A 55,786-nucleotide genomic window follows, 5' to 3' on the forward strand; every position below is an offset into this window, starting at 1 on the left:
CGAAACGGCCCCGAAGCACACGCGCCGGCGCCAGGCCCGGCCGGGAACACACACCCGACGGCGGACCTGGCCGGAAGCCCACGCGTCGGCGACAGCCCCGGCCGGGAACACACGCACCGGCGACGGATCCGGCCGCGAGCGAGCGCGCCGACAGCGAAACGGCCCCGAAGCACACGCGCCGGCGCCAGGCCCGGCCGGGAACACACACCCGACGGCGGACCTGGCCGGAAGCCCACGCGTCGGCGACAGGCCCGGCCGGGAACACACGCCCGGCGGCGGACCTGGCCGGAAGCCCACGCACCGACAGCGGGACCGGCCGAAGGCACACGCGCCCACAACGGGCCCGGCCCGAAGCACACGCGCCGGCGACGGGCCCGGCCACGAGCGCACGCCCGGCGGCAGGTCTGACCGGGAACGGACCTGCCGGCGGCGGGTCTGGCCGGGAGCGGACGTGCCGGTTTCGGCCAGGGGCGGAAGGCGGGCGGGGCCGTTAACCTCGTGGCCGCCCGCCCGGTTCCTCGCGGCTCCGGCACGCCCGACCGGCCCCGTGCCGTGCCGGTGCCTGCCGGGAGGGCGGGCGGGAGCCGTCGATCCGGCCGGTCTCGCACGCCCATGCTTGCCGAGGGCTTGGCATGCGCATGCTCATTAGGGTGTCGTGGTGCGGCTCACCCGAGTCCACCGCACACCCGGCGTTTCCTCCACCCCACAAGGAGACATGGTGCTACGACCACGAAGACTGTCCCTGGCGGGCCTGGCACTGGCCACGGCCGCCGCGGGCCTCACCCTGCTGCCCGCGAGCGCCGAGGCGGCCCCCGCGGGCCACCCGGCCACGGCGGCCCACTCCCCCGCCCTGGCCGCCGCCGCGCCCGACATAGACGTCACCAAGGTGCAGGCGCACCTCACCGAGCTGAACGCCATCGCGAGCCGCAACGGCGGCAACCGCCGGTCCACCGGCCAGGGTTACCGCGACTCGGTCGCCTATGTGAAGGGCAAGCTCCAGGCGGCCGGTTACACCGTCACCGAGCAGGCCTGCACCTCCGGCTGCACCAGCGGTGCCGGTCCCAACCTGATCGCCGAGTGGCCCCGCGGCGACGCGTCGAAGGTGTACATGTTCGGCGCGCACCTGGACGGTGTCTCCGCCGGGCCCGGCATCAACGACAACGGCTCCGGCAGCGCCACCCTCCTGGAGGTCGCGCTGAAACTGGCGCAGACCGATCCGTCCATGGGGGCGCGCGTCCGCTTCGGCTGGTGGACGGACGAGGAGCAGGGCCTGAACGGCTCGGACTTCTACGTCCGTTCGCTGACCTCCGCGCAGCGCTCGGCGATCAAGGCGTACTACAACTTCGACATGGTCGCCTCGCCCAACGGCGGCTACTTCATCAACCACATCACGTCCTCCGCCGCCGCGCCGATGAAGGCGTACTGGGACTCGCTGAACCTCCAGCCCGAGGAGAACACCGAGGGCGCGGGCCGCTCCGACGACTACTCCTTCGAGAACTACGGCATCCCGACCTCCGGCTACGCCATGGGCGCGAGCGCCCGCAAGACCTCGGCGCAGGCGGCCAAGTGGGGCGGCACGGCGGGCGCCGCGTACGACGGCTGCTACCACTCCTCGTGCGACACCACGAGCAACATCAACGCCACCGGGCTGAACCGCAGCGCGGACGGTGTCGCCTACACGCTGTGGAAGCAGGCGGTCTCGGACACCGCCCCGGCGAACGACTTCTCGGTCTCGGTGAACCCCGCCACCGGCAGCACGAACCCGGGCACCTCGCTGACCACCACCGTGTCCACGGCCACCACCAGCGGCTCGGCACAGACGGTGAACCTGTCCGCCTCGGGCGCCCCGGCCGGCGTCACGGTCTCCTTCAGCCCGGCCTCGGTGACCTCCGGCGCCTCCTCCACGGCGACGGTCTCCGTCGGCGCCTCCGTGCCGCCGGGCACGTACCCGCTCACCCTCACCGGCACCGGCACCGGCACGCACAGCGCGTCGTACACGCTGACCGTCAAGGGCGCCGGCGGCTGCACACCGTCCCAGGTGATCTCCAACGGCGGCTTCGAGAGCGGTACGTCGCCGTGGACGGGCGACACCGGCGCGATCGGCACGTTCAGCGGCCAGTCCGCGCACTCCGGGTCCCGGTACGCCTGGCTCGCGGGTTACGGCTACGCCGCGACCGACAGCGTCGGCCAGACGGTGACCGTCCCGGCGGGCTGCGCGAAGGCGACTCTCACGTACTGGCTGCACATCGACACCGCCGAGTCGGGCACGACGGCGTACGACACCTTCCAGGTCAAGGTGAACGGCACCGCGAAGCAGACGTACTCCAACGCCGACGCTGCCACCGGGTACACCGAACGCACCCTGGACCTCGCCCAGTACGCCGGCCAGCAGATCACGCTGACCTTCACGGCCACCGAGGACTCCGGCCTCCAGACCAGCTTCGTCCTCGACGACACCGCCCTGACGACCGGCTGACCGCACCGCTCCCCGGCATGCCCAGGGCCGGTTCCGGACACCTCCGGAACCGGCCCTGACCCGCGGAACCGGTGCCCCTCTACGACAGCCCGGTCCCACGACGTGTCACTGGAACTGTGCGAAGAACCTCCAGATCTCCGTCTTGGTCCAGGTGGTGACGCCGCTTTCGCCGGAGGAGCCGTCGACCGGACCGGGGATGTGGTCCCCGTCGAACGCGGCCCACTGGACCGGGTATCCGGCACGGCAGCCCGAGTAGGCGGTGGTGATGTGCGTCCGGCTGCCCGGCGCGGGCTCGCGCGGGCTCTGGGGGGTGCAGCCGTTGTTGCCCACGAACCTGTCGCGCAGGGACCGTCCTTGCGCGATGTTGAGCACGGAGTCGCCGATGCCGTGGATCCCGAAGTAGGCGATGGGCTGGGTCCCGCCGCCGCACCCGCTGATCTCGGCGCCGGACATGACCGCGACGGCCCTGAAGACGTTCGCCCGGCTGCACGCGAGGGCGTAGCTCATGCCGCCGCCCCAGCTGAAACCGGTGGCGAAACGCTGTGCCGGGTTGACGCAGAGGCCGCCCTCGATGTACCGGATCATGTCGTCGACGAAGGTGACGTCCTCACCGCCGGAGTTGGCCCAGCCGTTGCCGAGGCCCTGGGGGGCGACCAGGATCGCGCTGTTGCCCGACTGCTCCTGCTGGCCGTAGTAGGACCACGCGCTCCCGCTCGTGCCGCCCGAGGCGACGTCGCCGGCGGTTCCGCCCCGCCAGTGGAACGCGAAGATCAGCCGGTAGCGGTGGCTGCTGTCGTAGCCGGCGGGAACCCTCAGGATGAAGCTGCGGCTCTTGCCACCGCTCTGGATCGTGTGCGTACCGCTCGCCAGAGTCGGGGCGCTGCCGCATCCGCCGCCGCCACCGGACGACAGTTTGACCACCTGCCACTGCTGGTTGGCGCCGCCCCAATCGGAGTACTGGACGACGTTGCCGCCGTCGGCGGTGGAGGCACCCTGTACCTCCACCGCCTTGCCGCTGGAGCGGTTGATCAGCCGGACGTGGCCCGCGTCGGAGTCGGCCAGGCGGAACTGCTGGTTGGCCCCGTTGTGGTCGGCCCACTGCTGGATCGCGGCACCGTCCGCGGCCGAGGCGCCGGCCACGTCGAGGACCTTGCCCGAATGCCGGGCCTTGAGACGGTAGAAGCCGTCACCGGAGTCCACGAACTGCCACTGCTGGTTGGTGCCGTCGTTGCGCGTCCACTGGCTGACGCGCGCGCCGTCGGCGGTGGACGCGCCGGAGACGTCCAGCGCCTTGCCGCTGTTGCGATTGACCAGCACGTACCAGGCGTTGGTGTCCACCGTCGCCGCCTCGGCGGGCGTCGGATGCACCGCGGCGAGCATGCCGACCGCGAGCGCCGTCGCCACCACGGAGGCGACCCGGGACCACCACCGGTGTTTCCGTGGAGGGGCGGGAGGAGCCGCACCGCAGGTCCTCATCGGCTCACCCTTTCCTTCGTGGCGGGTCCCATCAGGCGCGGGCCCAGCGCTGGTTGCTTCCGTTCGAGCAGGAGTAGAGCTGGATCAGGGTGCCGTTGGCCGTGCCGGCGCCGACGGCGTCGAGGCAGAGGCCGGACTGGACGCCGACGATGGATCCGTCGGAGTTGAGGCGCCACTTCTGGTTGTCGGCACCCCAGCAGCTGTAGATCTGGACCTTGGCGCCGTTGCCGGTGCCGGCGGCGTCCAGGCACTTGTTGCCGTAGACCTTGAGTTCACCGGCGTCGGTGAGCGTCCACTGCTGGTTGGTGGCGCTGTTGCAGTCCCACAGCTGGACCTGGGTGCCGTCGGCGGTACTGGCGTTGGGCACGTCCAGGCAGCGGCCCGAGCCGACGCCCTTGATCTGCCCGCCGTCGCCGGTGGGGGGAGGCGTGGTGGGGGAGCCGCCGTTGAGCGCGTTGAGCACCGCGGTGTAGGCGGCCTTCTTGCTGCCGTCGTTGTTGAACAGCAGCGGCGTGTCCCCCGACCGCCAGGAGTCGCTGTCGCGCACGCCCCAGACGGTGACGCCGAGGCAGCGCGAGACGGCCAGGCAGTCGTTGGTCACGGCGGCGTAGGTCGAGGACGGGGCGCCCTGGATGTCCAGCTCGGTGATGGCCACGTCGACGCCGAGGGCGGCGAAGCTCTGCAGCGTGGTGCGGAAGTTGCTGTTGTACGGGCTGCCGCTGTTGAAGTGCGACTGGAAGCCGACGCAGTCGATCGGCACGCCGCGCTGCTTGAAGTCCCGGACCATGTTGTACACGCCCTGCGTCTTGGCCCAGGTCCAGTCTTCGATGTTGTAGTCGTTGTAGCAGAGCTTGGCCGACGGGTCGGCGGCACGCGCGGTGCGGAAGGCGACCTCGATCCAGTCGTTGCCGGTGCGCTGCAGGTTGGAGTCGCGCCGGGCGCCCGAACTTCCGTCGGCGAACGCCTCGTTCACGACGTCCCACTGGGCGATCTTGCCCTTGTAGTGGCCCATCACGCCGTTGATGTGGTCGATCATCGCCTGGCGCAGTGAGCTGCCGCTGAGGCTCTGCATCCAGCCGGGCTGCTGGGAGTGCCAGGCCAGGGTGTGCCCGCGCACCTTCTTGCCGTTCTGCACCGCCCAGTTGTAGACGCGGTCGCCGGCGGTGAAGTTGAACTGGCCCCGCTGCGGTTCGGTGGCGTCGATCTTCATCTCGTTCTCGGCCGTCACCATGTTGAACTCACGGTTCGCGATCGACGTGTACGTCGAGTCGCCCAGCCTGCCCGAGGCGATGGCGGTACCGAAGTAGCGGCCGCTCTGCGCCGCCGCGGCGCCGAGCGTGGTCTCGGCGGCGTGTGCGGTCGGCTGCGCGGCCAGCGCGGAGACCGTACCGAGGACGCCGACGGTCAGCGCCCCCAGCAGGTTGCGGATCTTCCGGCGGACGAGGAGTGGTCCGGGAGGGGCATAGGAGCCCATGACTGTGCCTCCAAGGTGGACATGTGGAAGGACTGGAGCACGAGGAACGCGTCGCCCCGTTCCCACCCGCGGACGGACGGGGTGGGACGGAACCGGGGCGGCGTACGCGGTCTGCCGTGCGGGCCGCATGGCCCGGAGTGTGTTGCGGTTCGTTCGATATATCGAACTACGACCGGATTCCCAGACAGGGATGATTGAGGCTTTGACAGTGGACCGTCAACCTCTCCCGCAGGGGAATTTCCCGCTCCCCATCCGAAACGTTTCGAGGTGAGGGGGATCCCGCGGCCGGCCGTTCGCCGGACAGGGATCAGCCGCTGACCGTGACGGTCGAGCTTCCGCTGCTCTGGTAACCCTCGGTGGCCATGATCATGTAGTACTTGAACTGCCCCAGGTTCATGCCCGCGCGCGCCCAGGCGTCGAAGTGGTTGCCGGTGGTGATGGTGCCGGAGCCGCTGGTCACCTTCGACTGCCGGACGCTCCAGTACTGGTCGAAGGTGCGGGTGCCCTCGACGGAGGGGGCGTTGTACCGCGTCGTCTTGTAGATGTCGTAGGTGCCGCCGTCGCTGTAGACGGTGCCCCGGAATTCGCCGGTGGGCCGGTAGCTGCCCCAGTTGTCGACGATGTAGTACTCCACCAGCGGGTTCGACGTCCAGCCGTAGAGGCAGCCGTAGCCGTTGCCCGACGGGTTGAAGTAGCCGGTGTAGCGGACCGTCCTGCGGCCGCCGGTGTTCCAGCCCTTGCCGGCGACGAAGTTGCCGCAGTTGGTCCACCGCGTGCTGTAACCGCCGCCGCCGTTCAGCGTCATGGAGACGGAGCCGCCGCCGTCGGTCCAGAACGAGTAGTACATGCCGTCGTAGCCGGTCTGGCTGGTGGTGATGGTGGTGGCGGCGTGGGCGGTGCCGGGCAGCAGCAGTCCGGTCGCGGTCGCGAGCGCGACGGTTCCGGCGCCGCCGAGGAAGCCTCGTCGGCTCAAGCCGCCGAGGGGAGCGGGGTTCTGCTGGGTCTGGTGCTGCTGCGTGCCGTCCTGCTGCATGCGTCCTCCCGATGAAGGCTCGTGGGGGGCGGGCGGCTCCTGCCGCCCGCGGCCCGGCACGGAAGACGGGCGCGGGGCCGCCCGCGGTCGTGCCGTTCGGTGGGCACAGTTTTCGGAGAACGCCATGACCCTGTCAACGGTTTCGACATCCTTTCGGAAACATCTCTGTAATCCGAAGGGGACGTGACGAGTACGTCTTGGCTGATCACGCCGCCCCTGGCGCGAGCCGTCGCGAGAGGTGGAACGAGACGAGGAGGGAATGCGACGCAAGACCGTGCGCGGCTTTCGAAACTTTCGATCAGGCGCGGAGCGGCGGACACCGGCCAAGGAGGCACCGGTCCCCAACCGCTCCCCCCGACCGGCCCCCAAAACGATCAGGGCCGGTTTCGGATGTCTCCGAAACCGGCCCTGATCTGCGACTGTCTCCAGTCGGGACGACAGGATTTGAACCTGCGACCCCTTGACCCCCAGTCAAGTGCGCTACCAAGCTGCGCCACGTCCCGTCGCACCAGCGCGCGGTGTTCCGCGTGATCGTGCGGACAGCACTTTACCCCACGCCGGCGGGTGCGCCGAAGACGGGCGGCCGGGACGCCGTACAGGGTGGGGCGAAGCGGGAGAAGCGGTGGCGCGCGGCGGGGAGCGCGGCGGGGGACAATCGGCGGTATGACGAACGTGGGGGCATCCGATGCCCGGGACCGGGACACGGACGGGCGGGCCCGCAACGCGCGGCCCCGGGACGGGCTGGGGCGCCCGCTGCCGTATGGTGCCGAGGGCGTCCCCCGGCAGCCGGAGGGGATCCTGCGGGCACCGGAGGAGACCGTGGTCGAGGCACAGGCACTGCTGGCCGCCGGGCGGCCCTTCCACGCGCACGAGGTGTTCGAGGACGCCTGGAAGTCGGGCCCGCCGCAGGAGCGCCCGCTGTGGCGGGGGCTCGCCCAGCTGGCCGTGGGGCTCACCCACGCGGCCCGGGGCAACGCCGTCGGCGGGGCCCGGCTGCTGCGGCGGGGGGCCGGCGCGGTCGAGGAGTGGGCGGCCGGGCGGGGCGAGGACCGGCCCTACGGGCTGGACCTGCCCGGGCTCGCCCGGTGGGCGCGGGAGCTGGCGGGGCGGGTCGAGCGCGGCTCCGCACCGGTCGACGCGTGCGCCGAGGCACCTCGGCTGGGCCCCTGACCGGACCGCTCCCGACGGGCGCGGACGCAGCGCCGTAGCCGGCCGTGCGGAGGCGGTGGGCGCATGGCCGGCGGCATGCGGCAGACTCGGGGCGTGCGAAAGATTCATGTCATCGGTATCGGCGCGGGCGACCCCGACCAGCTGACCCTGCAGGCGGTCAAGGCGCTGCGGAGCACGGACGTGTTCTTCCTCCTCGACAAGGGCGAGGTGAAGAACGATCTGACCCAGCTCCGCCGGGACATGCTGGACGCGCATCTGCCGGCCGGGTCCTACCGGGTGGTCGAGGCCCGTGACCCGGAGCGGGACCGCTCGGCGGGCGGTCCCGCCTACTCCCCGGCCGTCGAGGACTGGCGCTCCGCCCGCGCCGGGATCTACGAGCGACTGATCGCCGGCGAGCTGGACGAGGACGGCACCGGCGCGTTCCTGGTCTGGGGGGATCCGGCGCTCTACGACAGCACGCTGGGCATCCTCCAGGAGGTGCTGGAGCGGGGCGCGGTGGAGTTCACGTACGACGTGGTCCCCGGCGTCAGCAGTGTCTCCGCCCTGGTCGCCCGACATCGCACGGGGCTGAACCGGGTCGCCCGGCCGGTGCAGATCACCACGGGGCGGCGGCTGGCCGAGGGTTTCCCGGAGGGGGTGGACGACGTGGTCGTGATGCTGGACGCGCACCAGGCGTTCCGGCGGTACGCCGAGGAGGACATGGACATCTACTGGGGCGCCTACATAGGCACACCGGACGAGATCCTCGTCTCCGGTCCGATCGCGGAGGCCGGTCCGCGCATCGAGCGGCTGCGCGCCGAGGCCCGGGAGCGCAAGGGCTGGATCATGGACACGTACCTGCTGCGCAGGCATCCGGCGCGGGACTGACCCGCGCGGAGCCGGGGCCGCGCCGACGACCGGTACGGGGCCGGCGGCGTGGCGCCGACGACGGTGCGGCGCCGAGCCGTGTGGTGCCCGCGGTGTCGGTCAGGCGTCCGGTCCGCCGGACGTCCCGTTCGCCGTGTCCGTCCCGAAGCCCAGCCGGTCCAGGACGCTCGCCACGTCGGGGACCGCTCCGACGCCGTCCGGCAGCGGGGGGCGGCGTACGACGATCACGGGCAGGCGCAGGTCGCGCGCGGCCGTGAGTTTCGCCGCCGTGGCCTGTCCGCCGCTGTCCTTCGTGACGAGGACGTCGATCCGGTGGGTGCGCAGGAGTTCCGTCTCGCCGGGGACCGTGAACGGGCCGCGGGCCAGGATCACCCGGGCGTCCGGCGGCAGCGGCGGCTCGGGCGGCTCCACCGAGCGGACGAGGAAGTGCAGGCCGGTCAGGGAGGCGAAGGCGGCGAGGCCGAGGCGTCCGGTGCTGAGGAACACCCGGCTGCCGAGGCCGGGCAGCGCCTCGGCGGCCTCGGCGAGGGACGCGACGTCGTGCCAGCGGTCGCCGGGGCCCGGCCGCCAGCCGGGGCGGCGCAGGACGACCGCGGGGACTCCGGTGGCCCGCGCCGCGCGGGCCGCGTGGGCGGTGATCGTCCCGGCGAAGGGGTGGGTGGCGTCCACCAGGGCGTCCACCCGGTGCTCGCGCAGCCAGCCGGCCAGGCCCTCCGGGCCGCCGAAGCCGCCGACGCGCACCTCGCCGGGCAGTGCGCCGGGGCGGGCGACCCGGCCGGCGAGCGAGGTGGTGACCCGGGTGCCGGGCCGGGCGGCGAGGTCGGCGGCGAGGCGGCGGGCCTCGGTGGTGCCGCCGAGGATCAGCACGTGCGCGGGCATGGGGTGAGCGTACGGGGTGCCGGGCGGCGGCCGGCCGGGTCGTCGCGGTCGGGCGCGCGGAAGGACTAGGGCAGGAGCAGCTGCACGCCGCCCACGATGGTCGCCGCGATCACGAGTTGTTCGAAGAGCCGCTGGTTGATCCGGTTCACGGCCCGTTTGCCGATCAGCGCACCGGGCACGACGAACGCCACGAGCGCGGCGTCGAGGAGCAGTGACCGTCCGTCGATCAGGCCCAGGCCCACGCTGAACGGCACCTTGGAGACGTTCACGATGAGGAAGAAGAAGGCGGAGGTGCCGAGGAAGCCGAGCTTGCGGAAGCCTGCGGAGAGCAGGTACAGCGACATCACCGGCCCGGCCGCGTTGGCGACCATCGTGGTGAACCCGCCGAGCACGCCGTAGGAGCGGGCCTTGATCCGGCCCGCCCGGGTCGTCACCGTCTCCGGCGCGGGCGGGGTGTCGGCCGTGCGCCGGCGCCACACCGTCACCCCGGCCATCAGCAGGAGGATCGCGCCGATCGAGACCCGTACCATCCCGTCGCCGGCCCACACCAGGAACAGCGTGCCGGCCACCACGCCCACCGCCACGGCCGGGAACAGCCGCCACAGCGTGGGCCAGTGGGCATGCCGCCGGTAGGTGAGGACGGCGAGCACGTCCCCGGCGATGAGGAGGGGCAGCAGGATGCCGGTGGAGGCGCGGGCGGGCAGGACCGCCGCGAAGATCGCGAGGCTGACCGTGTTGGCCCCGCTGACCGCGGTCTTGGAGAAGCCGACGAGCAGGGCCGCGAAGGCGAGCGCGGCGAACTCCCAGCCTGATAGGTGCCAGAGCGTCATCGTGTTCATGCGGGGACCGATGCTATGTGCATGCATAGGCCGCGCGTAAGGACCGTCTCGCGGGCCGGTCCACCACGCCCCCCGGCCCGCGCGGCGCGCTACCGGCCCGTGTACCGGACCCGCAGCTCCCGCTTGAGCACCTTCATGCTCGGTCCGAGCGGCAGGGTGTCCGTGAACTCCACGCGGCGCGGGTACTTGTGCCGGCCGAGGTGCTGCTTGGACCATTCGGTGAGGGCGGCGGCGTCCGGGGTGGCGCCGGGGGCCGGGACGACGACGGCGCAGATCTCCTCGCCGTGCAGTTCGTCGGGCAGGCCGATGACGGCGGCCTGGGCGATGTCCGGGTGCCGCGTCAGGACCTCCTCGACCTCGCGCGGGTAGACGTTGTAGCCGCCGCGGATGATGACGTCCTTCTTGCGGTCGACGATCCGCAGGAAGCCCTCGTCGTCCTTGACGCCGAGGTCGCCGGTGCGGAACCAGCCGTCCACCAGGGCCTCGGCGGTGGCCTCGGGGCGGCCCAGGTAGCCGGAGAAGACGTTGTGGCCGCGGATGACGACCTCGCCCAGCTCGCCGGGCGGCAGCAGCTCGATGCGGTCCTCCACCTCGGCGCGGGCGATCTCCGCGTCGACGCCCCACAGCGGGTGCCCGATGGTGCCGGCCTTGCTGCCGAACACCGGCTGGTTGACGGTGGCGGCCGGCGAGGTCTCCGACAGTCCGTAGCCCTCGTAGACCTCCGCTCCGAACGCGGCCTCGAACCGTTCCAGTACCGCGACCGGGAGCGAGGCCCCGCCGGAGATGCACACCCGCAGCCCGGGGAGCCGTTCGGCGTCGGCGGCCGCCGCGGCGAGGGCGACGAACATGGTGGGCACGCCGTGGAAGGTGTTCACGTCCTCCCGCACCATCAGCTCGATGGCCCGGGCCGCGTCGAAGCGGGGCAGCAGCACGAGCGTGGCGCCGGCCCGCCAGGTGGAGTTCAGCGAGACGGTCTGGCCGAAGGCGTGGAACAGCGGCAGCGCGCCGAGGGCGATGTCGTCGGCGCGGATGTCGTGGGCGTCGAAGGCGTTGACGGTCGCGTTCATCACCAGGTTGAAGTGGCTGAGGACAGCGCCCTTGGGGACACCGGTCGTACCGCTGGTGTAGAAGACCACCGCGGGGTCGTCGGCGGCGCGGGTCGCGTACGACGGCAGCGGCTCGGCGTCGGCCGCCAGCTTGTCCAGTTCCTCGCCCAGGGTGATCACGCGGACGCCGACCGCCTCGGCCGCGGCCCGGCCGGTCACGGCCTGGGCCGGGTGGACGAGCAGCACGGTGGCCCCGCTGTCCTTCAGGACGTGCTGGACCTCGTCGGCCGACAGCAGGAGGTGGACGGGGACGACGACACCGCCCGCCGCGGCGATCGCGTAGTAGGCGACCGGGAACTCGGCGGTGTTGGGGGCCATGAGGGCGATCCGGTCGCCGGGCCGTACGCCGAGGGCGGTGAGCGCGCCCGCCCGGGCGAGCGCCCGCCGCCACACCTCGGCGAAGGTGAGCCGCAGTTCGCCCTCGACCAGGGCGGTCTTGCCGGGGCGGCGCCGGGCGTTCTCGGCGAGTATGGCGGCGACGGACAGGGTTGCCATGGAGTGCTGCTCCGTTTCCTTGCTGCGGCTCGTGCTACCGGATCCCCTTGTGGGGAGCCCCCGTTGACGTCGGCTCAGTGTCGCTCGACCAGCATCGCGGTGCCCTGCCCCACGCCCACGCACATGGTCGCGAGGCCGCGCCGGGCGCCCGTGCGCCGCATGCGGTGCAGCAGGGTGGTGAGGATGCGGGCGCCGGAGCAGCCGAGGGGATGGCCGAGGGCGATGGCGCCGCCGGTGGGGTTCACCAGGTCGGGGTCGAGGCCCAGTTGGTCGACGCAGGCGAGGGCCTGGGCGGCGAACGCCTCGTTCAGCTCGGCCTCCTGGAGGTCGCCGATCTCCCAGCCGGCCCGGATGAGCACCTTGTGGGTGGCGGGGACCGGGCCGAGGCCCATCACGTCGGGGTGCACGCCCGCGGAGGCGCCCGCGACGTACCGGCCGAGGGACTCCAGGCCCAGTTCGTTCAGGGCCTCTTCGCTGACCAGCAGCAGGGCGGCGGCGCCGTCGTTCATCGGCGAGGCGTTCCCGGCCGTGACGGTGCCGCCCGCGCGGAAGGCCGGCTTGAGGCGGGCCAGCTTCTCCAGCGAGGTGTCCTCGCGGACGCACTCGTCGTGCTCGACGGTGACGCCGTCCGGGCGCTCCACGGGCAGGAGTTCGTCGTCGAAGTGGCCGTTCTTGCGGGCGGCGGCGGCGAGTTGGTGGCTGCGCAGGGCGAACTCGTCCTGCCGGGCGCGGGAGATGCCGAGGCGGGCGGCGACCTCCTCGGCGGTCTCGCCCATGGAGAGCAGGCCGTGCAGCTCCTTCATGGCGGGGTTGACCAGGCGCCAGCCGAGCCGGGTGTCGTAGGTCTCCATGCGGTGCGGCAGGGCCTCGTCGGGCCGGGGCAGCACGAAGGGGGCGCGGCTCATCGACTCGGAGCCGCCGGCGATCACGATGTCGGCCTCGCCCGCGGCGATGGTGCGGGCGGCGGCGGTGACCGCCTCGAGCCCGGAGGCGCACAGCCGGTTGACGGTGGCGCCGGGCACGGAGTCGGGCAGTCCGGCGAGCAGGGCGGCCATGCGGGCGACGTTCCGGTTGTCCTCGCCGGCCTGGTTGGCGGCGCCCCAGTAGACGTCGTCGACGCGGGCGGGGTCGAGCGCGGGCACGTCGGCCACCAGCCGGCGGATCACGGTCGCGGCCAGATCGTCGGGGCGGACCGAGGAGAGGACACCGCGCACCTTGCCGAGGGGGGTGCGGCGGGCGGTCGCGAAATGGACGGGACGCACGGCGGGACTCCTGACCTACGACATTGTGGATCACGGATGGGTGCAGCACTCGTTAATTAGCACTGCTAGTTTTGGACTATAGACCTCCGGCCGCCCCGCTGGGAAGCTCCCCCGGGGCTTCGCCGGGGGGAACGGGAGGAGACATGCACCACGTCCGCGAGCACGTCCTCGACGGCGCGCACGGAGCCCTCGCCGTGCGCGAGTGGCCGCATCCGGAGCCCCGCCTGCTGTGCTCCTGGCGCACGGGTACGGCGAGCACGCCGGCCGGTACGCGGAACTGGCGGCCGTGCTCACCGGACACGGGGCCGCCGTCTACGGCCCCGACCACACCGGCCACGGCCGGTCGGCCGGGGAACGGGCGCTGATCGAGGACTATGAGGACGTGGTCACCGACGTGCACGCCGTCGCGGACCTCGCCCGGGCCGGGCGCCCCGGCCTGCCGCTGGTGCTGCTCGGCCACTCGATGGGCGGGCTGATCGCGGCCCGCTACGCCCAGCGGTACGGCGACGGGCCGAGTGCGCTGGTGCTGTCCGCGCCGGTGATCGGCGCCTGGGAGCCGCCGGGCCGGCTGCCGGCCCCGGAGGAGATCCCGGACACCCCGGTCAGCCCGTCCGCGCTGTCCCGGGGCCCGGCCGTGGGCGCCGCCTACGCGGCCGATCCGCTGGTCTGGCACGGGCCCATGAAGCGGCCGACGCTCCGGGCGTTCGTCCGCACCCTGGAGACGGTCGCCCGGAGCGGTGACGTGGGCCCGCTGCCGCTGCTGTGGCCGCACGGCGACGAGGACCGGCTGGTGCCGCCGGCCGGGAGCCGGCCCGGGGTGGAGCGGCTGAGTGGCGGCCGGCTGACCGAACGGATCTTCCCCGGGGCGCGGCACGAGGTGTTCCACGAGGGGGACCGGGCGGCGGCCCACACGGAACTGCTCCGCTTCCTGGACGGGGTACTGCCCCGCTGAGGGCCCTCGCCGCTCGGCCGGGGCCGCCCCGCGGACCGGCAGGCGCCACCGCACGCCCGCGTGCCGCCCCCGCCTGGCGGCCGGCGCCCCCACGACCGGACCCGGCGTCACCCCGCCGGCCGGTGCCCCCGCACTCCTCGTGCGCCCCCGCCGTCCGACGCCCCGCACACCCGATGACTCCCCCGCTGATCAGCCGGTTTGTCTGCGGATGCCGGGGGCACCCGCCCTTTCGGACATGGCCGAGGAAAGTTCAGGAAAGGGGACCAGCGCACCATGACCGTGGTCAAGAGCACACTGCCCGAGGAAGCGCTCGGCATCACCGGCACCGCCCTGCAGGACACCCTGGTCGATCTGCTGGGACTGTCGCTGGTCGGCAAGCAGGCGCACTGGAACATCGTGGGCCCGCGGTTCCGGTCGATCCACCTCCAGCTGGACGAGGTGGTCGCCACGGCACGCGCCCACTCCGACACGGTGGCCGAACGCGCCGCCGCGCTGGGCGTGTCTCCGGACGGCCGCCCGGAGACCATCGCCGCGACCTTCGCGCTGTCCGGCACCAAGGACGGCTGGCTGCGCGACACCGAGGTCGTGGAGCTGATGGTGTCCTCGCTGGAGACGGCCATCGGCCGGCTGCGGGAGCGGATCGCCGCGACCGAGAAGGCCGACCCCGTCAGCCAGGACCTGCTGATCGCCATCACCGCCGATCTGGAGAAGCAGCGCTGGATGTTCGAGGCGGAGAACCACCCCGGCGACACGGCCGCCGACTGAGAGACGGCCACTCGCCCCGTACGCCGCCGCCCCGCCCCCGGCGGGGCAGAACACGGAAGGGGGAACCCATGGCCGACTCCCCGGAACTCGACGCGCTGTGGGACGACTTCCACCGCGTGGTGAACATGACCTCGGCGGAACTCGCGGCCTGGCTGAAGGTCCGGGACGCCGGCGAGGAGACGGAACCGCTGCCGGACGCGGCGGGCACGGAGACCGGGCAGCACGTCCTGGCGATCCTGCGGAAGCGCCGTACCGACCTGACCCACGACGACGTCCGGGTGATGCGGCGGGTCGTGGACACGGTCGGAGAGCTGGTGGACGTGGACGACGAGCCCGCGCCGGAGACCGCCCGGGACACCGGCCGCCGGCACCGGCTGATGACCCTGGGCCACGACCCGCTCAAACCGTAGGCCCATGGACCGCGACGCACGCGTGCTGCGGGAGCTGGTGTCCGCGCACGGGCGGACGTTCGCCGAGGAGGCGGGCATCCGGCTGACGGACACCCCGCAGCCGCTGTACCGGCTGCTGGTGCTGTCCCTGCTGCTCAGTACCCGGATCCGGGCGTCGGTCGCGGTGGCCGCCGCCCGGGCCCTGCACGAGGAGCGCCTGGACAGCCCGCGCCGGATGGCCGGGTCCGACCGGCGGCGGCGGGTCGACGCTCTCGGCCGCGCCGGCTACCGCCGGTACGACGAGCAGACCGCGACCCGGCTCCGGGACGGCGCCGAGCTGCTCGAGGAGCGCTGGGGCGGCGATCTGCGCCGACTGCACCGGGAGGCCGGCGGCGACATCGACCGGCTGCGGGAACTGCTCCAGGAGGAGCCCGGCATCGGGCCGACCGGTGCCGGCATCTTCCTGCGCGAGGCGCAGCGGGTGTGGCCGGACGTCGCCCCCTACCTGGACGGCAAGGCGCTGTCCGGCGCCGGGCGGCTCGGCCTGCCCGAGGACCCCGGGAAGCTGACCGAACTGGCCGGGGACACCCCGTCGGCCGTGCTGGCCGCCGCGCTGGTCCGGGCCGCGCTGGACAAAGGGGTGGCCGAGGACTGCCTGCGCCGCGCCGGATGATCCCGCCGGGCCGCTCCCCGCGCGTCCCGGACCGACCGCCGGGACCGGACGGGAAGGAGCGGCCCCGGGTCGGAGACCGGACCGGACATCCAGGACCTCGACACCACCCGGCCGCGTCCCGTCCGGGGCCACGACCGGTTTCCGGGCCGCTACAGGCCGAGCACGTGGGCGATGGTGCGCAGCACGCCGTCGTCGTTGTTGGACGGGGCCAGGTAGCGGGCCCGGCGAATCACCTCGGGGTGGGCGCCGGCCATGGCGAAGGACCACTCCGCGGCGTCGAGCATCCCCAGGTCGTTGAGGTAGTCGCCGAACGCCATGGTCTGCGCGGGCGTGATGCCGAGCGCCCGCTGGAGGCCGCGCACGGCGGTGCCCTTGTCGGCGGTGCGGTTCATCACGTCCACCCAGTGCTCGCCGGAGACGACGACCCGGTGGGTGGCGGCGAACCCGGCGAGGGCCGGGGCGACGGTGTGCTCGGCGGGCCCGAAGTCGAACACCGCCACCTTGATCACGTCGTCGTCGACGGCGGTGACGTCCTCCACGATCCGGTGCTCGGCGTAGTACTGGCGCACCTCGGCGAGAAACGCCTCGTCGCTCCGCTCGACGTACGCCGCCCGCTTGCCGCAGACGACGGCGCCGACGTCCGCGCCGCCCTCGGCCAGCCCCCGCACCGTCCGCGCGATCCGCGCGGCGACGGACCCCGCGAGCGGGTCGGAGGAGAGTTCCACACCGTCGCGGACCACGTACGTGCCGTTCTCCGCGATGAACACCATGCCCTCGGCGACCCGCTCGAACTGCCGGTGCAGGGTCGCGTACTGCCGTCCGCTGGCCGGGCTGAACAGCACCCCGCGGCGGCGCAGCCCGTCGAGCATCGGCCACAGCCCGTCGGGAATCCGCTTGGCGTCGTCCAGCAGCGTGCCGTCCATGTCGGTCACGATCAGCCGGATGTCTGCGGGGCCGGCGGGCAGGGCGGCGGTGTCGGGGAGGGGCGTGGGTATGGCGGGCATGTGCTGCTTCCGGTCGGGTGCGGGGGTACCGGTCCAGTGTTCCTCATCCGCCCGGCGGGCCCCGAACCGCCCGGTGTCCCGTTTCCCGGGACAGCGCGATCACCGGGAGGCACAATGACCGCGGAGAACAGCACGTGAGAAGGGCAGACAGGTGAGCAACGGCCACTCCCCGGCGACCGGGACGGCACGGCTGGACACCAGCGTCGCGCACAACGCGCGGGTCTGGAACCACTGGCTGGGCGGCAAGGACAACTACGAGGTCGACCAGCGGGTGGGCGAGCAGATCGCCGGGATGTTCCCGGTGATCCGTGCGGTGGCCCGCGCGGACCGGGACTTCCTGGGCCGGGCGGTGCGCTACCTGGCCGCCGAGCGCGGGATACGGCAGTTCCTCGACATCGGCACCGGGCTGCCCACGGCCGACAACACCCACGAGATAGCCCAGCGGGTCGCGCCCGAGTCGCGGATCGTGTACGTCGACAACGACCCGATCGTGCTGGTGCACGCCCGGTCGCTGCTGACCAGCTCGCCCGAGGGGGCCACCGACTACATCGACGCCGACGTGCGCGACCCGGACGTCATCGTGCGGGGCGCCGCCGCCACCCTCGACCTGGACCGGCCGGTCGCGGTGATGATGCTGGGCATCCTCAACTTCGTGCCGGACACCGGCCAGGCCCGGGAGGTCGTACGCCGGATCATGGCGGCCGTCCCCTCCGGCAGCCATCTGGTGCTCACCCATCCGACCTACGACGCCGAGGCGGGCGGTGCGGGCAACGTCGCCGCGATGGAGTTCTGGAACGCCCACGCCACCCCGCCGATCACCGCCCGGAGCCGCGACGAGATCGCCGGTTTCCTCGACGGCCTGGAGCCGGTCGAACCCGGTCTGGTGCCGTGCTCGCGGTGGCGCTCCGGGTCGGAGGCCGCCGTGGTGCCGCAGTACGGCGCGGTGGCCGTGAAACCCTGAGCCCGGCCCCGGCCGTCCCCCGCCGGCCGGGCCCGTCGAGGAGGACGCATGACCACGCTCGCCGACCCCCGCCCCGGTGGCCGCCCCGGTGACCTGGAACGGGCCTTCGCCCTCGGCACGGGCCTGGCCGCCCGGGGCGTGCACGGCATCGTCCTCGCGTACGTGGACACGGCGGGCGTGTGCCGGGTCAAGACGATCCCGACGGCACGGCTGGAGGCGGCCGTGGCCTGGGGGGTCGGGATGTCGCCGGTGTTCGACACGTTCCTCGCCGACGACTCGATCGTCACCACCGACGTCCTCGGCTCCCCCGACGGCGACCTCCGGCTCTACCCCGACCTCGACCACCTCGTGGCGCTGGCCGGGCAGCCCGGCTGGGCGTGGGCGCCGGTCGACCGGATCACCCAGGAGGGCGAGCGGCACCCCGGCTGTGCCCGGACCTTCCTGCGCCGGATGGTCGCGGACGCCGCCGGCCGCCATGGCCTCGCCTTCAAGGCGGCGATCGAGATCGAGTGGGCCGTGGGCGCCGGTACGGCACCCGCCGGCGAGTTCGTCCCGGCGGCCACCGGTCCGGCCTACGGCGCCGTCCGGCAGGTGGAGCTGAGCGACTACACCGCCGAGCTGCTGGCCGCGCTCGCCGCCCAGGGCGTGGACGTCGACCAGATCCATCCCGAGTACGCGCCCGGGCAGTTCGAGGTCTCGGTGGGCGCGCTGGACCCGGTGGCGGCGGCCGACCGCAGCGTGCTGGTGCGGCAGACGATCCGGGCGGTGGCCCAGCGGCACCGGCTGCGGGTCTCCTTCGCGCCCGCCTATCTGCCCGAGGGCGTCGGCAACGGCGGCCATCTCCACCTGTCGTGCTGGCGCGACGGGGTGAACCTGCACTCCGGCGGCGAGGGCCCGTACGGCATGACGGCCACGGCCCGGTCGTTCCTGGCCGGGGTCCTCGCCCATCTGCCCGGCCTGACCGCGGTGACCGCGCCGAGCCCGGCGAGCTATCTGCGGCTCCAGCCCTCCCAGTGGGCGGGGGTGTTCACCGCCTGGGGCCGGGAGACCCGCGAGGCCGCCGTGCGGATCGTCACCGGCACCGCGGGCCGCCGGGACCAGGACGCCAACATGGAGGTCAAACCCGTCGACCTGGCCGCCAACCCGTATCTGGCGCTCGGCTGTGTGATCGCCGCCGGACTGGACGGCATCACGGCCGGGCGTCCGCTGCCCGGGGAGATCACCGGCGACCCGGCCCGCTACGGCCCCGAGGAGGCGGCGGCCCTCGGCGTACGGCGGCTGCCGCGGTCGCTGCCGGAGGCCGTCGAGGAGTTCCGCGCCGACCCGGTGCTGCGGGCCGCGCTGGGCCCGGTCCTCGCGGACGCGGTCAGCGCCGTACGGCTCGGCGAGGCGGCGGCCGTCGAGGGACTCGCCCCCACCGCGCTGGCCGCGGCCTACCGCTGGGCGTACTGACCATGGCCGCGCCGGGACCGGTCCACGAGGCCCTCGCCGCGCTGCCGCTGGTGGACCACCACTGCCACGGCGCGGTGACCGCCGACCTGGCCGCCGGGGAGTTCGCGTCTCTGCTCACCGAGGGCGCGGCCTGGCCCGGCGTCTCCCCCTTCGACACCCCCGCCGGCGTGGCCGTACGCCGCCACTGCGCCCCCCTGCTGGACCTGCCCCGGCACGCCCCGCCCGCCGACTACATCGCCCGGCGCGCGGAGCTGGGCTGGCGGGAGGTCAACCGGCGCTTCCTGACGGCGTCCGGGACCGGGGTGTTCTGCGTGGACACCGGTTTCGCCCCGCACCCGGTCACCACCCCCGCCGAGCTGGCCGCGGCGGCCGGCGCCACCGCCCGCGAGGTCGTCCGGCTGGAGCGGGTCGCCGAGGCGGTGGCGGCGCGGGGTGTGGCGGCGGGCGCGTACGCGGCGGTGTTCCGCGCCGCCGCCGAGGAGGCCGTACGGCGGCCCGGTGTGGTGGCGGTGAAGTCGGTCGCGGCCTACCGCACGGGCTTCGCCCTGGACCCCGGGCGCCCCACGGACGCCGAGGTGACCCGGGCGGCCGGGAGCTGGCTGGCGCGCGGCGGACGCCTCGCCGACCCGGTACTGGTACGGCACCTGCTGTGGACCGCCGTCGAGCTGGGGCTGCCGCTGCAACTGCACACCGGCTTCGGTGACGCGGACCTGCGGCTGCACCGCGCCGACCCGGCCCTGCTCACCGACTGGCTGCACCGCACGGCCGGCACGGTGCCGGTCCTGCTGCTGCACTGCTGGCCGTACCACCGCCAGGCGGCGTATCTGGCCGCGGTGTTCGAGCGGGTGTACCTGGACGTCGGTCTCGCCCTGCACCACACCGGCCCGGCCCGCTGCCGGACGGTGCTCGAAGAGGCCCTGGAGGTGACCCCGTTCCGCAAACTGCTGTACAGCTCCGACGCCTACGGTGTGGCCGAGTTCCACCACCTGGGCGCCCTGTGCTTCCGCCGGGGCCTCGCCGGTCTGCTGCAGGACCGCGTGGACGCCGACGAGTTGACTCTGGCCGACGCCCTGCGGATCGCCGACTGGACGGGCCGTGACAACGCCCGCCGGCTGTACGGACCGCCCGTATCCGAACCGGCCCGCGATCCCGGCGGGCGCCCCACCCGGAAAGTATGATCAAGCAATGTCTGACATGACCGAGACCACGCCCGGCTGGCTGACCACGGACGAGCTGGAGATGGCCAGGGCCCGGATGCCGATCCTGTACGTGGAGGCCGTGCCCGTGCGCGTGGACGACAGCGGTGAGGTCACCAGCATCGGGCTGCTGCTGCGGATCGGCCCGGACGGCACGGTCAGCCGGGCCCTGGTCTCCGGCCGGGTGCTGCACCACGAGCGGGTGCGCGACGCGCTGCTGCGCCACCTGGAGAAGGACCTCGGGCCGGTCGCCCTGCCCCGCGTCCCCACGTCCCTTCAGCCGTTCACCGTCGCGGAATACTTCCCGACGGCGGGCATCACGCCGTACCACGATCCACGCCAGCACGCGGTGTCCCTGGCCTACATCGTGCCGGTGACCGGCGACTGCCGCCCCCGCCAGGACGCCCTGGACCTCGTCTGGTTCAGCCCCCAGGAGGCCGCCTCCCCGGCCGTCCAGGGCGAGATGCCGGGCGGCCACGGGGTCCTGCTGAAGCAGGCGCTGGCGCATGTGGGGGTGGTGTCGTCCTGACCCCGTGCCGGGAGGCCGGCGGGCGGCGGTGCTCGCGACTCGGCGACGGCACGGGCACGGGCACGGAGGAATTCCGCGGCCCGGCCGCCCTCAGCACCCGCCGGTGAGGTCCACGAGCATCCAGGGCGCCGGTCCGGTGCCCTCGTGCCAGGCCCGCAGGGCCGGCCGGTCGAAGCACACGATCCCGCACTGTTCGGCGTACTCGGCGGCCGGCGCGGTGAAGTCGCTGGTGGTGACGAGGGCCGCGACGTCGGCCTCGTGCACGGTGTAACAGGTGCCGCCGAAGCGCTGCAGGTCCTGGGAGCCGACCCGGTGCCCGTCGCCGTAGCGCTTGCACTGGATGACGATCCGCCGCCCGTCGGGCGTCACGGCCAGCACGTCGGCGCCCAGGTCCCCGGCGCCGCCGACGACTTCGACGCCGGTGCAGCCGTCCCGCTCGCACAGGACGGCCACCGCCTGCTCGAACTCGTCGGGGTCCAGGGCGTCGTAGTCGTAGGCGGGGACACCGGTGAGGTACCGGTCGTCGGCGGCCGGGACGGCCGGCGCGGGCGTCTCCCACTCCTCCAGCGCCGTGTGCACGCCTTCTTCCAGCGCCGCGGCGGCCCTCCGGGCGGTGCGGGCGCCGGACAGGCGGTGCCGCCGGCGCCCCCACGCGAGGACGGCGGCGAGACCGACCAGGCACAGGACGGCCACCCAGGCGGGGCGCCGCTCGGCGGTTCCGGCCAGCGTGCGGACGGCGAAACCGAGGACACACACGGCGAGGGCGAGCAGCACGAAGAACAGGGCGGTCGCGCGGAGGTCGAACGACCGGCGGCCGGTGCGTGGTCGTATGCGGCGTGCGGGCATGGTCACGAGGTGACGCCCCCTTCCCCTGACGGAACATGAAGATCACTTCCGTCTGCCCGCAAAGCGCGCTTCCCACAACACCGGGCGCTCCGCGACGGGTTCACGGTGTGAGCGAGGGCCGGTCCCGGACACCTCCGGGACCGGCCCTGGACCGCCGCTGGACTGAATGCCTGCTCGGTACCGGCGAGAGACGGTCAGCGAGTCCGCTTCTGCGTCGGCGGGTGGACGGCGGGCGGCGTGGCGTGCCGCGCGGGAGCCTTCTCGGGCGCCTTCAGCCGGCTGTCGCGGAACCCGGCGGGCGAGGCCGACTCGGAGCCCGACCAGACGCCGCCGCCGCGCCATGCGGAGCCGTCCCAGACGTAGGCCGAGGCGAGGGTCCCGTAGTAGCCCTCCCCGCATGCCTGCCACCCGCCCCAGTCGTAGACCAGCTCCGGCCCGTAGGGTCCGGGGAACTCGCCCCCCGTCTGGCCCGTGGCACCGTACTTCCAGGCGCTGGTGCGGCACACCGCCCAGGCGGAACCGTTCCACCGGTAGACGGTGGCTCGCGTGGCGGCCCAGCCGTCGGGCCGGGACAGGCCGGTCCCGCACCCTTGGGTGAGCGCGTAGGTGTGGGAGTACGCGAGGTTGCCGGACAGCGTGCCGGGCCGCACGTGGTCGATTCCCGCGTCCCCGCGGACACACAGGCCGGAACCGTTGTACACGGTCACCATCCTGGCCCAGGTGTACGCGTTCGCCGGCTGCGTCCAGACGGCGGCCATCAGCAAGGTGACGGCCGCGCACCACACGGCTTTCAGAGTCAGGCGGAATGCTGCCATGGTCCCTCCGTTTGTCGATGCGCCGGTGCACCCGGCTCCCGTGGGCGGAATCGGTGCGGAACCGGACGGCTCGATCGGTTCCGACGGCCGGTCAGGACAGGGGCGGCCGGCGGGATGCCGGGATACGTGACGTGGCCGGCGTACTCACGGCCCCGCGGGACGAGGTGCTGCGCCGGGACCGCGCACCGGATGGCCCCGGGAGGGTGGGCCTCCCTCGGCTCACCGCCTCCCACCATAGGTGCTCCGGTCACCGCACGCCTGTCGGCGGCCACGCGGCAGCGGACCTGTAAGAGGCCCCCACGCCCTGCCGCGATGCCCCTCCGACAGCCCCGGGGCGACCGGATACAGTGCGCGGGACAGCAGCCCGGCCGGGGAGGGGAAGCATGACCGACACCAGCGACACCCGGCCTGCGGAGGGTGAGGCGCGAGCGCCGCGGCAGAGCGGACTGCGCCGCCTGATGCGGTACATCCCTCTGATCGCCCCCGTCCTGCTGTGGGCCGTGCCCTGCTGGGTGCTCCTGCACAGCGGCCAGCACTGGCCGCTGCCCGTCACTCTGGCCGGCACCGCCCTGTTCGCCCTCGGTCTCGTCGGCATGCCGCTCGCGATGGCGCGCGGCCACGGGCGGCGCCAACAGGACCGGGCGGCGATCATCGGCGACACCCTGCTGGGCGCCAGCTGGATCCTGTTCACCTGGTCCGTTCTGCTCGGTGTCCTCTTGAGGCTCGTCCTGACCGCGGCCGGCGCCGGCGGGAGCCAGGACCGGGCCCGGATCGTCACCTGGGCCGTCCTCGGCGTCACCGCCGTACTGCTCGGCTGGGGGTACGCCGAGGCCCGCCGCGTGCCACGCGTGCGCCGAGTCGACGTGCGGCTCCCGCGGCTGGGTCCCGGGCTGGACGGCCTCCGCGTCGTCCTCGTCACCGACACCCACTACGGCCCGCTGGATCGCGCCCGCTGGTCGGCGCGCGTGTGCGAGACGGTGAACACCTTGGAAGCGGACCTGGTCTGCCACACCGGCGACATCGCGGACGGCACGGCCGAACGCCGGCGCGACCAGGCCGTCCCGCTCGGTACCGTGCGGGCCACCCGTGCCCGGGTCTACGTCACCGGCAACCACGAGTACTACAGCGAGGCCCAGGGCTGGGTCGACCTGATGGACGAGCTGGGCTGGGAGCCGCTGCGCAACCGCCATCTGCTGCTCGAACGCGGCGGCGACACGCTCGTGGTCGCCGGGGTGGACGACGTCACCTCCGCGTCCTCCGGCCTGGCAGGCCACCGAGCCGACCTCGCCGGAGCCTTGCGCGGCACCGACCCCGCCCTCCCCGTCCTGCTCCTGGCGCACCAGCCGAAGTTCGTCGACCGGGCGGCAGCCTCCGGTGTCGACCTCCAGCTCTCCGGCCACACCCACGGGGGCCAGATCTGGCCCTTCCACCACCTCGTCCGCCTCGACCAGCCCGCCCTCGCCGGCCTCAGCCACCACGGCCCCCGCACCCTCCTCTACACCAGCCGCGGCACCGGCTTCTGGGGCCCGCCGTTCCGCGTCTTCGCCCCCAGCGAGATCACCCTGCTCGTCCTCCGCTCCCCACACCCGCCCACCTCTCCGTAGCAGCGGGCGGGCCGGCACATCGCGGGGGCGGTCCACCGGCCGGGCGCGAGCGCTGTCCCGACCGCGCATCACGTCTGTCCGCCCCGATCGTGGGTGGGCAGCTACTCCACCGCGCACGGAAGAGCGGGGCTCACGACGTTCCCGCCGACAGCAAGCGCCCGGGCGCCGGGCTTCGCCCTCCCCGCCGGGGGGCGTCTTCGTTTTCGGGCCGGCCGATGTCCGTCCGGTCGCCGTTCAGGGCCGGTCGTCGGGGAGGATCAGCCTCGGCGAACTGCTGATCGTCGCCAGGGATCACCGGCCAAGGGCCACCCGGCCGAGTGCTCGAGCGCCGTGCCAGTCGTGCGGGGCCCCGAAGATCACCCAGACGCCCGGGGCGATGCCCGCGACCATGATCGCCGCACCGCCGAGGCGACGTAAGCCGTGACTCATGGATGCGTCCTCGCCCCTCGCGGACCGGCGCTCAACACGGCAGTGACCGTCGGGCACGGATCAGGCCAGAGCCGGCAGGAAGCCCCCGCGGGTCGTGCCCGAGGAGAACAGCGCGGGCCAGTCCAGTGTCTCCGGGAGCCGGTCCACGGACAGGACGACCGCGCCGCCGGCCTGCTCGGCGTCGGCGCACCAGTCGCCCATGCCGCCCGGTGCCGCGCCGCCGTCGGTGCAGCCGATCACCGGCGCGGCGAGCGCGGGGACGAGGACTCCGTGGTCGCCGGGACCGTCCACGACGCACAGGGTGAGCCGAGGCACGATGCTCCAGCCCTCGCACCGGGGCATCGGCCGGTCCGGCGCGGTCAGTGGCGGCAGGGCGTCGTGGACGGGCGCTCCCGCCAGCAGAAGCACGGGCGTGGCTCCGCGAACGAACAACGTGTTTCCGGGATCGAGCAGCATGGGACCACTCTTTCAGCCCGCCGGCCGCTTATGAATGCCGAACGACGCCCCACGACTGCCGATCCGTGTCCTACGGCTGCCGGCCGGCCTCCTCGGGTCTCTCCCCGCGGTTCAGCTTCCGCAGCGTCTCCCTGCTCCAGCCGGAGATGCGGGCCAGGTCCGACTGCCGGACGCTGCCTATCGCCGCGTCGCGCAGTGAGGACTGGAGTGCCTCCGTCGCCTCCTCCAGGCGGGCCAGGGCCTCGCGACGGCGGCCAGCGTCCCTGCGCACCTTCTGTTCCAGGACGCTGCGCAGGGAGAACACCGCGGGCCGGCCACCGGCTCCTTGCACCCGGACGAGGATGCGCAGGCCGGGGGCGTCCGGGGCGACCAGGACCGCCACCGTCTGCCGGTGCTGGGCCATGTAGCGGTCGAAGGCCTGCACGGCGGCGTCGGCGGCGTGGTACCCGTAGAACCAGCTCGGAGTGACGGCCTGCGTGCCCCAGTCGTCGGCGCCCCCGCGCTGCACCTCGACGGCGAACACCATCCGCTGCGGACGCGCCTGTTCCATGGCTCCCCTCCGGAAGTCACCTTGTCCCACCATGGATCACGAGCTACCGCCCGACCAGCGACCGCCCGGCCCGGAGAGCAGGCCGGACCGCCCAGGGTTTCCACTGGTCAGCAGAGGCCTTACCAGGATCCCTCACTTCAGTGAAACGTGCCACTGTCCGAGCATCAACAAGCGCCCGCAGCAACGGTGTCGACGTCCGGGCCCGCGCGCCGGCGAAGGGGGCCCGGCGGCACGGGAGTTCCGGTGATCGGTAGAATCGGCCGCAGGAGAGGGGAGAACACACCGTGCGGCTTCGTTGCCTGGTGCTGGACGACTTCCAGGGGGTGGCCACCGAGGTGGCCGACTGGTCGGCGCTCGGGGACCGGGTGGAGGTCGTCGCGCTGCGCGAGCACCTTCACGACGAGGACGCCCTCGCCGCAGCCCTCGCCGACTACGACATCGTCGTCACCCTGCGCGAACGCGTCCCCTTCCCCGGCTCCCTGATCTCCCGCCTCCCCCGGCTGAAACTGCTCGTCGCCTCCGGGATGCGCAACAGCGTCATCGACTACGCCGCCGCCGAGGCGTACGGCGTCACCGTGTGCGGTACGGAGAGTTCGGGCACCCCGCCGGTCGAGCTGACCTGGGCGCTGCTGCTCGGTCTCGCCCGGGGCATCGTCCAGGAGAACAACGCCCTGCGCGCGGGCGGCCCCTGGCAGTCGACCGTCGGCGCCGATCTGCACGGCCGCCGGCTGGGGCTGCTCGGGCTGGGCAGGATCGGCAGCCGGGTGGCACGGGTCGGCCTCGCCTTCGGGATGCGGGTCTGCGCGTGGAGCCGGAACCTCACCGAGGAGCGAGCCGGGGAGGTGGGCGTGGAGCCGGCCGGCTCCAAGGAGGAACTGCTCGCCGACAGCGACTTCGTCTCCGTTCACCTGGCCCTCGGGGAGCGCACCCGCGGCCTCGTCGGCGCCGCCGAACTCGCCCTGATGAAGCCGACCGCCTACCTGGTCAACACCTCCCGCGCGGCCATCGTCGACCAGGACGCGCTGCTGGCCGCGCTGCACGAGGGCCGGATCGCCGGCGCCGGCGTCGACGTCTTCGACATCGAGCCGCTGCCCGCCGGCCACCCGATGCGCACCGCGCCCCGCCTCCTGGCCACACCCCACCTCGGCTACGTCTCCCGGGCCAACTACACGACGTACTACGGCCAGGCCGTGGAGAACATCCAGGCCTACCTCGCGGGCTCCCCGATACGACGCCTGCCCTGAAACCGGCTACAGCGGCGGCCCCGATCCCTGAGGCTGCTCTGTCGGGTCAAGCTACTCGCCCAGCGCATCCCGTCCACCGGCCCCGACCCCGACGCCCGCCTGTTCACCGGCCCGCGCGGCGGACGCATCTTCACCGCCGTCCTGCGCGACGCCACCCACTGGGACGACGTGGTCATCCGACTCGGCTACGAACACCTGCGCCGCCACGACCTCCGGCACACCGGCCTGACCTGGTTCGCCGACGCGGGAGTCCCCGTCCACGTCCTGCGGCGCATCGCCGGCCACGGCTCCCTCATGACCACCCAGCGCTACCTCCACCCCGACGTCCACAAGCTCACGGCTGCCGGCGCCGCACTCTCCGCCCGCCTCAGCGCGGTCCGCGCCCCCCGCTCGCTCCCCAGCCCGATCGTCATGACCCGCTGACACCGGTCAAGCGAGCGCTGGTCCCCAACAGGTCCCCAAGAATGATCAAGGGCCGGTTTCGGATGTCTCCGAAACCGGCCCTGATCTGCGACTGTCTCCAGTCGGGACGACAGGATTTGAACCTGCGACCCCTTGACCCCCAGTCAAGTGCGCTACCAAGCTGCGCCACGTCCCGGTGCGGTCTGACCTGGGGTTTCCCCGGCCGAACGCGCAGGGAAACAATACCGCACTCGGCTCGGTGATCGCGCGCCCCTTTCGGCGTTGACCTCAAGTTTGGTTGAGGTTGCACGATCAACCGTATGACGATCGCAGCGGAACAGCACCGTACGTACGGCTACGACGACCTGCCCCGGCTGATGGGCCTGCTGACGGGTGACGAGAAACACGGACCGGCGGCCACCTCCACGCTCGACGCGCTGTGGGTGCTCTACGACCGTGTGCTCCGGGTCACCCCCGAGCGGCGCGCCGATCCCGGCCGGGACCGCTTCCTGCTCAGCAAGGGGCACGGCCCCATGGCCTACTACGCCGTGCTGGCCGCGAAGGGCTTCGTGCCCGTGGAGTGGCTGCCGGGGTTCGGGGCGTACGACTCCCCGCTCGGGCATCATCCGGACCGGGTGCTGGTGCCGGGCGCCGAGATCGGCAGCGGATCGCTCGGGCACGGGCTGCCGATCGGCGTGGGCAGCGCGCTGGGTCTGCGTGCCCAAGGCCGGACCGATCCGGCGGTCTGGGTGCTGATCGGGGACGCCGAACTGGACGAGGGCAGCAATCACGAGGCGATCGCCTTTGCCGGACCCGCCGGGCTGGACCGGCTGCACACCGTCGTGATCGACAACTCCTCCGCCAGCCACGCGCTGCCCGGGGGCATCGCCGCCCGGTTCGAGGCCGCCGGCTAGTCCGCGGTGACCGTGGACGGCCGCGACCACGACGCCCTGTACGCGGCGTTCACCGCGCCGCATCCGGGCCGGCCGCACGTCGTCGTGGCCCGTGTCGAGCCGAAGCACGCCTGACCCTCCCCCGTTCCGCTCCTCTCCTCTCCTCTCCTCGAAAGGGCACATCCGTCATGGACACCATGCGTGACCGCTTCGCCCCCGTCGTCTCCCGGCTGCTGGACGAGGACCCGCGGGTCGCCGTCGTCCTCGCCGAGATCGGCCTCGACGGCTTCCGGGACGCCGTGCGGCGCCATCCCGACCGCGTGATCAACGTCGGCATCCGCGAACAGTTGCTGGTCGGGGCGGCGGCGGGGCTGGCCCTCACCGGCCTGCGGCCCGTCGTGCACACCTTCGCCAGCTTTCTCGTGGAGCGGCCGTTCGAGCAGGTCAAGCTGGACCTGGGGCACCAGAACACGGGGGCGGTGCTGGTGAGCGCCGCCGCCTCCTTCGACTGGCCGGCCGGCGGCCTCACCCACATGGCGCCGGGCGACGTGGCCCTCCTGGACACGCTGGACGGCTGGACCGTGCATGTGCCCGGGCATCCGGACGAGGCCGCGACACTGCTGCGGCACGCGGTCGCCGCGGGCGACGACAAGGTGTACGTACGGCTGTCCGTGCAGTCCAACCGGCACGGGCGGCCGGTCGACGGGCAGCGCTTCGGCACGGTCCGCGAGGGCCGCTCGGGTGTCGTGGTCGCCGTCGGCCCGCTGCTGGACACCGTCCTCGCCGCCACGGAGGGGTTGGACGTGACCGTGCTGTACGCGACGACGGTACGGCCCTTCGACGCGGCCGCGCTGCGCCGGGCCACGGAGTCCGCCGGTACGGACGTGGTGCTGGTCGAGCCGTATCTGGCGGGGACCTCCACGGCCGCGGTCGCCGAGGCGCTGTCCGATGTGCCGCACCGGGTGCTCGGCCTCGGCGTCGGCCGGCGCGAGCTGCGCCGCTACGGCACGATCGAGGAGCACGTGGCCGCGCACGGCCTGGACGCGGCGAGCCTGCGGGAGCGGATCGGCGGGTTCGTGGGGGCCGGGCGGGTGCCGGCGGGCCGGTGAGACCCGGTGCGTCAAGGGGAGGCCCGGTGTGCCGGGGGCGTCAGGATGCCTGTGCCTTGGGGCCTTGGCGGGTGGGGGCGGGCGGTTCGGCTCGGGGCAGGTCGCGTATCGCCGGTACCGCCAGCAGGAGCGCCGCCACGGCCAGGCTCACCGCGGCGGCGGTCAGCAGGACGTGTCCGGCGCCGAGCGCTCCGGCCGCCGGACCGGCCAGGGCCTGGCCGACGGGCATCATGGCGAGCGAGCCGGCCACGTCGTACGCGTGGATGCGGTTGAGGACGTCGGCCGGGACCTGCGTCTGCACGGTGGTCGCCCACATCACGCCCCAGAACGACATGCCGGCACCGGCGAGCGCGGCCCCCGCCGCCATGGCCGGCACCCCGAGGCCCGCCCCGACCGTCGCCGGGAAACCGAAGAAGGCGAAGAGGGACAGCGCCCCGGCGCGGAGCATGCGGCGCGGACGCAGCCGCAGGGCGAGCAGGCCGCCGACCACCGTGCCCGCGCCGAGGGCCGAGTTCACCAGGCCGTAGGCGCCGGGGCCGTGGTGCCGGACGACCTCCGTCGCGACCAGGGGGACGGTCGGGCCCCATACCGCGATCATGTACAGGCACCAGACGGCGATCACGCCCCACAGCCAGGCGCGGGAGCGGAACTCCCGCCAGCCGTCGACGAGATCGGCGCGGAAGCGGTGCGGGGCGGAGCCGGTGGCGGCGCGGGCGCCCGCGGCCGGCGGGGGCAGCCGGAGCAGCAGCAGGCACAGGGCGCTGAGCGCGTAGGTGGCGGCGTGCGCGGCGAAGACACCGCCGGCCGAGGCGAGGCCGACCAGGACGCCGGCGACGGCGGGGCCCGCGAGCTGGGCGGCGGACTCGGCGATCCGTATCGCGCCGTTCGCGCCCTGGACGTCCGTGGCGAGGCGGGGCACGGTGCTGGCCACGCCCGGCTGGAAGACCGCGCCGGCCACGCCGTTGACGACGCCGACGGCACAGATCTGCCACAGCACCACGTGCCCGGCGAAGAACAGGCCGGCGGCGAGGGACTGGGTGCCGAGGCGGACGAGGTCGGCGCCGATCATCAGCCTGCGGGTGCTGAACCGGTCGGCGACGACCCCGCCGAAGACGACCAGGCCCGCGAACGCGGCGGCGGTGGCGGCCATGGCGAGGCCGACGGCGCCCGCGCCGTACCCGTGCTCCAGCAGGCCCGCGGCCAGGGCGACGGGCAGCATGGTGTCGCCGAGCCGGGCGACGGCCCGGGCCGTGAAGAACAGCGCGAAGTCCCGCGACCACACGGCCGGGGCACCGGTCCCCGTTCCCCGCGACCGCCGCGTGGCGAGAACGCGCCGCGCATCCGCTCCGGTCATCCCGACCGCTCCCCTCCCCGTCGCCCTGACAGCGGCACCGGCGCCTCCGGCGGCCCCGGTGCCCCTCCGTGCCTCGCCGCCGTCACCGGCGATCCCGGCCTTGGCGGCGACCCCCGTCTCCACTCCTCGTCCGCGGGGTTCCGCCGGGCCGTCACGTCACCGTGCCGCCGGCCTGGCCGGCCGGGCGTGTTCCCCGTCGTGGCCCGCCCCCCGTCGCGGGATCATGCCACTCCCCCGCCCCCGCCCACCGGGATTTTCAGTCCCCGGACGGAAGCCCCAACTCGGGGTGGGAGTCCAGGAGTCGGGGCGGGGCGGCCTGGCGCCAGGAGTCGGCCAGGATGTCCCGCAGTTCGTCCTCGTCCTCCAGGGCGGCCAGTCTCGCTCTCACCCAGGCGAACTGGGCCTCGTGGCCGGCGATCCAGAACTTCTCCGGCTCGGCCAGCACCAGTTCGTCGCGCTCCACCTTGGGACAGCGCACGGCGATGGACGTCTCGTTCTCGGGCAGGGTCGCGAACATCTTCCCGGCCACCCGGAACGTGGGCATGCTCCAGGCGACCTTCTCCGTGGTGTCCGGCAGGGACAGGGCGATTCGGCGTACGTCTTCTGCGTCCGGCATGCCACGCAAGGTAGCTCCCGCCACTGACAATCGGCCTGCGGGCTCAGCCGCCGAGCCGCTTGTAGTACAGCGTCGTCGGCCGCGGGTCGCCCGCCGGGCTCGCCGCGTAGTCGGGGATGGTGCCGGCCATGGTCCAGCCGGCCGCGCGGTACAGCCGCTCGGCGGGGCTGCCGGTCTCGGTGTCGAGGTGGAGCAGGGTGCGGCCGTCGGCCGCGGCGGCCCGCTCGGCGGTGGCCAGGAGCCGTCGGCCGAGCCCCTGCCCGCGTGCGCTCCGGTGCACCATCAGCTTCACCAGCTCGGCCCGGTGCCGGCTGTTCGGCTTGTCCGGGAAGTCCAGTCCGACGGTGCCGGTGATCCGGTCCCGGTCGTCCAGGGCCGCCCAGACGGCGAGCCGGCCCGCGGCCACGGACTCCGCCCGCTCCCGCCACCAGGCGACCGCCTCGGCGTGCCCGAGCGGTGCGAGGAAACCGACGGAAGCGCCCGAGGCCACCGTGTCGGCCAGCAGCTCCGCCAGGCCGTCCGCCCGTCCGCGCACCCGGTCGCCGCTCCAGCGCTCCACCCTCATGGCCGTACCACCGCCAGGACGTAGCGCGCCGTGTCCGGACCGGGGCAGTGGAACCGGGTCGCGCCGGTCACCCGCATCCGCAGGCAGTCCCCCGCGTCGAGGCGGTGGGCCTGCTCGCCGACGGTGACCTCCAGGGTCCCCGCCAGCAGCCACAGGTGCTGTTCCAGTCCGGGGACGGGCGGACGGTCGTAGGCGAGGTCCGCGCCCGGGGCGAGGCGGCCCTCGACGAGTTCGCCGCGCAGCCCGGCGTGCGGCGGGGACACGGAGCGCCGGACGAAGCCGGCCCGGCGGTCCTCCCAGACCTGCTGACCGGCGGCCCGGACCAGGGGCGCCGGGGCCGCCTCGACCTCGCTGAGCAGCTGGGACATGGTGCGGCCGTAGACGTGGCAGAGCCGGTTCAGGACGGCGGCGGTGGGGCTGGTCTCCGCGCGTTCGGCGCGGGACAGGGTGGACCGGCTGACTCCGCTGCGCTCCGCCAGCTCGCCCAGGGACCAGCCGTGCTGGGCGCGCAGTTCGGCGAGCCGGGCGCCGATCAGGAGATCGACAGGCTCCTCGCTTCTCATGTCCGGGACGCTATCCCTGATATGAGACGGCCCTGTTACGGGCGCCTCACACCGGTGCCCGCTTCGCCGAGCGCGTCCAGTACCGGGCGGATCAGGGGGTGGTCCTCGGCGCCCCGGCGCACGGCGGCGAAGACGCGGCGGGTCGGGGCGACGCCGTCGACGGGGCGTACGACCACGCCGGCGAGGTCCATGCCGCACAGCGCGGAGCGCGGTACGAGGGCCACGCCCACGTCGGCCGCGGCGAGCGCGACGACGGCCCGGAAGTCGTCGGAGGAGTGCTCCAGGCGCGGCTGGAAACCGGCGCTCTCGCAGGCGAGGACGACCACGTCGTGGCAGGGGTTGCCGGGGTACGGGCCGATCCAGGTGTCCTTCGCCAGGTCGGCGAGGGGCACCTCGGGCGCGTCCGCGAGCCGGTGCCCGAGGGGGACGACCGCGTCGAACGGCTCGGCGTAGAGCGGGACGTGGGTCAGGCGGGGGTCGTCGGCGGACGGGGCGCCCCGGTACTCGACGGCGACCGCCACGTCCACCTGCCGGTCCAGGACCATGGGCAGGCTGGCGTCCCCCTCCGCGTCCTGCACCCTGATCCGTATGCCGGGCGCGCCGTGGGCGAGGCGGGCCACCGCCGGGGCCACGACTTGGGCGATGCCGGTCGCGAAGGCCGCCACGGTGACGGTGCCCGCCTCGCCGGAGCCGTAGGCGGCCAGCTCGGCCTCGGCCCGCTCCAGCTGGGCGAGGACCACGTGGGTGTGGCTGAGCAGGATCTCGCCGGCCGGGGTGAGCCGTACGCCCTTGGCGCCGCGCTCCACGAGGCGGTGGCCGGTCTCCTGCTCCAGGGCCGTCAGCTGCTGGGAGACGGCGGAGGGGGTGAGGTAGAGGGCGGCGGCCGCCGCGGTCACCGTGCGGTGGTCGGCCACCGCACGCAGGATGTGGAGCCGCCGTGCCTCGATCATGCCCCCGATTATCCCAGCTCGTCCGGCCTGGTCAGGCCGCCAGCTCGGCGCGCGCCGCGACGAACGCGTCCACCGCCCGGTCGACGTCGGCCGCGGAGTGGGCGGCGGACAGCTGGACCCGGATGCGGGCCTGGCCCTGCGGGACGACCGGGTAGGAGAAGCCGATCACGTACACCCCGCGCTCCAGCAGCAGTTCGGCCATGCGGGCCGCCTTCGCCGCGTCGCCGATCATGACGGGGGCGATGGCGTGGTCGCCGGGCAGGACGTCGAAGCCCTCCTCGGTCATCCGGCGGCGGAACAGCGCGGTGTTCTCGCCCAGCCGCACCCGCAGGTCGTCGGCGGACTCCAGCAGGTCGAGGACCTTCAGGGAGGCGGCGGCGATCACCGGGGCGAGGGTGTTGGAGAACAGGTACGGGCGGGAGCGCTGGCGCAGCAGGGCGACGATCTCGGCGCGGGCGGCGACGTAACCGCCGGAGGCGCCGCCGAGGGCCTTGCCGAGGGTGCCGGTGACGATGTCGACGCGGTCCATGACGCCGTGCAGTTCGGGGGTGCCCCGGCCGGTCGGGCCGACGAAGCCGACGGCGTGCGAGTCGTCGACCATGACCATCGCGTCGTAGCGGTCGGCGAGGTCGCAGATCTCGCGCAGCGGGGCCACGTAGCCGTCCATGGAGAAGACGCCGTCGGTGACGATCAGCCGGCGGCGGGCGTCGGACGCCTCCTTCAGCTTGGCCTCCAGGTCCGCGAGGTCACGGTTGGCGTAGCGGTACCGGCGGGCCTTGGACAGGCGGATGCCGTCGATGATGGAGGCGTGGTTGAGGGCGTCGGAGATCACCGCGTCCTGCTCGCCGAGCAGGGTCTCGAAGACACCGCCGTTGGCGTCGAAGCAGGAGGAGTACAGGATGGTGTCCTCCTGGCCGAGGAACGCCGACAGCCTGGCTTCCAGCTCCTTGTGCACCTCCTGCGTGCCGCAGATGAAGCGGACGGAGGCCATGCCGTAGCCCCAGCGGTCCAGGGCCTCGTGGGCGGCGGCGATCACCTCGGGGTGGTCGGCGAGGCCGAGGTAGTTGTTGGCGCAGAAGTTGAGGACCTCGCCGGGACGGCCGCCGGCGGTGACGTTCACGGTCGCTGACTGCGGGGTGCCGATGACCCGCTCGGGCTTGTGCAGGCCGGCGGCGCGGATCTCGTCGAGGGTGGCGCGCAGGTCGTCGCGCACGGTGTCGAACATGGGGGGCTCCTGAAGGTACTCGCGGGTGAAGGGGGTCAGACGGTCCAGTCGAGGATGACCTTGCCGCCCTTGCCGCTCGCCGCGTCGGCGAAGGCGGCCTCGAAGTCGCGGTAGCCGTACCGGCCGGTGATCACGGGGGCGAGGTCGAGGCCGCCCTCCAGCAGCACCGACATCGCGTACCAGGTCTCGAACATCTCGCGGCCGTAGATGCCCTTGAGGGTGATCATCGAGGTGACGATCCGGGCCCAGTCGACGGGGAACTCCTCGGCGGGCAGGCCGAGCATGGCGATCCGGCCGCCGTGGGTCATGTTGGCGATCATGTCGCGCAGGGCCTCGGGGCGGCCGGACATCTCCAGGCCGATGTCGAATCCCTCCCGCAGGCCCAGTTCGCGCTGGCCGTCGGCGATGGTGGACCCGGAGACGTTCAGGGCGAGGCTCACGCCGATCTTGCGGGCCAGGTCCAGGCGCTCCTCGCTGACGTCGGTGACGACGACGTGGCGGGCGCCCGCGTGCCGGGCCACGGCGGCGGCCATCAGGCCGATCGGTCCGGCACCCGTGATCAGGACGTCCTCGCCGACCAGCGGGAAGGACAGCGCGGTGTGCACGGCGTTGCCGAACGGGTCGAAGATCGCCGCGACGTCGAGGTCGACGGGGACGCGGTGCACCCAGACGTTGGACGCGGGCAGGGCCACGTACTCGGCGAACGCGCCGTCGCGGCCGACGCCGAGGCCGACGGTGGCCCGGCACAGATGGCGGCGGCCGGCCAGGCAGTTGCGGCACTTGCCGCACACCAGGTGCCCCTCGCCGCTGACCCGTTCGCCGACGCGGACGTCGGTCACGTCCCGGCCGGTCTCCACGACCTGCCCGACGAACTCGTGGCCGACCACGAGCGGTGTGCGGATCGTCTGCCGGGCCCAGCCGTCCCAGGCACGGATGTGCAGGTCGGTGCCGCAGATACCGGTCCGCATGACCTTGATGAGGACGTCACCGGGGCCGATGACGGGCTCCGGGACGTCCGTCAGCCGGAGTCCCGGCTCCGCCTTCTCCTTGACCAGCGCCTTCAACGCTACGGCTCCTGTGGGTGAGGCCCGGCCCGCGGGCATGCCGAAGGAGCCCGCACCGGGTCAGAGGGGTGGAATCACCCTGCAATCTGCCGTATACGCGCGCCGGGGTCCATCGAGCTTTTCTTAACCGGCGCCACAGCTTTCCTTCAGGCCGCGCGGAGCTTCCCCATGTCCCTTGAGCCGCGCCTTCCTTGGGTCCGGCCCCGGCGGCGGACTCTCACCGGGGCAGGCCGTCGGGCGTGCTCCGTTCGAGTCGTACGACGAGATCGGCGGCGAGCGCCTTGATGGTCTCCAGACCGGGCCTGCCCCAGGCGCGCGGGGAGGTGTCGGCGGCACACACCGTGCCGAGCGCCATGCCGGAGCTGTCGATGAGCGGGGCACCGAGATAGGAGCGGATGCCGAACTCGTCGACGACCGGGTTGCCCGCGAACCGCGGATAGTCGCGGACGTCGTCCAGGACCAGTGCCTTGTGCCGTACCACCACATGGGGGCAGAACCCATGGTCGCGCGGCAGCACCCGGCCCATCCCGGCCCTGCTGCCGTCCTCGCGGACGACCGGGATGGCGGGGGCGCTGAGGCCCGCGAAGAACTGGCGGTCCTCGCCGATGAAGTTGACCATGGCGTAGCACGCGCCGGTGAGCTGGGCGAGGTGGCCGGCGAAGGCGTCGAGCGCCGGGTCGGGCCGGTCCGCCAGGCCGAGCCGGCGCAGCCGGTGGACACGGGCGGGAGCCTCCTTGTCCTCGGGGGTGAGCAGCAGACCCCGGACCGGCCGGGGCGGCTCGTAGCTCATCGCCGGGCTCCGGCGCTGTGGGCGTACCTCATGTAGGGACTCCGTGGACGGTGGGTCGGGATCACATGTGGGCGCCCTGGCTGGGCGCGGTCGCCGGGGCGAGGGCCAGCAGGTGGCGGACGAGGGTGAGCAGGGTCTGGACTCCGGAGCTGGAGATCCGGGCGTCGCAGCGCACGATCGGGACGCCGGGGTCGAGGTCGATGGCGGCCCGTACCTCCTCGGGGTCGTAGCGGTGGGCGCCGTCGAACTCGTTGACGGCGAGGACGAAGGCGAGGCCGCGCTCCTCGAAGAAGTCGACGGCGGCGAAGCAGTCCTGAAGGCGCCGGGTGTCGGCGAGGATCACCGCGCCGAGCGCGCCCTCGGACAGCTCGTCCCACATGAACCAGAACCGCTCCTGCCCCGGTGTGCCGAACAGGTACAGGACATGGTCCGGATCGAGGCTGATCCGGCCGAAGTCCATGGCGACGGTGGTCTCCGTCTTGTTCTCGATGCCGTCGAGGCTGTCCGTGCCGACGCCGACCGTGGTGAGCAGCTCCTCCGTGCTGAGCGGAGCGATCTCGCTGACCGCGCCCACGAAGGTCGTCTTGCCGACCCCGAACCCGCCCGCGACGAGGATCTTCAGCGCGGTCGGGAACGGGTCAGAGCTGTCGTCGTAGTCCATCGAGCACTGCCTCCAGCAGAGACCGGTCAGTGGGGGTGTGGTGGTAGGCGGGCGGCTTGGTGGTGAGCGCGCCGCAGTCGACCAGGTCGGACAGCAGCACCTTGGTGACCACCGCGGGCAGCTTGAGCTGGGCGGCCACCTCGGCGACCGAGACGGGTGCCCGGCACAGGCCGAGGGCCTGCGCGTGCTCGGGGCCGAGGTAGCCGAGCGGGGTGACTCCGGTGGCCATCACCTGCGACATCAGGTCGAGGGGGATGCTGGGCCGGGTGCGGCCGTCGCTGACCGCGAACGGCCGCACCAGCCGCCCGGCCGCCTCGTCCAGCCAGGGTCCGTCGCCGGCTGGGGCCACGCTCAAGGCCTCGTCGCCGCGGTGCCCGCGGCCTGCTGCCGGGGGGCGGTGACCAGGTAGGGGCGCACGCTCTTGACCAGCATCGCCATCTCGTAGCCGAGCACCGCGGCGTCGGCCTCGCGGCCGGCCAGCACGGCGAGACAGGTGCCGGAGCCGGCGGTGGTGACGAAGAGCAGGGTCGCGTCGAGTTCGACCACGACCTGGCGCACGGCGCCGCCGTCGCCGAACCGGATGCCCGCGCTGCGGCCGAGGGAGTACAGGCCGCAGGCGAGGGCCGCCATGTGGTCGGCGCTGTCGGCGTCCAGGCCGTGCACGGACTTCACCAGCCCGTCGGAGGAGAGGAGCACCGCGCTGGTGGTGTGCGGTACGCGCTGCACGAGGCCGCTCAGCAGCCAGTCGAGGTCGGATGCGGGGACGGTCGGCGCATCGCTCGCCATGGTGGATCGACTCCTTGGGGTACGGAAAACTGCGGGAGCGCTGGGGGTTTGGGGTACGACGTGCGGGTGGGGCAGCGGGGGCGGGTACGGTCATCCGGCCGGGGCGCTTCCCCCGGCACGGCCGGTACCGCGCACGCCGTCCGGCGCGGGCGCGTGGGCACGGGCCTGGGGTATGGGGGCGGGAGCCGGAGGTTGTCCGGGGGTGGTGTGCTCCGAGCCCATGTGGTGGCGGGCTGTGTGGTGGGGAGCCATGTGGCCGGGGACGGTGGGTTCCGGTGCCGTGGGGGGCGGGCCCGTGTGGTCGGCGGCCATGTGGCGAGAGCCCGTGCGCGCCGCATCCATGGGCGGGGCGTCCGTATGGGCCGCACCCGCGTCCATATGGGCCGAACCCATGTGTCCGTACGCGGTACCGGCGTACGCCGCTTCCCCGTAGGCCCCGTAGGCCCCGTACGAAACGCTGTCCACCCTCGCCCTCTCGTAGGCCGCCCCCTCCCGCCCCGGCTCCTCGTAGTCCGCTTCGTGGGCCGCTTCGTCGTGCCTCGGATCCTCGTGCGTCGGCCGCCCGCCGTGGCCCGGCGGTTCCTGTCCCGGAGCCTCGTGGCCGGACTCCAGCCGCTGCTGGGCCTCGGCGAGCCCGACTCCGCGCTGGAAGGCGGCCATCAGGCCGGGGTCGTGGCCGGCGACGCCGCCGGCGTTCTGACGCGGGGCCGGGCCGCCGCGCAATTGGGGTGCGATGTGCGCCTGAGCGCGCCTGCGGGGCAGCAGGGGCTTCTCCGCCGGGGCGTCGCGCACCATGTCGGCGCGCGGGGTGGGCAGGGTACCCGTGTGGGCCTCCACCACCGGCCGGTCCTCGGCACCGACACCGGGCACGGCGTCGGCGGGGGTGGGCCGCGCCGCGCGGCTGCCGCGCACCGGCAGCGGAGGCGGGGCGCCGTCGTGGCGTCCGCGCGTACCGTCCTCGGCGCCGTGCCGCCCGGATCCGCGCTGCGTGCGCCGCCGCCGCCCGGTCCCTGGCGCCCGGGCGGTGCCGTCCTCGCCCTCGGAACCGTCAACGGCGCCCGTTCCGGCCCCGGTTCCGGTTCCGGCTCCCGCGCCACTGGCCCCGGCGCCCCCGACCCCGGGCACGGAACCGTTCCCGGGTCCGCTGCCGGCGCGGTCCCCGGTGCCCGGCTCGGCCGTTCGCCCGCTCGCTCCCTCGGGCGCGGGCGAGGGCACCGGCGCCGGCACCCGCGGCCACGCGACAAGGGCGGCCTCGGCGCCCGCGCCCCGGCCCGTGGCCGCGCTCTCGCGCGTGGCCGTGCCCCCGCCCGTACCCGCGCCCATGCCCGTGTCCGGCACGTCCCGCGTCGGCCCCAACAGCGCCTGCGGGACGACGAGTACGGCCTGCACACCGCCGTAGATGTTGGTCTGCAGCCGCACATGGATGCCGTGCCGGCGGGCGAGCTGGGAGACGACGTAGAGGCCGATGCGGCCGTCGGCCAGCAGGCTGGCCACGTTGACCTGGTCGGGGTCGGCGAGCAGGGCGTTCATCCGGTTCTGCTCGGTGACGGGCATGCCCAGCCCGCGGTCCTCGACCTCCACGGCACACCCGGAGGTGACGAGGCTGGCTCGGAGCAGCACCTGGGTGTGCGGGGCGGAGAACACCGTGGCGTTCTCGACGAGTTCGGCGAGGAGGTGGATGACGTCGGCTACGGCGTGGCCGCGCAGTTCGCCGTCGATGGGCGGCACGAGTCTGACCCGGGAGTACTGCTCGACCTCGGCGATGGCGGAGCGCAGGACCTCGGTCATGCTGACCGGGTTGCTCCACTGCCGGCGGGAGACGGCGCCGCCGAGCACGGCGAGGTTCTCGGCGTGCCGCCGGATCCGGGTGGCCAGGTGGTCCACGTGGAAGAGGCCCTTGAGCAGGTCGGGATCCTCGATGTCGTTCTCGAGGTCATCGAGGATCGAGATCTCCCGGTGCACGAGGGACTGGAGGCGGCGCGCGAGGTTGACGAACACCTCCAGCTTCTGTTCGCTGCCCGTCCGGCTGGAGAGCTGGGCGGCCCGTACGACGGCGGTGACGGCGCCGTCGTACGCGCGGGCCAGGTCGGCGGCGAGCAGCTCGAAGTCGTCGGCGTCGGCGGGCGGCCGGTGGCGCCGGCCGCGCTGGGGCGGGGTCTCGCCCCGCCGGAGCGTGTCGACCAGGGCGTGCAGGTCGGCCTCGCCTCGTGCGGCGGTGCGCCTGAGGGCGTCGAGGCGGTCGGCGACCGAGCGGGCGGTGCGGTCGGCGGCCACGGCGGCGATCAGGATGCCGGCGACGGTCACGCCGGCGGCCCCGGCGACCATGGCCCACAGCAGGGGGCCGGTGTGGACGCCGGCGGAGCGCACGCTGAACAGCACCGCGGCGCCGCAGCCGAGCGCGACCGCGAGGGGCGGCAGGACGGCGAGCCGCATCAACTGGGGCCGTATGCGCGTCTCGGGCGGCGCGGGAGCGGGTCGGGCGGCCGGTCGCCCGTGCCGGCCGCCCTCACGACGGTCGGCGTGGGCGGCCGCTGCTCGGAGGTGAGACATCTGCGTCCTCGTACGGGTCCGTCGGGCCTGGGGTCCTCGTGCGGTGCGCGCGGCGGGCATGTGTCGATGCGGGCACGCGCGATCGCGGCGTCGGCCGGCGGGACCGGTGAATCCGGCCGCGTGTCGCCCGACGGACACTCACAGTAGTTGCCTGCGCATCCACCGTGGTGGGCAGTCGGCAAAGTCCCCCGGGGAGCGTCCCGCTCTGGTATGAGGGGTCGTACGACAGACCGACCATCCGGCCGAGCGTTTCCCTGCCGGAACGAAAGAGACCGATACGGCCTGGTCGGAACCGACCAGGAAACGCAAACGGGGGTGGCGTGCCGGACCGGCCCGCCACCCCCGCGAGGTGTGCACGTACGAATGAAAGTTCCCCTCGGCCGTTCCGCCGAGGCGGCTTTGCCGAGGGGACGACCGCCCCCGCTGTCACCGGGAGTGATCGCCTTGGCCTGGGGTCGGCGGCAGCGGACCCCGGGTCCCGGTCAGCCCCGTACCGGCGGCTCCGCCACGAGTGCGCCGGCCGAGCGCCAGGTGCGCCGGAGGCCGCCCGAGACGTGGCGCCACCATGCCTCCGCCGGCAGCTTCCCGGCGGGCTCGAAGGGCTCGCCCGGGCGCGGCAGGGCGACCGCCTGGCCGGCGTCCTCGGCGACCTCCTTGGTCCACTCCCCCGGTTCCGCCCAGGGGTGCGGGGCGAGGTTGAAGGTGCCCCAGTGGATGGGCAGCAGCACGCCGTGCGGCGCTCCGCCCTGGAGGTCGAGGTGGGCGCGCAGGCCCTCGTCGGGGGTCATGTGGATGTCGGGCCAGAACTCGCTGTAGGCCCCGATCTGGATCATCGTGGCGTCGAACGGTCCGTGCGCGGCGCCGATGTCCCGGAAGCCGTCGAAGTAGCCGGTGTCGCCGCTGTGGTATATCCGGTGCTCCTCGCCGACGACGGTCCAGGAAGCCCAGAGGGTGTGCTGGGTGTTGCGCAGGCCCCGGCCGCAGAAGTGGCGGGCCGGGGTGGCGGTGAGGGTGAGGCCGCCGATCCGGGTGGACTCGTGCCAGTCCAGTTCGCGCAGCCGGTCCGGGGAGACGCCCCAGTGCTCCAGGTGGGCGCCGACCCCGAGCGGCACGGCGAACAGGGTGTCCGTGCCGGCCAGCGCCTTGATGGTGGGCAGGTCCAGATGGTCGTAGTGGTCGTGCGAGATGACGACGGCGTCGACCGGGCCGAGCGCGGCCAGCGGCAGCGGCACGGGATGCAGCCGCCTGGGGCCGGCGAAGGGGAACGGGGAGCAGCGCTCGCCCCAGACGGGGTCGAACAGCACGCGGTGGCCGTCGATCTCGGCGAGCACGCTGGAGTGGCCCATCCAGGTCAGCCGCAGTCCGGTGGCGGGCGGCTCGGCCAGGTCCGCGAAGGTGGTGGGGTGCACCGGCACGGTACCGCCGGGCGAGCGCAGCGGCCGGGTGTCCTTGTCCAGGAACACCTTCGCGAGGTCCAGCGCCGAGCCGCTCGGCCGGGTGCGGGCGGGGCCGCCGGGGTTCTGGAAGACACCGTCCCTGAAGTGCGGCGAGCGGCGGATGCGCGCCAGGCGGGCGCCGCCCGGGTCCGCGCCGAAGGCGGCGGGCCGCAGGGCGCGCGGCCCGGAGCCCGGAGAACGCAAACCGGTCACGGTACCTCCCGGTGGAGTGGGGTGAGGCCCCCATTATGGTCGGCCCCTCCGACAGCCCGGGCACGGCGGGGCACCCCCTCGCGCCTTGCGGGCGGCGACGCCCGCCCTGCTCCCGCCTTGCGGAGACCGGCCACCCGGATGACCGCCGGGACGACGCAAGGCGCCGCCGGCGGAGCGAGGCGGAACACCTGGTGAGTGCGCGCCGCCGGCCGGGCGGAGGTGCGTGCGACGTCCCGCCCGGACGCGGGAACGGCCGGACGGCGCCCTCGCCCGAGCACCGGGCCCCGACGGCGGGCGTCGGCCCGGCGGCGGTGTGCGTGCGCGGGCCGCGTCCCGGGCCGCTCGTGCGGGCGGTCCGGGGCGCGGTCCGCGGCGTCAGGCCACGGAGGCGATGCGCAGCTTGATGTCGTCCGGCGAGAGCGTGCCCTTGGCGGTCACGTGGTCGCCGGAGGACTCGCCGCGCAGCCGGCGCCCGATCCACGGCACGAGGTATTCACGCGCCCACTGGACGTCGTCGCGGCGGACCTCCAGGGTGCCCCGGGGCGGCAGCGGCGGCCACGGCTGCTCGGGGTCGGCCGGCACCTGGAGGCCGAGGGCCTGTCCGGCGCGCAGCGCCACGCGCGTGTGCCCCTCGGGCGAGAGGTGCAGGCGGTCGCTGTCCCAGGCCCTGCGGTCCTGTACGGACCTCAGGGACCACAGGTCGAGCACGGGGCAGCCGTAGCGGTCGGCGATGGCACGAACGTGCCCGTTGTAGGTGGCGATCTTGCCGCGCAGGTGCTTGAGCAGGGGCACGCCACGGGTATCGAAGCCGGTCGTCACCAGCACCGTCCCGGCGGCCCCCGCGAGCCGGGCCACGGCGCGTTCGAAGCGCTCGGCCACCTCGTCGGGGTCGGTGCCCGGGCGGATGATGTCGTTGCCGCCCGCGCAGAAGGAGACCAGGTCGGGTGCCAGGTCGACGGCGCGCGGGACCTGGTCGGCCACGATCTGGTCCAGCAGCTTCCCGCGCACGGCGAGGTTGGTGTACTGGAAGTCGCCCTCGGGACGCCGGTCGGCGAGCAGTACCGCGAACCGGTCGGCCCAGCCTACGAACGCCCCGTCCGGCCCGGGATCGCCGACGCCCTCGGTGAAGCTGTCCCCCACCGCCACGTACGACCCGATCACTGATCTGCTGTCACTCTTCGAATCGTCTGCCACGTCGGGCCATGATTCACCTTCGGATGTGACCTACGCGACCGTAGGCGGGGGTTGACGAACGGTGAGATGAGCCACTCTTAAAGACTTTGCAATCCAGGAATAAAGGCGGGCCGGACCGACCGGTGGCGTCGGCCGCGGACAGGAGAGTCATATGCGGCGCAGCCGGATCACCGTCGCGTCCAGGTCGCCCTTGAGGTCCGTGCGCAGTCCGTGGTGCAGCAGCACCGCTCCCCGGTGCACGGCGCCGGTCTCACGGCATTCGTACGACGCCGCCGGATCGAGTCCGCGCAGCCGCAGCGCCGGGACCGGCTCGCCGTGGTGCTGCGCCTGGAGCCAGGCGAGGACGACGGTCTCCTCTCCCCGGAGGTACTGCACGGCGCTCAGGCCGCCCGTCGGGGGCCGCAGCCGGTACAGCTCGCCGTGCTGCACGAGCGGGCGGATCTCCTTGTACAGCTCCACCCACCGGCGGGCCTGGGCCAGTTCCGCCGCGCTCCACCGCGTCAGGTCGCCGCCGATCCCGAGGACGCCCGCCATGGCGCTGACGAACCGGAACCGCAGCGAACTCGCCCGCCCGTTGAGCTGGGTGTTGGGGCTGTCGGTGACCCAGGCGGCCATCACGCGCGCGGGGTGGACCTGGGTGAAGCCGTGCTGGATGGCGAGCCGGTCCAGCGGGTCGGTGTTGTCGGAGGTCCACACCTGGTCGGTGCGGCCGAGCACCCCGAGGTCGATCCGGCCGCCGCCGCCCGAGCAGGACTCGAAGGCGACCCGGGGATGCGCGGCCCGCAGCCGGTCCAGCAGGGCGTACAGGGCGCGCACGTGGTCCACCCACAGGCGCTGCGGGTAGGGCTCCCCGGGCCAGCCGGCGTCGGTGAAGCTGCGGTTGAAGTCCCACTTCACATAGTCGATCGGGGCGCTGGAGAGCAGGGTGTCCAGCCGCTCCCACAGGTACCGCCGGACGTCCTCGCGGGCGAGGTTGAGGACGAGCTGATGGCGCAGCTCCGTGCGGCTGCGGCCGGGTTGGTACTGCACCCAGTCGGGGTGGGCGCGGTACAGCTCGCTGTCCGGGTTGACCATCTCGGGCTCGACCCAGATCCCGAACCGCATGCCGAGGCCGTGCACATGGTCGGCGAGGGGCTTGAGGCCGTGCGGGAAGCGGTCGGGGTTGGGCGTCCAGTCGCCGAGGCCGGCGCGGTCGCTGGTGCGGGCGCCGAACCAGCCGTCGTCCACCACGAACAGCTCGACGCCGATCTCGGCGGCCCGGCGGGCGAGGGCGGCCTGCCGCTCCTCGGAGATGTCGAAGTACGTCGCCTCCCAGGAGTTGAACAGCACGGGCCGGTCCCGGTCGGCGTCCGGGATCACGTGCGCGCGCTGGTAGGCGTGCCAGGCGCGGCTCGCGCCGCCGAAGCCGCCGTCGCTCCACAGGCCCGCGAACACGGGGGTGGTGTACGACTGCCCGGGCGCGAGGAGCAGCAGGCCCGAGTCGTCGTGTCCGGCGCCGCCGGTGATCTGCACGCGCGCGTCCGGGAGTTGGGCGACCGCGATGCGCCAGGAGCCGGACCAGCCGAGCGCGCAGCCGTAGACCTCGCCGTGCTCCTCGGTGGCGTCGGTGTCGAGGGCGACCCAGGGCAGGTGGTGGTGGCCGGTGTGGCCGCGGCGGCTGCCGACGACCTTCTCGCCGTAGGTGAGGGGGGCGGTGGTGAGCCGGGACTCGGCGGCCCACCGGCCGTGCAGCTGGGACAGCCGCCAGCCCTCGCGGTCGGGCAGCGTCCAGGTGGCCGCGTCGGCGCGGAGCAGCTCCACGGGCGCGGGGCCGTCGTTGGCGACGGTCACCCGGCGCTCGACCACGTCGCCGCGCATCCGGTAGTGCAGGGTGACGCCGAGACCGTCGTCGTCGAAGCGGAGCCGCAGCGCGCCGTCCTCGACGGCGTAGGACACGAAGCGCCACTCGGTGCCGCGCCGCAGCCCGGTGCGGACGGAGAGGGCGGGGCGGACGAAGCGGAAGCCGCCCTCGACGGGGTACTCCTCGCGGCCGTCGAGGGGCGACTCGAAGGGCCAGGGGCCGGGCAGCGGCCGGGCCGCCAGCGCCTCGGCGTCGGCGAGCGCGATCCGTGGGCCCCAGTGCAGGTGGAGCAGTTCGTCCGCGTCGGTCAGACGCAGCGCGTAGCTGCTGCCGGGACCCGACAGCAGCCAGGTGCGGCCGTCTTCGGCGATGTCCACCATCGAGACCTCACAGGTGTCAACAGATCCGCGCAAGTCCCGACATCATCAACGGTCGCGGGTCCGTCTGACAATGCCTGTGGATAACTCGTCGCCCGAGGAAATCGATGCCGTATGGTCGACTTCAGTGCCCGCCGGCGAGTCGCGACGGCGGCCGACGACCGGGAGGAGCCCCCGTGACGCAGCAGGTCCCGTCGACCGAGCCGGAGCTGGCAGGAGTGCGCAATTTCCGTGATGTGGGCGGGCTGCCGACCGTGGACGGACGGCGGGTGCGTCACGGAGTGCTGTTCCGCAGCGGGCACCTCGCGCACGCGACGGAGGAGGACGCGGCCTTCCTCGCCTCCCTGGGGCTGCACACGATCTTCGACTTCCGCAACGCGGCCGACCAGCGGCTGGAGGGCCCGGACGTCGAGCTGCCCGGCGTGCGGAACGTGAACCTCCCGCTGAGCGACCCGGCGGACGGTGCCGAGTTCTGGAAGATGGTCCGCGACGGCGACCTCGACCAGCTGCGCGCGATCCTCTCCGACGGCAAGGGCGCGGCCCGGATGACCGACTCCTACCGGAGGATCGTCAAGGAGCGCACCGCCGAGCACTCCCGGGTGCTGCACGCGCTCGCCGACGACAGCGTTCCGGCGCTGATGCACTGCGCGGCCGGCAAGGACCGCGCGGGCGTGTCCATCGCCGTCACGCTGCTCGCGCTGGGCGTGGAGCGCGAGGCGATCGTCGCCGACTATCTGGAGTCCAACGCCAAGCACCGCCGCTACAAGGTCCGGCGCAGCGGCAGCGCGGAGACGGCGTACACGCCCGAGGTGATGGAGCTGCTCGACCCGCTCTTCGACGCCCGTGCCGAGTATCTCCAGGCGGCGTTCGCGAGCATCGAGGAGACCTGGGGCGATGTCGAGACGTATCTGGCGCAGGGTCTGGAGTTCACGCCCGAGGCGCGTGAGCGGCTGCGCGAACGCCTGCTGGACTGACGCCCGCCGGGCCCGGCCGGCCGCGGGGCGGTCAGCTCTTGGCGCCCACCGCGAACAGCAGGTAGAGGAAGGCGGCCAGGACGTGCCCGAGGGCGATGTAGACGATCAGCCGGATCCACAGGGAACGGGGGAACTTCTCCTCGAGGTTCGTCATGGCAGCTCTCCGGTCGGTGAGCCCAGGCACAGTGTGGCCGTGGGGCTCTGCAGCAGGGTGTGGACGAACAGCAGCTCCACGCCGTCGTGGTCCTCGGCGGCGAGGCGGTGCGGGGTGAGCGAGTCGAAGTGCGCGCTGTCCCCGGGGCCGAGCAGGTGCGCGGTGTCCCCGAGCCGCAGCCGCAGCCGCCCCTTGAGGACGTAGAGCCACTCCTCGCCCGGGTGGACGCGCACGATGTCGCCCTGGGAGCCGTAGGGCGCCCGCACCCGCAGGGCCTGCATGCCGCGGCCCGGCGCCCCGGCCTGGACGTACGTCCAGCCGCCGGCCCGGGTCGGTTCCATGTCGGCGGCGCGCACGATCGCGTCCCGGTCGGCGACCGTCTCGCCGAGCAGTTCGGAGACGGTCGTACCGTAGATACGGGCGAGCGCCAGCAGCATCGGCAGCGACGGCTGCCGGTGCCCGGTCTCCAGACGGGAGAGGTGGGCCGGGGAGAGACCGGCGGAGCGGGCCGCGGCCTCCAGCGTGAGACCGGCCCGCCGGCGCAGGGCGCGCAGCTGCGGCGCGACGGCGGGCAGGCCGCCGTCCGCTGCCGCCGGCGGCGCGGCGTCCGAGGCGTTCATGCCTCCATTGAGCCCCAGCCTTGCCCACAGGGCAATTTTCTTGCCTCAGAGGCAAGGCCGGGGCGCCCGGCGCTCACCGCCGCCGGCGCCCCGCCGCCCGGGCCGCTCAGCGGTTCGCCACGGCCTGCTTGATCAGGGTCTTGCCGAAGTCCCACATCAGGCCGCCGCCGCTGTGCGCGTCGTCCATCACCGCGATGAAGGCGGCCACGAACCGGTCCACATCCGCCTCGTCGACGACCAGCGGCGGAATGAGCTTGATCACCTCCAGGTGGTCACCGGAGACCTGGGTGAGGATCCGGTGCTTCTGGAGCAGCGGTACGACGACCATCTGGGCGAACAGGCCCTTGCGGGCCGCCTGGAGCATGGTCCAGCGGCCGCGCAGCTTCAGCGACGAGGGCCTGCCGAACTCGATGCCGATCATCAGGCCCCGGCCGCGCACGTCGGCGAGCAGCTCGTACGTGTCGATCAGCGCGGTGAGCCGGGACTTCAGCAGCTCGCCGGTGCGGCGCACGCCGGCGACGATCTGCTCGTTCTCCATGACCGAGAGCACGGCGAGGCCGCACGCCATGGCCTGGGCGTTGGAGCCGAAGCTCGCCGAGTGCACCAGTACGCGGTCCATCGACGAGTAGACCTTCTTGAAGATCCACTCCTTGCCGAGGGTGGCGCCGACCGGCACATAGCCGCCGGACAGGGCCTTGGCGACGCACACCAGGTCCGGTTCGACGCCGTCCTCGTGCTGGTAGGCGTAGAAGTCACCGGTGCGGCCGAGGCCGGTCTGCACCTCGTCGGCGATGAGCAGCGCCTTGTGCTTGTGCAGCAGTTCCTGCGCGGCCCGCAGATAGCCGGGGGGCGCCTCGTGGACGCCCTTGCCCTGGATCGGTTCCACGATCAGCGCGGCCACGTCGCCCTTGCGCAGCTCCCGGGCGAGGGCCTCCAGATCGCCGAGGGGGACGGCGGTGTCGGGCAGCAGCGGGGCGAACCCGTCGCGGAAGCCGTCTTCGCCGTTGACCGACAGCGAGCCGGTGGTCAGGCCGTGGAAGGCGTGGTCGCAGTACAGGACGCGGGGTTTGCCGGTGGCGTACCGGGCGAACTTCAGGGCCGTCTCGACCGCTTCGGTGCCGCTGTTGCCGAAGAACACCCGGTCCAGGTGCGGGCTGTGGGCGAGGAGCCGTTCGGCGAGCAGGCCGGGCAGCGGCTGGCAGTCGAAGCGGGTGAGGTCGGCGAGGTCCAGGTCCAGGACGTCGTGCAGCGCCTTGCGGACGACCGGGTGGTGACGGCCGAGACCCATCACGCCGAACCCGGCGAGCATGTCCAGGTAGTCGTTGCCGTCCGCGTCGAAGAAGTGCGCTCCCTCGGCGCGCTCGTAGACCTTGTCGAAGCCGATGGTGTGCAGCATTCGCGGGAGCTGCGGGTTGAGGTGCTTGGTGTGCAGCTCGTAGCGTTCGGCTCCGCGCTCGGCGAGCAGGGCGCCGAGGTCGAACTCGGTGGTCATTCACTCTCCTTGACTGTGCCGCCGGCGTCCTTGGCGGCCAGACTCGCGCTGATCTGCCCGGCGATCTCGACGGGCGTGAGGCCGATGTCGGCCAGCACCTCGCTGCGCTTGGCGTGCGCGAGGAACTGCTCCGGGATGCCGAACCGCCGTACCGGTACGTCCACGTCGGCGTCGCCGAGGGCCAGCGCCACGGCCGAACCGACGCCCGCGGCCCGGCTGTTGTCCTCGACCACGGCCACCAGCCGGTGCCCGGCGGCCAGCTCGGGCAGGGCGGGGTCGACGGGTTTGACCCAGCGCGGGTCGACCACGGTGCAGCCGATGCCGCGGGCTTCGAGCAGTTCGGCGGTCCGCAGGCACACCGTGGCCATCACGCCGACGGCCACCAGCAGCACCTCGGGGCGCTCGGCGCGGTGCAGGACGTCCATGCCGCCGACCCGGTCGACGGCGGGGACGCCCGGGCCGGCGGTCTCCTTCGGGAAGCGGACCAGCGTGGGCGCGTCGTCCACGGCGACGGCCTCGCGGAGCTGGGCGCGCAGCTGGTCGGTGTCGCGCGGGGCGGCGATCCGCAGGCCGGGGACGACCTGGAGGATCGACATGTCCCACATGCCGTTGTGTGAGGCCCCGTCGGTGCCGGTGACACCGGCCCGGTCCAGCACGAAGGTCACCCCGCACTTGTGCAGGGCCACGTCCATCAGCAGCTGGTCGAAGGCGCGGTTGAGGAAGGTGGCGTAGACGGCGACGACCGGGTGGAGCCCGCCGGTGGCGAGGCCGGCCGCGGAGACGGCCGCGTGCTGCTCGGCGATGCCGACGTCCCAGACGCGGTCCGGGAAGCGCTCGGCGAACCGGGCGAGGCCGACCGGGTGCAGCATGGCCGCCGTGATCGCCACGACGTCCTCGCGTTCCTCCCCGATCCTGACGATCTCCTCGCCGAACACCGAGGTCCACGAGGGGCCCTTGGAGGGAGCGAGCGGCTCGCAGGTGAGCGGGTCCATCACGCCCACGGAGTGGAAGTGGTCCTCCTCGTGCGCGAGGGCGGGTTCGTAGCCGCGGCCCTTCTCGGTGAGGCAGTGGACCAGGACGGGACCGTGGAAGCGCTTGGCGCGGCGCAGCGCCGATTCGACCGCCCCCAGGTCGTGGCCGTCGATCGGGCCGAGGTACTTCAGGCCCAGGTCCTCGAACATGCCCTGCGGGGCGAAGGCGTCCTTGAAGCCCTTCTTCGCGCCGTGCAGGGACTCGTAGAGCGTGCTGCCGACGACCGGGGTGCGCTGGAGCACTTCCTTGCCCCAGGCGAGGACCTTCTCGTAGCCGTCGGTGGTGCGCAGTGTGGCCAGGTGGTTGGCCAGGCCGCCGATGGTCGGGGCGTAGGAGCGTTCGTTGTCGTTGACGACGATGACGAGCGGCCGGTCCCGGGCCGCGGCGATGTTGTTCAGCGCCTCCCACGCCATGCCGCCGGTCAGCGCGCCGTCGCCGATGACGGCGACCACATGGCCCTTCTCCCCCCGCACCTGACTGGCCTTGGCGAGGCCGTCGGCCCAGCCGATCGCCGTGGACGCGTGGCTGTTCTCGATGACGTCGTGCTCGGACTCCTCGCGCGAGGGGTAGCCGGACAGTCCGCCCTTGCCGCGCAGCTTCGAGAAGTCCTGACGGCCGGTCAGCAGCTTGTGGACGTAGGCCTGGTGGCCGGTGTCCCACAGGATGCGGTCGGCCGGCGACTCGAAGACCCGGTGGAGCGCGATGGTGAGTTCCACCACGCCCAGGTTGGGCCCGAGGTGACCGCCCGTCCTCGACACGGCGTGCACCAGGAACTCACGTATTTCTCCGGACAGTTCCCCGAGTTCCGCTTCGGACAGCGCCTTCAGGTCGCGTGGTTGCCGGATGCTCTCCAGAATGGTCACTCTCGGGCCCCCTCTCGTTGCGTGCCTTGCCTCAACTCACCTGGTCCGAAAGGCTCTCGCTCTCGGCGAGCTTCATGGCCTCCTCGATCAGGGTCTCCACGATCTTGGACTCGGGGACGGTCTTGACGACCTCGCCCTTGACGAAGATCTGGCCCTTGCCGTTGCCGGAGGCCACGCCGAGGTCGGCCTCGCGGGCCTCGCCGGGACCGTTGACCACACACCCCATCACCGCGACCCGGAGCGGCACCTCCATGCCGTCCAGGCCCGCCGTCACCTCCTCGGCGAGCTTGTAGACGTCGACCTGGGCGCGGCCGCAGGACGGGCAGGAGACGATCTCCAGGCCGCGCCGGCGCAGGTTCAGGGACTCCAGGATCTGGATGCCGACCTTGATCTCCTCGACCGGCGGCGCGCTCAGCGACACCCGGATGGTGTCGCCGATGCCCTGGCTGAGCAGCGCGCCGAAGGCGACCGCCGACTTGATCGTGCCCTGGAAGGCGGGGCCGGCCTCCGTGACGCCGAGGTGCAGCGAGTAGTCGCACCGCTCGGCGAGCTGGCGGTAGGCCTCGATCATCACGACCGGGTCGTTGTGCTTGACGGAGATCTTGATGTCCCGGAAGTCGTGCTCCTCGAAGAGGGACGCCTCCCACAGGGCCGACTCGACCAGCGCCTCGGGGGTCGCCTTGCCGTACTTCCGGAGCAGGCGCCGGTCCAGGGAGCCGGCGTTGACGCCGATCCGGATCGGGGTGCCGTGGTCCTTGGCGGCCTTGGCGATCTCCTTGACCTTGTCGTCGAACTGCTTGATGTTGCCGGGGTTGACGCGGACCGCGGCGCAGCCGGCCTCGATGGCGGCGAACACGTACTTCGGCTGGAAGTGGATGTCCGCGATCACCGGGATCTGCGACTTCCTCGCGATGGTCGCCAGCGCGTCCGCGTCGTCCTGCGTGGGGCAGGCGACGCGGACGATCTGGCAGCCGGACGCGGTGAGTTCGGCGATCTGCTGCAAGGTGGCGCCGATGTCGGAGGTGCGGGTCGTCGTCATCGACTGCACGGACACCGGGGCGCCGCCGCCGACCGGCACCGGCCCGACCTGGATCCGCCGCGACGCCCGCCGAGGCGCGACCGGACGGGCCGGCACCTCGGGGACGCCCAGCGGAACGGTGGTCGTCGAGGTCATTCCCGGTTCCCGGCGACGGTCTCGCGCATGGCCCGCAGGGACTCCTTCAGGGAGCCCATGGTGGCGAGGACGGCGGTCGGCTCGTAGCCGCAGTGGGCCATGCAGTTGGCGCACCGCGGGTCCTTGCCGCGGCCGTACTTGTCCCAGTCGGTCTTCTCCACCAGTTCGCGGTACGTCGGCACGTACCCGTCGCTCATCAGGTAGCAGGGGCGCTGCCAGCCGAAGAGCGAGTAGTTCGGGATCGCCCACGCGGTGCACGGGAAGTCGACCTTGCCCTCCAGGAAGTCCAGGAAGAGCGGGGAGTGGTTGAGCCGCCACTTGCGGCGGTTGCCGCCCGCGAAGGCCTTCTTGAACAGCTCCCGGGTCTGCTCCACGCCGAGGAAGTGCTCCTGGTCCGGAGCCTTCTCGTAGGCGTAGGCGGGCGAGATCATCATCTCGTCGACCTGGAGGTCGTCGTTGAGGAAGTTGAGCACCTCGATGATGGTCTGCGGGGTGTCGGTGTTGAAGAAGGTGGAGTTGGTGGTCACCCGGAAGCCGCGCCGCTTGGCCTCCTTGATGGCCGCCACGGCCTCGTCGAACACGCCTTCCTTCGCGACGGATTCGTCGTGCCGCTCACGCAGCCCGTCGATGTGCACCGCGAAGGCGAAATAGGGCGAGGGGGTGAACTTGTCCATCTTCTTGCGCAGCAGCATCGCGTTGGTGCACAGGAAGACGTACTTCCGCTTCGCCACCAACTGCCGCACGATCTCGTCGATCTGAGGGTGCATCAAGGGCTCGCCGCCGGCGATGGAGACCATCGGCGCCCCGGACTCCAGCACGGCGCCCACGGCCTGGGCGACCGGCATGCGCTGCTTGAGCACACCGGCGGGGTGCTGGATCTTGCCGCAGCCCTCACACTTCAGATTGCAGGCGAAAAGCGGTTCCAGCTCGACAATCAGCGGAAACTTGTCCCGCTTGCGCAGCTTCTGTTCAGCCAGGTATGTAGCGACCTTGATGGACTGACGCAACGGCATGGCCATCTGGCTCACCTCCGAGGGAGCGGCATAGAACGGTGCCATTCGAAAAATGCGGGAAGGATGGAACGGAGAACGCGGAAGGCCGATATTCCCCCGCGCAGGGTGCCGATCCGGACGAGTTCGTGTTCGGGTGCGTCCACGACGACCCGTACGGCGGCGACCGGCCGCTCGCCGGTGCGGACGGCGGCCAGCAGCGTGGCCGCCGACTCCATGTCCACGGCGATCGCGCCGGTGGTGAGCAGATCGGATCGCTCGGGGCCCCGTACGACGTGGTCGGAGCCGGTGAGCGGGCCGGTGTGCACGGTGCGGCCGGGCAGCAGGCGCGCGAGTTCCCTGACCAGGAGTTCGGTGCCCGCGCACGGCACGGTGCCGCGCGGATCGCGGGTCTCCTCGGCGACCACCAGGTCGCCGGGGTGCATCCCGGGGGCCAGTCCGGCACAGAAGCCGGTGGCCAGCACGGCCGTGCCGGCGGGTGCCGGGCCGGACAGGAGCCGGGTGACGGAGCGTTCCGCCGCACGGGGCCCCATGCCCGTGCGGACGAAGGTCACCGGCCCGCCGGCCCGCCGCGCGGCGCCTCCGCGCAGCGGCGTGCCCGCCCCGCGCGCCCGGCGGTCGCCGGTGCGCAGGGCGAGGTGCTCGATGCCGAGCGCGCAGGCGATCAGCAGCGGAGCCGGAGCGGGCTGGTGGCTCACATCAGTTCCCCTCGGCCCGCGCGGTGACCTTCTGGGCCCGGGCGAACAGGTTGCGCTCGAAGGGGTCCCCGTGCAGGTACCGGCCGAGCGCGGTGAGCGGGAACACCTGCCGGTACAGGTGGTAGTTGATGGAGAAGTCCCAGGGGAAGCCGGTGCCGGTGAAGTACGGCTCGTCCCAGCCGCCGTCCTCCCGCTGGGTGTCGGCCAGCCAGCGCACGCCACGCTCGACGGCCGCGGAACCCTTCTCCCCGGCGGCGAGCAGCGCCATCAGCGCCCACGCGGTCTGCGAGGCGGTGGAGGCGCCCCGGCCGCTCCATTCCCTGGCGTCCCGGTAGGAGCGCAGGTCCTCGCCCCAGCCGCCGTCGTCGTTCTGCACGCTCTCCAGCCAGGCCACGGCCCGCCGGATCGCCGGGTGCGAGGTGGGCAGTCCGGCCGCGGTGAGCGCGGGGACGACCGAGCCGGTGCCGTAGATGTAGTTGACGCCCCAGCGGCCGAACCACGAGCCGTCGGCCTCCTGTTCGACGAGCAGCCAGTCGATGCCGCGGCGGGTGCGCGGGTCGTCGGCCAGGCCCTCGGCGGCGAGCATCTCCACCACGTGCGCGGTGACGTCCGCGGACGGCGGGTCGATGACCTCGCCGAAGTCGCAGAACGGCAGCCGGTTCGGGAACGGGCTGGTGTTGTCCACGTCGAAGGCGCCCCAGGCGCCGTTCTTCGACTGCATGCCGAGGTTCCAGCGCACGGCCCGGCCGATGGCCCGGTCCACGTGCTCGGGGTCGTGGTGGCGGACCCGGCGCAGCGCGAGCGCGACCTCGGCGGTGTCGTCGATGTCGGGGTAGTTGTCGTTGTGGAACTCGAAGGCCCAGCCGCCCGGGGGCAGTTCGGGCCGGCGCACGGCCCAGTCGCCGGGGCGGGCGATCTCCTCGCCGAGCATCCAGTCGGCGGCCTTGACCAGCTGGGGGTGGTCCGCGGGCAGCCCGGCGTCCACCAGGGCGATGGTGGCCAGGCAGGTGTCCCACACCGGGGACTGGCAGGCCTCGATCATCCGGGCGCCGTCCTCGCGCCAGACGGCGAAGCGGTCCAGGGAGGCGAGGCCCTCGCGCAGCACCGGGTGCTGGAGGTCGTAGCCGAGCAGGTGCAGGGCGATGACGGAGTACACGGCCGGGGGCTGGATGCCGCCCCAGCAGCCGTCGTTCTCCTGCCGTTCGATGATCCAGCGGGCCGCCGCGTTCATCGCGGCCTTGCGCAGCCTGCGCACGGCGACCTTGCGGTAGCCGCGGACCACCTTGTCCAGCCGCTGGAAGACGCCGTCCCAGCTCGCCACCGGGGCGAGCGGCTGCGGCGGGTTCGGGACGGCCGGATCGGTGTGCAGCTCGTCCAGCGCGAACGGGGCCGGGCGCACGGGGCGCTTGGCGGAGACGATGGTGAGCGGCACGATGGTCTGCCGCGCCCAGCATCCGAAGTCGTAGATGTTGAGCGGGAACCAGGTGGGGAAGAAGATCAGCTCCGGTGGGAGTTCGGGCAGGTCCTCCCACTTCCACCAGCCGAACAGGGCGAGCCAGATCCGGGTGAAGACCCGCGCGGCGGCGATGCCGCCCCGCTCGCGGATCCAGGCCGAGGCCCGCGCCATGTGCGGCGCGTCGGGCGCGTCGCCGGCCAGGCGCAGGGCGACGTACGCCTCCACGGTGGCGGACAGGTCGCCCGGGCCGCCGTAGAACGTGGCCCAGGTGCCGTCCTCGCGCTGCTCGCCGCGGATGAACTTCGCGGCGGCCTGCGCGGTGTGCTCGTCCAGGATGCCCAGGAACTGACGGAGCAGCAGATCCTCGGCGTCCATGGTGACGTTGGTCTCCAGGTCGCCTTTCCACCAGCCCTCGGCGTCCTGCCGGGCGAGCAGGAAATCGGTGGCGCGCCGTACGGCGCGCGTGGCGGCTTCTTGTACCCCGGCCGTCTCGGGGATGGTGAGGGTGGAGTCGCTGGCCGCGGCAGCCCGGGACGGCAAGATGGCCCCGGTGCTTCCGTCGGTCGTCGCTGTCATGGCTTCCCCTTCGTGCAGTCGTGCGAGTCGTGCTGCTGTGGGTCCGCCGTCGGCCGGTGTCCTTCGTCCTGCGGCACCGGCCGGCGACTACGCGAGGCTTATCCAGCCAATGGTGATCATCTCTTTCGTACGACGACGAAGTCGGCGAGCGCCGTGAAGGACTCCCGCACCCGGTCGGGCATGTCCACGGCCTCGAGCGCTTCGATG

At 73.2% G+C, this 55,786-nt stretch carries 51 protein-coding genes, 2 tRNA genes and 3 pseudogenes (1 of these 56 cut by a window edge); 17 read left to right on the forward strand and 39 right to left on the reverse strand.

Annotation, left to right across the window (positions count from 1 at the left end; translation table 11 throughout):
- The first annotated feature begins 718 nt into the window (after positions 1-718).
- The gene (locus ACZ4W9_RS30770; RefSeq protein WP_467941348.1) at positions 719-2,476 is read left to right on the forward strand and encodes a M28 family peptidase; all 1,758 of its coding nucleotides are present in this window, start codon (positions 719-721) and stop codon (positions 2,474-2,476) included.
- Positions 2,477-2,581: 105 nt separating this feature from the next.
- Here the strand turns inward: ACZ4W9_RS30770 and ACZ4W9_RS30775 are convergent, their stop codons facing one another.
- The 4 genes from ACZ4W9_RS30775 to ACZ4W9_RS30790 form a co-directional block, all read right to left on the reverse strand.
- Positions 2,582-3,883: an RICIN domain-containing protein gene (locus ACZ4W9_RS30775; protein ID WP_467941261.1), complete on the reverse strand. Its 1,302-nt coding sequence runs from the start codon at positions 3,881-3,883 to the stop codon at positions 2,582-2,584.
- A 100-nt stretch (positions 3,884-3,983) separates the two neighbouring features.
- Positions 3,984-5,426: an endo-1,4-beta-xylanase gene (locus ACZ4W9_RS30780; RefSeq protein WP_467941263.1), complete on the reverse strand. Its 1,443-nt coding sequence runs from the start codon at positions 5,424-5,426 to the stop codon at positions 3,984-3,986.
- A gap of 307 nt (positions 5,427-5,733) precedes the next feature.
- Positions 5,734-6,459: a glycoside hydrolase family 11 protein gene (locus ACZ4W9_RS30785; RefSeq protein ID WP_467941264.1), complete on the reverse strand. Its 726-nt coding sequence runs from the start codon at positions 6,457-6,459 to the stop codon at positions 5,734-5,736.
- Positions 6,460-6,888: 429 nt separating this feature from the next.
- A tRNA-Pro gene (locus ACZ4W9_RS30790) sits at positions 6,889-6,962 on the reverse strand.
- Positions 6,963-7,122: 160 nt separating this feature from the next.
- On the opposite strand from ACZ4W9_RS30790, the gene ACZ4W9_RS30795 reads away from it, so the two are divergent.
- Together ACZ4W9_RS30795 and cobF are read left to right on the forward strand one after the other, a co-directional pair.
- Positions 7,123-7,629, forward strand: a complete 507-nt coding sequence (locus tag ACZ4W9_RS30795) for a DUF309 domain-containing protein (RefSeq protein WP_467941266.1) — start codon at positions 7,123-7,125, stop codon at positions 7,627-7,629.
- A 93-nt stretch (positions 7,630-7,722) separates the two neighbouring features.
- Positions 7,723-8,496 (forward strand): precorrin-6A synthase (deacetylating), encoded by a 774-nt coding sequence (gene cobF, locus ACZ4W9_RS30800; RefSeq protein ID WP_467941268.1) that lies wholly within the window; start codon positions 7,723-7,725, stop codon positions 8,494-8,496.
- 99 nt (positions 8,497-8,595) lie between these two features.
- Here the strand turns inward: cobF and ACZ4W9_RS30805 are convergent, their stop codons facing one another.
- The 4 genes from ACZ4W9_RS30805 to ACZ4W9_RS30820 all read right to left on the reverse strand — a co-directional run bounded on the left by ACZ4W9_RS30805 (position 8,596) and on the right by ACZ4W9_RS30820 (position 13,077).
- Positions 8,596-9,375, reverse strand: coding sequence for a cobalt-precorrin-6A reductase (locus ACZ4W9_RS30805; RefSeq protein ID WP_467941270.1), 780 nt, complete (start codon positions 9,373-9,375; stop codon positions 8,596-8,598).
- A 65-nt stretch (positions 9,376-9,440) separates the two neighbouring features.
- Complete coding sequence (locus ACZ4W9_RS30810; protein WP_467941272.1) at positions 9,441-10,214, reverse strand: sulfite exporter TauE/SafE family protein; 774 nt, start codon at positions 10,212-10,214, stop codon at positions 9,441-9,443.
- An 89-nt stretch (positions 10,215-10,303) separates the two neighbouring features.
- Positions 10,304-11,815: a long-chain-fatty-acid--CoA ligase gene (locus ACZ4W9_RS30815; protein WP_467941273.1), complete on the reverse strand. Its 1,512-nt coding sequence runs from the start codon at positions 11,813-11,815 to the stop codon at positions 10,304-10,306.
- A gap of 74 nt (positions 11,816-11,889) precedes the next feature.
- Positions 11,890-13,077, reverse strand: a complete 1,188-nt coding sequence (locus tag ACZ4W9_RS30820) for a thiolase family protein (RefSeq protein WP_467941275.1) — start codon at positions 13,075-13,077, stop codon at positions 11,890-11,892.
- 143 nt (positions 13,078-13,220) lie between these two features.
- Between ACZ4W9_RS30820 and ACZ4W9_RS30825 the strand changes: the two are divergent.
- The 4 genes and pseudogenes from ACZ4W9_RS30825 (at position 13,221) to ACZ4W9_RS30840 (ending at position 15,856) form a co-directional block, all read left to right on the forward strand.
- A pseudogene (locus tag ACZ4W9_RS30825) lies at positions 13,221-14,029 on the forward strand (alpha/beta hydrolase).
- A gap of 273 nt (positions 14,030-14,302) precedes the next feature.
- The gene (locus ACZ4W9_RS30830) at positions 14,303-14,794 is read left to right on the forward strand and encodes a Dps family protein (protein WP_467941276.1); all 492 of its coding nucleotides are present in this window, start codon (positions 14,303-14,305) and stop codon (positions 14,792-14,794) included.
- A gap of 68 nt (positions 14,795-14,862) precedes the next feature.
- A complete protein-coding gene (locus ACZ4W9_RS30835; protein WP_467941278.1) occupies positions 14,863-15,204 on the forward strand; it encodes a DUF3140 domain-containing protein in 342 nt (113 codons plus the stop codon).
- A gap of 4 nt (positions 15,205-15,208) precedes the next feature.
- The gene (locus ACZ4W9_RS30840) at positions 15,209-15,856 is read left to right on the forward strand and encodes an endonuclease (RefSeq protein ID WP_467941279.1); all 648 of its coding nucleotides are present in this window, start codon (positions 15,209-15,211) and stop codon (positions 15,854-15,856) included.
- A 149-nt stretch (positions 15,857-16,005) separates the two neighbouring features.
- Here ACZ4W9_RS30840 and ACZ4W9_RS30845 read toward each other — a convergent pair whose 3' ends face one another.
- Positions 16,006-16,860 carry a Cof-type HAD-IIB family hydrolase gene (locus tag ACZ4W9_RS30845; RefSeq protein WP_467941281.1) on the reverse strand — a complete coding sequence of 285 codons (855 nt, stop codon included), beginning with the start codon at positions 16,858-16,860 and terminating at the stop codon, positions 16,006-16,008.
- A gap of 151 nt (positions 16,861-17,011) precedes the next feature.
- On the opposite strand from ACZ4W9_RS30845, the gene ACZ4W9_RS30850 reads away from it, so the two are divergent.
- The 4 genes from ACZ4W9_RS30850 to ACZ4W9_RS30865 are packed head-to-tail and all read left to right on the forward strand — an operon-like array spanning position 17,012 to position 20,998.
- Positions 17,012-17,821, forward strand: a complete 810-nt coding sequence (locus ACZ4W9_RS30850; protein ID WP_467941282.1) for an SAM-dependent methyltransferase — start codon at positions 17,012-17,014, stop codon at positions 17,819-17,821.
- A gap of 48 nt (positions 17,822-17,869) precedes the next feature.
- Complete coding sequence (locus tag ACZ4W9_RS30855; protein ID WP_467941283.1) at positions 17,870-19,273, forward strand: type I glutamate--ammonia ligase; 1,404 nt, start codon at positions 17,870-17,872, stop codon at positions 19,271-19,273.
- Between the two features lie 2 nt (positions 19,274-19,275).
- The gene (locus ACZ4W9_RS30860; protein ID WP_467941285.1) at positions 19,276-20,451 is read left to right on the forward strand and encodes an amidohydrolase family protein; all 1,176 of its coding nucleotides are present in this window, start codon (positions 19,276-19,278) and stop codon (positions 20,449-20,451) included.
- A 16-nt stretch (positions 20,452-20,467) separates the two neighbouring features.
- Positions 20,468-20,998 carry an NUDIX hydrolase family protein gene (locus tag ACZ4W9_RS30865; RefSeq protein WP_467941350.1) on the forward strand — a complete coding sequence of 177 codons (531 nt, stop codon included), beginning with the start codon at positions 20,468-20,470 and terminating at the stop codon, positions 20,996-20,998.
- A gap of 90 nt (positions 20,999-21,088) precedes the next feature.
- Here ACZ4W9_RS30865 and ACZ4W9_RS30870 read toward each other — a convergent pair whose 3' ends face one another.
- Entirely contained in the window at positions 21,089-21,850 is a 762-nt protein-coding gene (locus ACZ4W9_RS30870; protein WP_467941286.1) for a restriction endonuclease, read from the reverse strand.
- 188 nt (positions 21,851-22,038) lie between these two features.
- On the reverse strand, positions 22,039-22,659 hold the full coding sequence (locus ACZ4W9_RS30875; RefSeq protein ID WP_467941287.1) for a hypothetical protein: 621 nt from the start codon (positions 22,657-22,659) through the stop codon (positions 22,039-22,041).
- A 383-nt stretch (positions 22,660-23,042) separates the two neighbouring features.
- Between ACZ4W9_RS30875 and ACZ4W9_RS30880 the strand changes: the two genes are divergently transcribed.
- Positions 23,043-24,263, forward strand: coding sequence for a metallophosphoesterase (locus ACZ4W9_RS30880; RefSeq protein WP_467941289.1), 1,221 nt, complete (start codon positions 23,043-23,045; stop codon positions 24,261-24,263).
- Between the two features lie 291 nt (positions 24,264-24,554).
- Here ACZ4W9_RS30880 and ACZ4W9_RS30885 read toward each other — a convergent pair whose 3' ends face one another.
- The 3 genes from ACZ4W9_RS30885 to ACZ4W9_RS30895 form a co-directional block, all read right to left on the reverse strand.
- Positions 24,555-24,692 (reverse strand): hypothetical protein, encoded by a 138-nt coding sequence (locus tag ACZ4W9_RS30885; RefSeq protein ID WP_467941290.1) that lies wholly within the window; start codon positions 24,690-24,692, stop codon positions 24,555-24,557.
- Between the two features lie 60 nt (positions 24,693-24,752).
- Positions 24,753-25,100: a hypothetical protein gene (locus ACZ4W9_RS30890; protein ID WP_467941292.1), complete on the reverse strand. Its 348-nt coding sequence runs from the start codon at positions 25,098-25,100 to the stop codon at positions 24,753-24,755.
- Positions 25,101-25,218: 118 nt separating this feature from the next.
- Positions 25,219-25,698, reverse strand: coding sequence for a hypothetical protein (locus ACZ4W9_RS30895; protein WP_467941293.1), 480 nt, complete (start codon positions 25,696-25,698; stop codon positions 25,219-25,221).
- Between the two features lie 284 nt (positions 25,699-25,982).
- Between ACZ4W9_RS30895 and ACZ4W9_RS30900 the strand changes: the two genes are divergently transcribed.
- Both ACZ4W9_RS30900 and ACZ4W9_RS30905 read left to right on the forward strand, forming a co-directional pair.
- On the forward strand, positions 25,983-26,942 hold the full coding sequence (locus ACZ4W9_RS30900; protein WP_467941294.1) for a D-2-hydroxyacid dehydrogenase family protein: 960 nt from the start codon (positions 25,983-25,985) through the stop codon (positions 26,940-26,942).
- Between the two features lie 51 nt (positions 26,943-26,993).
- Positions 26,994-27,365: pseudogene (locus ACZ4W9_RS30905) on the forward strand (tyrosine-type recombinase/integrase); the annotation flags it as partial.
- A 101-nt stretch (positions 27,366-27,466) separates the two neighbouring features.
- On the opposite strand, the gene ACZ4W9_RS30910 reads toward ACZ4W9_RS30905, so the two are convergent.
- Positions 27,467-27,540: transfer RNA gene (locus tag ACZ4W9_RS30910), tRNA-Pro, on the reverse strand.
- Positions 27,541-27,664: 124 nt separating this feature from the next.
- Between ACZ4W9_RS30910 and ACZ4W9_RS30915 the strand changes: the two are divergent.
- Both ACZ4W9_RS30915 and ACZ4W9_RS30920 read left to right on the forward strand, forming a co-directional pair.
- A pseudogene (locus tag ACZ4W9_RS30915) lies at positions 27,665-28,372 on the forward strand (transketolase).
- Positions 28,373-28,425: 53 nt separating this feature from the next.
- Positions 28,426-29,346, forward strand: coding sequence for a transketolase family protein (locus tag ACZ4W9_RS30920; RefSeq protein WP_467941296.1), 921 nt, complete (start codon positions 28,426-28,428; stop codon positions 29,344-29,346).
- A 40-nt stretch (positions 29,347-29,386) separates the two neighbouring features.
- Here ACZ4W9_RS30920 and ACZ4W9_RS30925 read toward each other — a convergent pair whose 3' ends face one another.
- From ACZ4W9_RS30925 to ACZ4W9_RS30995, 15 genes are all read right to left on the reverse strand, one after another.
- Positions 29,387-30,700 (reverse strand): MFS transporter, encoded by a 1,314-nt coding sequence (locus tag ACZ4W9_RS30925; protein ID WP_467941297.1) that lies wholly within the window; start codon positions 30,698-30,700, stop codon positions 29,387-29,389.
- A gap of 256 nt (positions 30,701-30,956) precedes the next feature.
- Positions 30,957-31,316, reverse strand: coding sequence for an MmcQ/YjbR family DNA-binding protein (locus tag ACZ4W9_RS30930; RefSeq protein ID WP_467941299.1), 360 nt, complete (start codon positions 31,314-31,316; stop codon positions 30,957-30,959).
- A gap of 43 nt (positions 31,317-31,359) precedes the next feature.
- On the reverse strand, positions 31,360-31,881 hold the full coding sequence (locus ACZ4W9_RS30935) for a GNAT family N-acetyltransferase (RefSeq protein ID WP_467941300.1): 522 nt from the start codon (positions 31,879-31,881) through the stop codon (positions 31,360-31,362).
- Positions 31,878-32,444, reverse strand: coding sequence for a helix-turn-helix domain-containing protein (locus ACZ4W9_RS30940; RefSeq protein WP_467941301.1), 567 nt, complete (start codon positions 32,442-32,444; stop codon positions 31,878-31,880). The genes ACZ4W9_RS30935 and ACZ4W9_RS30940 overlap by 4 nt, the downstream gene beginning before the upstream one ends.
- Positions 32,445-32,479: 35 nt before the next feature.
- Positions 32,480-33,394, reverse strand: coding sequence for a LysR family transcriptional regulator (locus ACZ4W9_RS30945; RefSeq protein WP_467941303.1), 915 nt, complete (start codon positions 33,392-33,394; stop codon positions 32,480-32,482).
- Positions 33,395-33,425: 31 nt separating this feature from the next.
- The gene (locus ACZ4W9_RS30950; RefSeq protein WP_467941304.1) at positions 33,426-34,619 is read right to left on the reverse strand and encodes a glycine C-acetyltransferase; all 1,194 of its coding nucleotides are present in this window, start codon (positions 34,617-34,619) and stop codon (positions 33,426-33,428) included.
- A 35-nt stretch (positions 34,620-34,654) separates the two neighbouring features.
- Positions 34,655-35,683, reverse strand: a complete 1,029-nt coding sequence (tdh, locus tag ACZ4W9_RS30955) for an L-threonine 3-dehydrogenase (protein ID WP_467941305.1) — start codon at positions 35,681-35,683, stop codon at positions 34,655-34,657.
- Positions 35,684-35,900: 217 nt separating this feature from the next.
- Entirely contained in the window at positions 35,901-36,473 is a 573-nt protein-coding gene (locus tag ACZ4W9_RS30960; protein WP_467941307.1) for a GAF domain-containing protein, read from the reverse strand.
- 61 nt (positions 36,474-36,534) lie between these two features.
- Entirely contained in the window at positions 36,535-37,134 is a 600-nt protein-coding gene (locus ACZ4W9_RS30965; RefSeq protein ID WP_467941308.1) for a GTP-binding protein, read from the reverse strand.
- Positions 37,112-37,483, reverse strand: a complete 372-nt coding sequence (locus ACZ4W9_RS30970) for a DUF742 domain-containing protein (RefSeq protein WP_467941309.1) — start codon at positions 37,481-37,483, stop codon at positions 37,112-37,114. Before ACZ4W9_RS30970 ends, ACZ4W9_RS30965 begins: the two co-directional genes overlap by 23 nt.
- Before the next feature lie 2 nt (positions 37,484-37,485).
- The gene (locus ACZ4W9_RS30975; protein ID WP_467941311.1) at positions 37,486-37,920 is read right to left on the reverse strand and encodes a roadblock/LC7 domain-containing protein; all 435 of its coding nucleotides are present in this window, start codon (positions 37,918-37,920) and stop codon (positions 37,486-37,488) included.
- 90 nt (positions 37,921-38,010) lie between these two features.
- Positions 38,011-40,470: a sensor histidine kinase gene (locus ACZ4W9_RS30980; protein ID WP_467941312.1), complete on the reverse strand. Its 2,460-nt coding sequence runs from the start codon at positions 40,468-40,470 to the stop codon at positions 38,011-38,013.
- A gap of 482 nt (positions 40,471-40,952) precedes the next feature.
- Positions 40,953-42,119 carry an MBL fold metallo-hydrolase gene (locus tag ACZ4W9_RS30985; RefSeq protein WP_467941313.1) on the reverse strand — a complete coding sequence of 389 codons (1,167 nt, stop codon included), beginning with the start codon at positions 42,117-42,119 and terminating at the stop codon, positions 40,953-40,955.
- A gap of 375 nt (positions 42,120-42,494) precedes the next feature.
- Positions 42,495-43,280, reverse strand: coding sequence for an SGNH/GDSL hydrolase family protein (locus tag ACZ4W9_RS30990; RefSeq protein ID WP_467941351.1), 786 nt, complete (start codon positions 43,278-43,280; stop codon positions 42,495-42,497).
- A 180-nt stretch (positions 43,281-43,460) separates the two neighbouring features.
- A complete protein-coding gene (locus tag ACZ4W9_RS30995) occupies positions 43,461-45,533 on the reverse strand; it encodes an alpha-galactosidase (protein ID WP_467941353.1) in 2,073 nt (690 codons plus the stop codon).
- Between the two features lie 173 nt (positions 45,534-45,706).
- On the opposite strand from ACZ4W9_RS30995, the gene ACZ4W9_RS31000 reads away from it, so the two are divergent.
- On the forward strand, positions 45,707-46,504 hold the full coding sequence (locus ACZ4W9_RS31000) for a tyrosine-protein phosphatase (RefSeq protein ID WP_467941315.1): 798 nt from the start codon (positions 45,707-45,709) through the stop codon (positions 46,502-46,504).
- Positions 46,505-46,535: 31 nt separating this feature from the next.
- On the opposite strand, the gene ACZ4W9_RS31005 is transcribed toward ACZ4W9_RS31000, so the two are convergent.
- The 9 genes from ACZ4W9_RS31005 to ACZ4W9_RS31045 all read right to left on the reverse strand — a co-directional run.
- Complete coding sequence (locus tag ACZ4W9_RS31005) at positions 46,536-46,658, reverse strand: DUF6126 family protein (RefSeq protein WP_467941316.1); 123 nt, start codon at positions 46,656-46,658, stop codon at positions 46,536-46,538.
- Complete coding sequence (locus ACZ4W9_RS31010; protein WP_467941318.1) at positions 46,655-47,278, reverse strand: helix-turn-helix domain-containing protein; 624 nt, start codon at positions 47,276-47,278, stop codon at positions 46,655-46,657. The genes ACZ4W9_RS31005 and ACZ4W9_RS31010 overlap by 4 nt, the downstream gene beginning before the upstream one ends.
- 106 nt (positions 47,279-47,384) lie before the next feature.
- Positions 47,385-48,770, reverse strand: a complete 1,386-nt coding sequence (locus ACZ4W9_RS31015) for an aspartate aminotransferase family protein (RefSeq protein WP_467941319.1) — start codon at positions 48,768-48,770, stop codon at positions 47,385-47,387.
- Positions 48,767-50,665 (reverse strand): 1-deoxy-D-xylulose-5-phosphate synthase, encoded by a 1,899-nt coding sequence (gene dxs / locus ACZ4W9_RS31020; protein WP_467941320.1) that lies wholly within the window; start codon positions 50,663-50,665, stop codon positions 48,767-48,769. The genes ACZ4W9_RS31015 and dxs overlap by 4 nt, the downstream gene beginning before the upstream one ends.
- A gap of 31 nt (positions 50,666-50,696) precedes the next feature.
- Entirely contained in the window at positions 50,697-51,839 is a 1,143-nt protein-coding gene (gene ispG / locus ACZ4W9_RS31025) for a flavodoxin-dependent (E)-4-hydroxy-3-methylbut-2-enyl-diphosphate synthase (RefSeq protein WP_467941321.1), read from the reverse strand.
- The gene (gene hpnH, locus ACZ4W9_RS31030; RefSeq protein WP_318200319.1) at positions 51,836-52,858 is read right to left on the reverse strand and encodes an adenosyl-hopene transferase HpnH; all 1,023 of its coding nucleotides are present in this window, start codon (positions 52,856-52,858) and stop codon (positions 51,836-51,838) included. Before hpnH ends, ispG begins: the two co-directional genes overlap by 4 nt.
- A 5-nt stretch (positions 52,859-52,863) precedes the next feature.
- The gene (locus ACZ4W9_RS31035; RefSeq protein ID WP_467941324.1) at positions 52,864-53,547 is read right to left on the reverse strand and encodes a phosphorylase family protein; all 684 of its coding nucleotides are present in this window, start codon (positions 53,545-53,547) and stop codon (positions 52,864-52,866) included.
- A gap of 1 nt (position 53,548) precedes the next feature.
- The gene (gene shc / locus ACZ4W9_RS31040) at positions 53,549-55,579 is read right to left on the reverse strand and encodes a squalene--hopene cyclase (RefSeq protein ID WP_467941325.1); all 2,031 of its coding nucleotides are present in this window, start codon (positions 55,577-55,579) and stop codon (positions 53,549-53,551) included.
- Between the two features lie 116 nt (positions 55,580-55,695).
- Positions 55,696-55,786 carry the 3' portion of a polyprenyl synthetase family protein gene (locus ACZ4W9_RS31045; protein WP_467941326.1) on the reverse strand. It continues 983 nt past the right edge of the window, so only the last 91 of its 1,074 coding nucleotides appear in the window; the start codon falls outside the window, past its right edge; it ends in the stop codon at positions 55,696-55,698.

The organism is Streptomyces sp. NPDC029296, assembly GCF_055569255.1.

Bases quoted from the DNA above. Each gene is read 5' to 3' on its own strand.
- ACZ4W9_RS30780 (WP_467941263.1), bottom strand. From the start codon at position 5,426: ATGGGCTCCTATGCCCCTCCCGGACCACTCCTCGTCCGCCGGAAGATC.
- ACZ4W9_RS30785 (WP_467941264.1), bottom strand. From the start codon at position 6,459: ATGCAGCAGGACGGCACGCAGCAGCACCAGACCCAGCAGAACCCCGCT.
- ACZ4W9_RS30795 (WP_467941266.1), top strand. From the start codon at position 7,123: ATGACGAACGTGGGGGCATCCGATGCCCGGGACCGGGACACGGACGGG.
- ACZ4W9_RS30805 (WP_467941270.1), bottom strand. From the start codon at position 9,375: ATGCCCGCGCACGTGCTGATCCTCGGCGGCACCACCGAGGCCCGCCGC.
- ACZ4W9_RS30810 (WP_467941272.1), bottom strand. From the start codon at position 10,214: ATGAACACGATGACGCTCTGGCACCTATCAGGCTGGGAGTTCGCCGCG.
- ACZ4W9_RS30815 (WP_467941273.1), bottom strand. From the start codon at position 11,815: ATGGCAACCCTGTCCGTCGCCGCCATACTCGCCGAGAACGCCCGGCGC.
- ACZ4W9_RS30830 (WP_467941276.1), top strand. From the start codon at position 14,303: ATGACCGTGGTCAAGAGCACACTGCCCGAGGAAGCGCTCGGCATCACC.
- ACZ4W9_RS30835 (WP_467941278.1), top strand. From the start codon at position 14,863: ATGGCCGACTCCCCGGAACTCGACGCGCTGTGGGACGACTTCCACCGC.
- ACZ4W9_RS30840 (WP_467941279.1), top strand. From the start codon at position 15,209: ATGGACCGCGACGCACGCGTGCTGCGGGAGCTGGTGTCCGCGCACGGG.
- ACZ4W9_RS30845 (WP_467941281.1), bottom strand. From the start codon at position 16,860: ATGCCCGCCATACCCACGCCCCTCCCCGACACCGCCGCCCTGCCCGCC.
- ACZ4W9_RS30855 (WP_467941283.1), top strand. From the start codon at position 17,870: ATGACCACGCTCGCCGACCCCCGCCCCGGTGGCCGCCCCGGTGACCTG.
- ACZ4W9_RS30860 (WP_467941285.1), top strand. From the start codon at position 19,276: ATGGCCGCGCCGGGACCGGTCCACGAGGCCCTCGCCGCGCTGCCGCTG.
- ACZ4W9_RS30865 (WP_467941350.1), top strand. From the start codon at position 20,468: ATGACCGAGACCACGCCCGGCTGGCTGACCACGGACGAGCTGGAGATG.
- ACZ4W9_RS30875 (WP_467941287.1), bottom strand. From the start codon at position 22,659: ATGGCAGCATTCCGCCTGACTCTGAAAGCCGTGTGGTGCGCGGCCGTC.
- ACZ4W9_RS30880 (WP_467941289.1), top strand. From the start codon at position 23,043: ATGACCGACACCAGCGACACCCGGCCTGCGGAGGGTGAGGCGCGAGCG.
- ACZ4W9_RS30885 (WP_467941290.1), bottom strand. From the start codon at position 24,692: ATGAGTCACGGCTTACGTCGCCTCGGCGGTGCGGCGATCATGGTCGCG.
- ACZ4W9_RS30895 (WP_467941293.1), bottom strand. From the start codon at position 25,698: ATGGAACAGGCGCGTCCGCAGCGGATGGTGTTCGCCGTCGAGGTGCAG.
- ACZ4W9_RS30920 (WP_467941296.1), top strand. From the start codon at position 28,426: ATGGACACCATGCGTGACCGCTTCGCCCCCGTCGTCTCCCGGCTGCTG.
- ACZ4W9_RS30925 (WP_467941297.1), bottom strand. From the start codon at position 30,700: ATGACCGGAGCGGATGCGCGGCGCGTTCTCGCCACGCGGCGGTCGCGG.
- ACZ4W9_RS30930 (WP_467941299.1), bottom strand. From the start codon at position 31,316: ATGCCGGACGCAGAAGACGTACGCCGAATCGCCCTGTCCCTGCCGGAC.
- ACZ4W9_RS30935 (WP_467941300.1), bottom strand. From the start codon at position 31,881: ATGAGGGTGGAGCGCTGGAGCGGCGACCGGGTGCGCGGACGGGCGGAC.
- ACZ4W9_RS30940 (WP_467941301.1), bottom strand. From the start codon at position 32,444: ATGAGAAGCGAGGAGCCTGTCGATCTCCTGATCGGCGCCCGGCTCGCC.
- ACZ4W9_RS30945 (WP_467941303.1), bottom strand. From the start codon at position 33,394: ATGATCGAGGCACGGCGGCTCCACATCCTGCGTGCGGTGGCCGACCAC.
- ACZ4W9_RS30950 (WP_467941304.1), bottom strand. From the start codon at position 34,619: ATGTTCGACACCGTGCGCGACGACCTGCGCGCCACCCTCGACGAGATC.
- ACZ4W9_RS30960 (WP_467941307.1), bottom strand. From the start codon at position 36,473: ATGAGCTACGAGCCGCCCCGGCCGGTCCGGGGTCTGCTGCTCACCCCC.
- ACZ4W9_RS30965 (WP_467941308.1), bottom strand. From the start codon at position 37,134: ATGGACTACGACGACAGCTCTGACCCGTTCCCGACCGCGCTGAAGATC.
- ACZ4W9_RS30975 (WP_467941311.1), bottom strand. From the start codon at position 37,920: ATGGCGAGCGATGCGCCGACCGTCCCCGCATCCGACCTCGACTGGCTG.
- ACZ4W9_RS30980 (WP_467941312.1), bottom strand. From the start codon at position 40,470: ATGTCTCACCTCCGAGCAGCGGCCGCCCACGCCGACCGTCGTGAGGGC.
- ACZ4W9_RS30995 (WP_467941353.1), bottom strand. From the start codon at position 45,533: ATGGTGGACATCGCCGAAGACGGCCGCACCTGGCTGCTGTCGGGTCCC.
- ACZ4W9_RS31005 (WP_467941316.1), bottom strand. From the start codon at position 46,658: ATGACGAACCTCGAGGAGAAGTTCCCCCGTTCCCTGTGGATCCGGCTG.
- ACZ4W9_RS31010 (WP_467941318.1), bottom strand. From the start codon at position 47,278: ATGAACGCCTCGGACGCCGCGCCGCCGGCGGCAGCGGACGGCGGCCTG.
- ACZ4W9_RS31015 (WP_467941319.1), bottom strand. From the start codon at position 48,770: ATGACCACCGAGTTCGACCTCGGCGCCCTGCTCGCCGAGCGCGGAGCC.
- ispG (WP_467941321.1), bottom strand. From the start codon at position 51,839: ATGACCTCGACGACCACCGTTCCGCTGGGCGTCCCCGAGGTGCCGGCC.
- hpnH (WP_318200319.1), bottom strand. From the start codon at position 52,858: ATGGCCATGCCGTTGCGTCAGTCCATCAAGGTCGCTACATACCTGGCT.
- shc (WP_467941325.1), bottom strand. From the start codon at position 55,579: ATGACAGCGACGACCGACGGAAGCACCGGGGCCATCTTGCCGTCCCGG.